The organism is Lentzea sp. NPDC006480 (assembly GCF_040611995.1).
GTDB lineage: Bacteria > Actinomycetota > Actinomycetes > Mycobacteriales > Pseudonocardiaceae > Lentzea.
In genome coordinates this window covers 1-54,652 of record NZ_JBEXPJ010000040.1, presented here as the reverse complement: position 1 = coordinate 54,652, position 54,652 = coordinate 1, and the positions used below count along the sequence as shown (strand labels likewise).

General features: G+C 69.6%; 59 protein-coding genes and 2 pseudogenes (1 of these 61 cut by a window edge). 36 read left to right on the top strand and 25 right to left on the bottom strand.

The features are described from left to right. A protein-coding gene (locus ABZX92_RS18390; RefSeq protein WP_355560348.1) for a hypothetical protein crosses the window boundary here: on the bottom strand, window positions 1-379 show its 5' portion. It extends 29 nt beyond the left edge of the window; the window shows 379 of its 408 coding nt (coding positions 1-379); the start codon lies at window positions 377-379; the stop codon falls past the left edge of the window. Next, entirely contained in the window at window positions 376-930 is a 555-nt protein-coding gene (locus tag ABZX92_RS18385) for a sigma-70 family RNA polymerase sigma factor (protein ID WP_355560345.1), read from the bottom strand. Before ABZX92_RS18385 ends, ABZX92_RS18390 begins: the two co-directional genes overlap by 4 nt. A 155-nt stretch (window positions 931-1,085) precedes the next feature. Here ABZX92_RS18385 and ABZX92_RS18380 point away from each other — a divergent pair, with 155 nt between their 5' ends. Continuing rightward, the gene (locus ABZX92_RS18380; protein WP_355560342.1) at window positions 1,086-1,262 is read left to right on the top strand and encodes a hypothetical protein; all 177 of its coding nucleotides are present in this window, start codon (window positions 1,086-1,088) and stop codon (window positions 1,260-1,262) included. Window positions 1,263-1,274: 12 nt separating this feature from the next. On the opposite strand, the gene ABZX92_RS18375 is transcribed toward ABZX92_RS18380, so the two are convergent. Beyond that, window positions 1,275-1,766 carry an FBP domain-containing protein gene (locus ABZX92_RS18375; RefSeq protein ID WP_355560340.1) on the bottom strand — a complete coding sequence of 164 codons (492 nt, stop codon included), beginning with the start codon at window positions 1,764-1,766 and terminating at the stop codon, window positions 1,275-1,277. A gap of 67 nt (window positions 1,767-1,833) precedes the next feature. On the opposite strand from ABZX92_RS18375, the gene ABZX92_RS18370 reads away from it, so the two are divergent. Both ABZX92_RS18370 and ABZX92_RS18365 read left to right on the top strand, forming a co-directional pair. Continuing rightward, the gene (locus ABZX92_RS18370; RefSeq protein ID WP_355560337.1) at window positions 1,834-2,403 is read left to right on the top strand and encodes a WHG domain-containing protein; all 570 of its coding nucleotides are present in this window, start codon (window positions 1,834-1,836) and stop codon (window positions 2,401-2,403) included. 59 nt (window positions 2,404-2,462) lie between these two features. Beyond that, the gene (locus ABZX92_RS18365; protein WP_355560334.1) at window positions 2,463-3,215 is read left to right on the top strand and encodes a M15 family metallopeptidase; all 753 of its coding nucleotides are present in this window, start codon (window positions 2,463-2,465) and stop codon (window positions 3,213-3,215) included. On the opposite strand, the gene ABZX92_RS18360 is transcribed toward ABZX92_RS18365, so the two are convergent. Then, window positions 3,216-3,653 carry an Lrp/AsnC family transcriptional regulator gene (locus ABZX92_RS18360; protein WP_355560331.1) on the bottom strand — a complete coding sequence of 146 codons (438 nt, stop codon included), beginning with the start codon at window positions 3,651-3,653 and terminating at the stop codon, window positions 3,216-3,218. It lies immediately after the preceding gene. A gap of 105 nt (window positions 3,654-3,758) precedes the next feature. Here ABZX92_RS18360 and ABZX92_RS18355 point away from each other — a divergent pair, with 105 nt between their 5' ends. The 6 genes from ABZX92_RS18355 to ABZX92_RS18330 all read left to right on the top strand — a co-directional run bounded on the left by ABZX92_RS18355 (window position 3,759) and on the right by ABZX92_RS18330 (window position 9,261). Then, window positions 3,759-5,009 carry an ArgE/DapE family deacylase gene (locus tag ABZX92_RS18355; RefSeq protein WP_355560328.1) on the top strand — a complete coding sequence of 417 codons (1,251 nt, stop codon included), beginning with the start codon at window positions 3,759-3,761 and terminating at the stop codon, window positions 5,007-5,009. 122 nt (window positions 5,010-5,131) lie between these two features. Next, complete coding sequence (locus ABZX92_RS18350; RefSeq protein ID WP_355560325.1) at window positions 5,132-6,271, top strand: hypothetical protein; 1,140 nt, start codon at window positions 5,132-5,134, stop codon at window positions 6,269-6,271. 10 nt (window positions 6,272-6,281) lie between these two features. After that, window positions 6,282-7,070, top strand: coding sequence for a pentapeptide repeat-containing protein (locus ABZX92_RS18345; RefSeq protein WP_355560322.1), 789 nt, complete (start codon window positions 6,282-6,284; stop codon window positions 7,068-7,070). A gap of 43 nt (window positions 7,071-7,113) precedes the next feature. Further along, a complete protein-coding gene (locus ABZX92_RS18340) occupies window positions 7,114-7,527 on the top strand; it encodes a hypothetical protein (RefSeq protein ID WP_355560319.1) in 414 nt (137 codons plus the stop codon). 118 nt (window positions 7,528-7,645) lie between these two features. Beyond that, complete coding sequence (locus ABZX92_RS18335) at window positions 7,646-8,701, top strand: agmatine deiminase family protein (protein WP_355560316.1); 1,056 nt, start codon at window positions 7,646-7,648, stop codon at window positions 8,699-8,701. A 5-nt stretch (window positions 8,702-8,706) separates the two neighbouring features. Then, window positions 8,707-9,261 (top strand): TetR family transcriptional regulator C-terminal domain-containing protein, encoded by a 555-nt coding sequence (locus ABZX92_RS18330; protein WP_355560313.1) that lies wholly within the window; start codon window positions 8,707-8,709, stop codon window positions 9,259-9,261. A gap of 133 nt (window positions 9,262-9,394) precedes the next feature. Here ABZX92_RS18330 and ABZX92_RS18325 read toward each other — a convergent pair whose 3' ends face one another. From ABZX92_RS18325 to ABZX92_RS18310, 4 genes are all read right to left on the bottom strand, one after another. Then, entirely contained in the window at window positions 9,395-10,159 is a 765-nt protein-coding gene (locus tag ABZX92_RS18325; protein ID WP_355560311.1) for an alpha/beta hydrolase, read from the bottom strand. A gap of 80 nt (window positions 10,160-10,239) precedes the next feature. Beyond that, window positions 10,240-10,716, bottom strand: coding sequence for a hypothetical protein (locus ABZX92_RS18320; RefSeq protein WP_355560308.1), 477 nt, complete (start codon window positions 10,714-10,716; stop codon window positions 10,240-10,242). Window positions 10,717-10,747: 31 nt separating this feature from the next. Then, on the bottom strand, window positions 10,748-11,062 hold the full coding sequence (locus ABZX92_RS18315; RefSeq protein WP_355560306.1) for a hypothetical protein: 315 nt from the start codon (window positions 11,060-11,062) through the stop codon (window positions 10,748-10,750). Window positions 11,063-11,200: 138 nt separating this feature from the next. After that, entirely contained in the window at window positions 11,201-11,749 is a 549-nt protein-coding gene (locus ABZX92_RS18310) for a helix-turn-helix domain-containing protein (protein ID WP_355560304.1), read from the bottom strand. 85 nt (window positions 11,750-11,834) lie between these two features. Between ABZX92_RS18310 and ABZX92_RS18305 the strand changes: the two genes are divergently transcribed. Continuing rightward, window positions 11,835-13,046, top strand: coding sequence for an FAD-dependent monooxygenase (locus ABZX92_RS18305; RefSeq protein WP_355560301.1), 1,212 nt, complete (start codon window positions 11,835-11,837; stop codon window positions 13,044-13,046). Window positions 13,047-13,072: 26 nt separating this feature from the next. Here ABZX92_RS18305 and ABZX92_RS18300 read toward each other — a convergent pair whose 3' ends face one another. After that, entirely contained in the window at window positions 13,073-14,731 is a 1,659-nt protein-coding gene (locus ABZX92_RS18300) for a M14 family metallopeptidase (protein WP_355560299.1), read from the bottom strand. 103 nt (window positions 14,732-14,834) lie between these two features. On the opposite strand from ABZX92_RS18300, the gene ABZX92_RS18295 reads away from it, so the two are divergent. The 3 genes from ABZX92_RS18295 to ABZX92_RS18285 are packed head-to-tail and all read left to right on the top strand — an operon-like array spanning window position 14,835 to window position 16,757. Further along, a complete protein-coding gene (locus tag ABZX92_RS18295) occupies window positions 14,835-15,557 on the top strand; it encodes a class I SAM-dependent methyltransferase (protein ID WP_355560296.1) in 723 nt (240 codons plus the stop codon). Window positions 15,558-15,570: 13 nt separating this feature from the next. Further along, entirely contained in the window at window positions 15,571-16,161 is a 591-nt protein-coding gene (locus ABZX92_RS18290; protein WP_355560293.1) for a DinB family protein, read from the top strand. Window positions 16,162-16,166: 5 nt separating this feature from the next. Then, entirely contained in the window at window positions 16,167-16,757 is a 591-nt protein-coding gene (locus ABZX92_RS18285; protein WP_355560290.1) for a DinB family protein, read from the top strand. A gap of 255 nt (window positions 16,758-17,012) precedes the next feature. On the opposite strand, the gene ABZX92_RS18280 is transcribed toward ABZX92_RS18285, so the two are convergent. After that, window positions 17,013-18,104 carry an epoxide hydrolase family protein gene (locus ABZX92_RS18280; RefSeq protein ID WP_355560287.1) on the bottom strand — a complete coding sequence of 364 codons (1,092 nt, stop codon included), beginning with the start codon at window positions 18,102-18,104 and terminating at the stop codon, window positions 17,013-17,015. 63 nt (window positions 18,105-18,167) lie between these two features. Here ABZX92_RS18280 and ABZX92_RS18275 point away from each other — a divergent pair, with 63 nt between their 5' ends. The 3 genes from ABZX92_RS18275 to ABZX92_RS18265 are packed head-to-tail and all read left to right on the top strand — an operon-like array spanning window position 18,168 to window position 20,219. Further along, complete coding sequence (locus ABZX92_RS18275) at window positions 18,168-19,094, top strand: YafY family protein (protein ID WP_355560285.1); 927 nt, start codon at window positions 18,168-18,170, stop codon at window positions 19,092-19,094. Further along, entirely contained in the window at window positions 19,087-19,662 is a 576-nt protein-coding gene (locus ABZX92_RS18270; RefSeq protein ID WP_355560282.1) for a pyridoxamine 5'-phosphate oxidase family protein, read from the top strand. Before ABZX92_RS18275 ends, ABZX92_RS18270 begins: the two co-directional genes overlap by 8 nt. Before the next feature lie 53 nt (window positions 19,663-19,715). Further along, window positions 19,716-20,219: a pyridoxamine 5'-phosphate oxidase family protein gene (locus ABZX92_RS18265; protein WP_355560279.1), complete on the top strand. Its 504-nt coding sequence runs from the start codon at window positions 19,716-19,718 to the stop codon at window positions 20,217-20,219. Here ABZX92_RS18265 and ABZX92_RS18260 read toward each other — a convergent pair. Then, window positions 20,196-21,482 (bottom strand): M20/M25/M40 family metallo-hydrolase, encoded by a 1,287-nt coding sequence (locus ABZX92_RS18260; protein ID WP_355560276.1) that lies wholly within the window; start codon window positions 21,480-21,482, stop codon window positions 20,196-20,198. The genes ABZX92_RS18265 and ABZX92_RS18260 overlap by 24 nt on opposite strands. Before the next feature lie 15 nt (window positions 21,483-21,497). After that, complete coding sequence (locus ABZX92_RS18255) at window positions 21,498-22,325, bottom strand: M55 family metallopeptidase (RefSeq protein WP_355560274.1); 828 nt, start codon at window positions 22,323-22,325, stop codon at window positions 21,498-21,500. A gap of 45 nt (window positions 22,326-22,370) precedes the next feature. On the opposite strand from ABZX92_RS18255, the gene ABZX92_RS18250 reads away from it, so the two are divergent. The 4 genes from ABZX92_RS18250 to ABZX92_RS18235 all read left to right on the top strand — a co-directional run bounded on the left by ABZX92_RS18250 (window position 22,371) and on the right by ABZX92_RS18235 (window position 27,660). Beyond that, the gene (locus tag ABZX92_RS18250) at window positions 22,371-24,128 is read left to right on the top strand and encodes an ABC transporter substrate-binding protein (RefSeq protein WP_355560271.1); all 1,758 of its coding nucleotides are present in this window, start codon (window positions 22,371-22,373) and stop codon (window positions 24,126-24,128) included. Then, window positions 24,129-25,079 (top strand): ABC transporter permease, encoded by a 951-nt coding sequence (locus ABZX92_RS18245; protein WP_355560268.1) that lies wholly within the window; start codon window positions 24,129-24,131, stop codon window positions 25,077-25,079. Between the two features lie 75 nt (window positions 25,080-25,154). Beyond that, a complete protein-coding gene (locus ABZX92_RS18240; protein WP_355560265.1) occupies window positions 25,155-26,078 on the top strand; it encodes an ABC transporter permease in 924 nt (307 codons plus the stop codon). 4 nt (window positions 26,079-26,082) lie between these two features. Continuing rightward, the gene (locus tag ABZX92_RS18235; RefSeq protein ID WP_355560263.1) at window positions 26,083-27,660 is read left to right on the top strand and encodes an ABC transporter ATP-binding protein; all 1,578 of its coding nucleotides are present in this window, start codon (window positions 26,083-26,085) and stop codon (window positions 27,658-27,660) included. Between the two features lie 685 nt (window positions 27,661-28,345). On the opposite strand, the gene ABZX92_RS18230 is transcribed toward ABZX92_RS18235, so the two are convergent. Then, window positions 28,346-31,030, bottom strand: coding sequence for a BTAD domain-containing putative transcriptional regulator (locus ABZX92_RS18230; RefSeq protein WP_355560380.1), 2,685 nt, complete (start codon window positions 31,028-31,030; stop codon window positions 28,346-28,348). A 162-nt stretch (window positions 31,031-31,192) separates the two neighbouring features. On the opposite strand from ABZX92_RS18230, the pseudogene ABZX92_RS18225 reads away from it, so the two are divergent. After that, a pseudogene (locus tag ABZX92_RS18225) lies at window positions 31,193-31,459 on the top strand (ROK family protein); the annotation flags it as partial. 97 nt (window positions 31,460-31,556) lie between these two features. Here the strand turns inward: ABZX92_RS18225 and ABZX92_RS18220 are convergent. Next, the gene (locus ABZX92_RS18220; RefSeq protein ID WP_355560260.1) at window positions 31,557-31,943 is read right to left on the bottom strand and encodes a cupin domain-containing protein; all 387 of its coding nucleotides are present in this window, start codon (window positions 31,941-31,943) and stop codon (window positions 31,557-31,559) included. Window positions 31,944-31,996: 53 nt separating this feature from the next. On the opposite strand from ABZX92_RS18220, the gene ABZX92_RS18215 reads away from it, so the two are divergent. Both ABZX92_RS18215 and ABZX92_RS18210 read left to right on the top strand, forming a co-directional pair. Next, complete coding sequence (locus ABZX92_RS18215) at window positions 31,997-32,977, top strand: helix-turn-helix domain-containing protein (protein WP_355560257.1); 981 nt, start codon at window positions 31,997-31,999, stop codon at window positions 32,975-32,977. Between the two features lie 21 nt (window positions 32,978-32,998). After that, complete coding sequence (locus ABZX92_RS18210) at window positions 32,999-33,682, top strand: hypothetical protein (RefSeq protein ID WP_355560254.1); 684 nt, start codon at window positions 32,999-33,001, stop codon at window positions 33,680-33,682. 14 nt (window positions 33,683-33,696) lie between these two features. On the opposite strand, the gene ABZX92_RS18205 is transcribed toward ABZX92_RS18210, so the two are convergent. The 5 genes from ABZX92_RS18205 to ABZX92_RS18185 all read right to left on the bottom strand — a co-directional run bounded on the left by ABZX92_RS18205 (window position 33,697) and on the right by ABZX92_RS18185 (window position 39,001). Then, window positions 33,697-34,731: a GrpB family protein gene (locus ABZX92_RS18205; protein ID WP_355560251.1), complete on the bottom strand. Its 1,035-nt coding sequence runs from the start codon at window positions 34,729-34,731 to the stop codon at window positions 33,697-33,699. A 33-nt stretch (window positions 34,732-34,764) separates the two neighbouring features. Beyond that, the gene (ligD, locus tag ABZX92_RS18200) at window positions 34,765-35,637 is read right to left on the bottom strand and encodes a non-homologous end-joining DNA ligase (RefSeq protein ID WP_355560248.1); all 873 of its coding nucleotides are present in this window, start codon (window positions 35,635-35,637) and stop codon (window positions 34,765-34,767) included. Next, entirely contained in the window at window positions 35,627-37,069 is a 1,443-nt protein-coding gene (ligD, locus tag ABZX92_RS18195) for a non-homologous end-joining DNA ligase (protein ID WP_355560245.1), read from the bottom strand. Before ligD (ABZX92_RS18195) ends, ligD (ABZX92_RS18200) begins: the two co-directional genes overlap by 11 nt. Beyond that, the gene (locus tag ABZX92_RS18190; protein ID WP_355560242.1) at window positions 37,070-37,894 is read right to left on the bottom strand and encodes a Ku protein; all 825 of its coding nucleotides are present in this window, start codon (window positions 37,892-37,894) and stop codon (window positions 37,070-37,072) included. It abuts the gene before it with no gap. Window positions 37,895-38,023: 129 nt separating this feature from the next. Continuing rightward, window positions 38,024-39,001, bottom strand: coding sequence for a tyrosine-type recombinase/integrase (locus ABZX92_RS18185; RefSeq protein WP_355560240.1), 978 nt, complete (start codon window positions 38,999-39,001; stop codon window positions 38,024-38,026). 376 nt (window positions 39,002-39,377) lie between these two features. On the opposite strand from ABZX92_RS18185, the gene ABZX92_RS18180 reads away from it, so the two are divergent. From ABZX92_RS18180 to ABZX92_RS18165, 4 genes are read left to right on the top strand one after another with little or no spacing between them, the layout of a single operon-like run. Beyond that, the gene (locus ABZX92_RS18180; RefSeq protein WP_355560237.1) at window positions 39,378-40,031 is read left to right on the top strand and encodes a hypothetical protein; all 654 of its coding nucleotides are present in this window, start codon (window positions 39,378-39,380) and stop codon (window positions 40,029-40,031) included. After that, complete coding sequence (locus ABZX92_RS18175) at window positions 40,028-40,522, top strand: DinB family protein (protein WP_355560235.1); 495 nt, start codon at window positions 40,028-40,030, stop codon at window positions 40,520-40,522. The genes ABZX92_RS18180 and ABZX92_RS18175 overlap by 4 nt, the downstream gene beginning before the upstream one ends. A 15-nt stretch (window positions 40,523-40,537) precedes the next feature. Next, window positions 40,538-41,338 (top strand): LLM class flavin-dependent oxidoreductase, encoded by an 801-nt coding sequence (locus tag ABZX92_RS18170; protein WP_355560232.1) that lies wholly within the window; start codon window positions 40,538-40,540, stop codon window positions 41,336-41,338. 36 nt (window positions 41,339-41,374) lie between these two features. Further along, window positions 41,375-42,166, top strand: a complete 792-nt coding sequence (locus tag ABZX92_RS18165) for an LLM class flavin-dependent oxidoreductase (protein WP_355560230.1) — start codon at window positions 41,375-41,377, stop codon at window positions 42,164-42,166. Here the strand turns inward: ABZX92_RS18165 and ABZX92_RS18160 are convergent. Both ABZX92_RS18160 and ABZX92_RS18155 read right to left on the bottom strand, forming a co-directional pair. Next, complete coding sequence (locus tag ABZX92_RS18160; RefSeq protein WP_355560227.1) at window positions 42,155-42,715, bottom strand: TetR/AcrR family transcriptional regulator; 561 nt, start codon at window positions 42,713-42,715, stop codon at window positions 42,155-42,157. The two genes, ABZX92_RS18165 and ABZX92_RS18160, sit on opposite strands and share 12 nt — an antisense overlap. 9 nt (window positions 42,716-42,724) lie before the next feature. Next, window positions 42,725-43,609: an SDR family NAD(P)-dependent oxidoreductase gene (locus ABZX92_RS18155; protein ID WP_355560224.1), complete on the bottom strand. Its 885-nt coding sequence runs from the start codon at window positions 43,607-43,609 to the stop codon at window positions 42,725-42,727. A gap of 96 nt (window positions 43,610-43,705) precedes the next feature. Between ABZX92_RS18155 and ABZX92_RS18150 the strand changes: the two genes are divergently transcribed. Next, window positions 43,706-44,257, top strand: coding sequence for a cadmium resistance transporter (locus tag ABZX92_RS18150; protein ID WP_355560222.1), 552 nt, complete (start codon window positions 43,706-43,708; stop codon window positions 44,255-44,257). 30 nt (window positions 44,258-44,287) lie between these two features. Beyond that, window positions 44,288-47,230: an ATP-binding protein gene (locus tag ABZX92_RS18145; protein WP_355560219.1), complete on the top strand. Its 2,943-nt coding sequence runs from the start codon at window positions 44,288-44,290 to the stop codon at window positions 47,228-47,230. Here the strand turns inward: ABZX92_RS18145 and ABZX92_RS18140 are convergent. Together ABZX92_RS18140 and ABZX92_RS18135 are read right to left on the bottom strand one after the other, a co-directional pair. Beyond that, window positions 47,142-47,408 (bottom strand): hypothetical protein, encoded by a 267-nt coding sequence (locus tag ABZX92_RS18140; protein ID WP_355560216.1) that lies wholly within the window; start codon window positions 47,406-47,408, stop codon window positions 47,142-47,144. The two genes, ABZX92_RS18145 and ABZX92_RS18140, sit on opposite strands and share 89 nt — an antisense overlap. Before the next feature lie 2 nt (window positions 47,409-47,410). Next, window positions 47,411-48,355 (bottom strand): YafY family protein, encoded by a 945-nt coding sequence (locus ABZX92_RS18135; protein WP_355560213.1) that lies wholly within the window; start codon window positions 48,353-48,355, stop codon window positions 47,411-47,413. A gap of 53 nt (window positions 48,356-48,408) precedes the next feature. On the opposite strand from ABZX92_RS18135, the gene ABZX92_RS18130 reads away from it, so the two are divergent. The 4 genes from ABZX92_RS18130 to ABZX92_RS18115 all read left to right on the top strand — a co-directional run bounded on the left by ABZX92_RS18130 (window position 48,409) and on the right by ABZX92_RS18115 (window position 51,632). After that, complete coding sequence (locus tag ABZX92_RS18130) at window positions 48,409-49,494, top strand: epoxide hydrolase family protein (protein WP_355560210.1); 1,086 nt, start codon at window positions 48,409-48,411, stop codon at window positions 49,492-49,494. A gap of 3 nt (window positions 49,495-49,497) precedes the next feature. Further along, a complete protein-coding gene (locus tag ABZX92_RS18125) occupies window positions 49,498-50,247 on the top strand; it encodes a ZIP family zinc transporter (RefSeq protein WP_355560208.1) in 750 nt (249 codons plus the stop codon). A 91-nt stretch (window positions 50,248-50,338) separates the two neighbouring features. Next, on the top strand, window positions 50,339-51,262 hold the full coding sequence (locus ABZX92_RS18120) for a 2-oxoglutarate and iron-dependent oxygenase domain-containing protein (protein ID WP_355560205.1): 924 nt from the start codon (window positions 50,339-50,341) through the stop codon (window positions 51,260-51,262). Window positions 51,263-51,272: 10 nt separating this feature from the next. Then, window positions 51,273-51,632 (top strand): VOC family protein, encoded by a 360-nt coding sequence (locus tag ABZX92_RS18115; RefSeq protein ID WP_355560202.1) that lies wholly within the window; start codon window positions 51,273-51,275, stop codon window positions 51,630-51,632. Between the two features lie 80 nt (window positions 51,633-51,712). Here the strand turns inward: ABZX92_RS18115 and ABZX92_RS18110 are convergent, their stop codons facing one another. Next, a complete protein-coding gene (locus ABZX92_RS18110; RefSeq protein ID WP_355560199.1) occupies window positions 51,713-52,342 on the bottom strand; it encodes a 50S ribosomal protein L11 methyltransferase in 630 nt (209 codons plus the stop codon). Window positions 52,343-52,426: 84 nt separating this feature from the next. After that, complete coding sequence (locus ABZX92_RS18105; protein ID WP_355560196.1) at window positions 52,427-53,125, bottom strand: SDR family oxidoreductase; 699 nt, start codon at window positions 53,123-53,125, stop codon at window positions 52,427-52,429. 49 nt (window positions 53,126-53,174) lie between these two features. Here ABZX92_RS18105 and ABZX92_RS18100 point away from each other — a divergent pair, with 49 nt between their 5' ends. The 3 genes and pseudogenes from ABZX92_RS18100 to ABZX92_RS18090 all read left to right on the top strand — a co-directional run. Beyond that, window positions 53,175-53,762 (top strand): PadR family transcriptional regulator, encoded by a 588-nt coding sequence (locus tag ABZX92_RS18100; protein WP_355560193.1) that lies wholly within the window; start codon window positions 53,175-53,177, stop codon window positions 53,760-53,762. Then, window positions 53,759-54,085: a hypothetical protein gene (locus ABZX92_RS18095; protein ID WP_355560190.1), complete on the top strand. Its 327-nt coding sequence runs from the start codon at window positions 53,759-53,761 to the stop codon at window positions 54,083-54,085. The genes ABZX92_RS18100 and ABZX92_RS18095 overlap by 4 nt, the downstream gene beginning before the upstream one ends. 84 nt (window positions 54,086-54,169) lie before the next feature. Next, window positions 54,170-54,652 (top strand): annotated as a pseudogene (locus ABZX92_RS18090) (hypothetical protein); the annotation flags it as partial.

The following is a 54,652-nucleotide window of genomic DNA, read 5'->3' as shown; positions in this document are numbered from 1 at the left end:
GGGTGCCGTCCGCCGCCGTGACCCGGATGCGCACCAAGCCGGGCGGCACCTCCGTCGCAGTGAACCAGCCGTCGTCGATGGGCACCGCACGGCGTGACCGCGGCGTCTCCACCACCGCCTCGCCCTCGGCACCGGAGACGAACCCGCGGACCGTGGAGCCGTTGATCTCCAGGCTGACCGTGACGCGCTCGGACTCGAAAGCGAGCGTGAGCGGACCGTCGCCGCGCACCAGAGCCTCCGACTCGACGAGCTCCGCGAGTTCGGCGTCGAGGGTCCGCAACGCGAGTGCGGCGCTCGCATCGCGCAGCACTCCCGCCGGGACCGGGTCGAACTCCTCGGCGGTGGCCCTGAGGACGTCGAGGAAGTCGTCGTCGTTCATGACCGGTCCTCCAGCAGTGAGTGGCCGCTGAACAGCACTTTCAGCCTGCCCAGGCAGCGTTGCCGGATCGGGCCGATGCTGCCGACCGGCATGTCCAGGGCGAGCGCGACGTCGGCGTACGCGGGCGGCGGCGAGGCCATCAGCACGCGCAGCAACCGTCGGCACCGGTCCGGCAGCTGCTCGAAGACCCGCCACAGCGCCGCGTTGCGTTCGCCCACGAGCAGCGCGTGGTCGACGGCCGGGGCGGGGTCGGGGGAGTCGTCGATCTCCTCCGCGGGTTCCGGCAGGCGGCCCGACCTGCGGATGAGCTGCAGGCACTCGTGCCGCGCGGTGGTGGAGAGCCAGCCGGCGAGGCGTTCCGGTTCGGTGATGCGGTCGAGGTGCTCGACGAGCTTGATCCAGGTGCACTGGACGGCGTCGGCCGCGTCGGCGTCGCTCAGGCGGTAGGCGCGGGCGATCGACCACAGCAGCCCGCTGAACTGTCTGACCAGGGCGTCCCACGCGCTCTGGTCACCACGCGCGGCCGCGGCCACCAGCGCCGGAATGTCCATGTGGACATGATGCCGCGCGCGCCTGTCCAGATCCGCATCTCCACCCACTTGTCTGAATTTGGACGGACACGGTCTTGTTTCGCGTAATGCGCGTCACAAACCGGCGTCTCGGGTGCATGCTGATGTCCAGCAGCTCAACCCGAGGACTGATGAAAATGACCAGTGCGACCGCGTCCTCCCACCACAACTGGGAGTCTGACCTGGAGCATTACCGCAGCCGCGCGGTGCACGTGCTCGACACGCACCTGCCCGCCGCGACCGGCTGCACCGAGTGCGGAGATCCCTGGCCCTGCGCTCGTGCCTGCACGGCCGAGCTCGTGCTGGAACTCTGACGACGCCGACCTCTACGAGTTCACCCGCTCGAGGAACGCGCTGACGCCGTTGACCAGCCGGTCGACCTGTTCGTCGAGCGTGATCGACTCCTTGAACCGCGATCCCGGGCCCGCGCTCTTCTTCCCGCGCAGGTACAGCGAGCACTCCAGGTCGGCGCAGACGTAGACGCCGACCGAGTTGCCCAGTTGCCCGGACTTCCCCGCCTTGCGCGCGGTCATCAACGACACCCCGTCACCGGAGTGCGTGGTCAGGCACCACGCGCACATGGTCTTGCGCGCCTGCCCGGACTGCGAGGCCCTGCGCAGCGCGACGCCGACGAGCCGTCCGTCCAGCTCGATCACCAGGTAGCCGCGGTCGGGGGCGGCCGGGTCGCGCCATCCCAGGAAGTCCAGGTCGTCCCACCGGCGTTCGGCCAGATCCCTGGGCACGTGCATGCGCTTCGCCTCGCCCTTGGTGGAATTGACGAAGGACGCGCGGATGTCGGGTTCGGTCAGCGGCTTCATGACCGGGGACGCTAGGCTTACCTAGAGGTCCTAGGCAAATTATTAAGGGCTCTAGGAAGGGTGACGGATGGCACGCGCGGGGCTCACCGCCGAACGCCTCACGCAGGCAGCCGCGGAGCTGGCGGACGAGGTCGGCTTCGAGAACGTGACGGTGTCCGCGCTCGCCCGGCACTTCGGCGTGAAGGACGCGTCGCTCTACTCGCACATCCGCAACGCCCACGACCTGCGCGTGCGGCTCGCGGTGCTCGCACTGGCCGAGATGGCGGACCGGGTGTCGGACGCACTGGCCGGCCGTTCGGGCAAGGACGCGCTGGTGGCGTTCGCGCAGGCCTACCGCTCGTACGCGCACGAGCACCCCGGCCGGTACGCGGCGGCGCAGATGGTGCTCGACCCGGACACGGCTGCGTTGAGCGCGGCGAGCAAGCATGCCGAGATGACGCGGGCGATCCTGCGCGGCTACGACCTGTGGGAGCCGGACCAGACTGACGCGGTTCGCCTGCTGCACAGCACGTTCCACGGCTACGTGTCGTTGGAGCGCGCGGGGGCGTTCCACAGTCATCCGCGCGGGGTCGAGGCGTCGTGGACCCGTGCCCTCGACGCGCTCGACTCCCTCCTGCGTGCCTGGCCGAACGCCTAGCCCAGGGCCGTTCCGATGACCGGTCCAAGCCCTTAGTCGCTGGCCCGCGAGCTGCTTGGATGAACGCCATGCGCGCCCTGCTGCTCTCCGTGCTGCTGACCGTGTCGTTCGCGATGCCCGCCCAGGCCACCACCGGGTTCGTGGTGCTGCGCGACGTCGACCCGACGATCCTGCACGACATCCGCTACTACACGGCCCACAACTTCGTGGGCACCCGCATCGACGGCTACCGCCAGCCGCTGTGCATCCTGACCAGGCCCGCCGCGCTGGCGTTGCGGTCGGTGCAGCGGGAGATGCTCGCGCAGGGCTACTCGCTCAAGGTCTACGACTGCTACCGGCCGCAGCGCGCGGTCGACCACTTCGTGCGGTGGGCGCGCGACCTGGCCGACCAGAAGATGAAGCCGGAGTTCTACCCGCAGGTCGACAAGACGCGGTTGTTCGAGGACGGCTACATCGCGGAGAAGTCCGGGCACAGCCGCGGGTCGACGCTCGACCTCACGATCGTGAAGCTGCCCGCGCGGTACCAACGGCCGTACGTGCCGGGGGAGAAGCTCGTGAACTGCTACGCGCCGAACCGCTTCCCGGACAACACGGTCGAGATGGGCACCGGGTACGACTGCTTCGACACGCTCTCGCACACCGACGACCCGCGGATCACCGGGAAGGCGCGGGAGAACCGGCAGCTGCTGAAGTCGGCGATGGTCGCGGCCGGGTTCCGGAACCTGCCCGAGGAGTGGTGGCACTTCACGCTGAACGGCGAGCCGTACCCGGACACCTACTTCAACTTCCCGGTGTCACGCCGGCTCGGCTGATCACAGGCGCGGCCGGCTCAGCAGCCTGGACAGCACGATCGCGCTCTCGGTCCGTTCGACGGGTTTCGTGGCACGCACTCGCTGGATGGCCAGCTCCAGGTGCGGGATGTCCTTGGCGAGCATGTAGATCATCGCGTCTGCGGCGCCGGAGACCGTGCAGGCGTCGATGACCTCGGGAATGTCGTCCAGGGCCTGGCGCAGGTCGGCCGGGGTGGGGTTGCCGGCGCAGTAGACCTCCACGAACGCCTCGGTGTGCCAGGCGAGGGCCTGCGGGTCGACGATCGCGGTGAAGCCGCGGATGGCACCGGTGGCGACCAGGCGGTCCAGGCGTCTCTTCGCGGCCGACGGGGACAGGCCCGCCGCCTTGCCGATCTCGGCGTACGTGGCGCGGGCGTTGCGCAGCACGCACTGGATGATCGCCTCGTCGATGGTGTCCATGCGCAAAAAACTGCCACTGTGATCGAAATTCTGCAAAAAAGCCCGGCCAGGTCGCCGGAAATGACAATTGTTTGCAGCGTTGGGCCGAACCTACGCTCACGGCTTGTGACGACGAGCGACGCGGCGCTGGCCGCGGTGGACGAGGCGGCGATCGGGCGGCTGTTGCTGGAGCTGCTCGAGGTGCCGAGCGTGACGGGCAGTGCGGCGGAGTCGGAGCTGCAGCACGTGCTGGCCCGGCACCTGCAGCGGCTGGATCTCGACGTCGACCTGTGGTCGATGAACCTGCCGGAACTGCGGCGGCACGAACGCTTTCCCGGTGGCGAGGCACCGCGCACCGAGGCGTGGGGCTTGGTGGGCACCACGAAGCCCGGCGACGGACCGACGCTGATCCTGCAGGGACACGTCGACGTGGTGCCGCCCGGCGACCTCGCGCAGTGGGAGGGCGACCCGTTCCGCCCGCGCGTGGCCGGCGACGTGGTGCACGGCCGGGGCGCCTGCGACATGAAGGCCGGCGTGGTGGCGATCCTGGCCGCGCTCACCGCGATCCGGGCCGCTCAGGTGCCGTTGCGTGGCCAGGTGTCGGCGCACTTCGTGGTCAGCGAGGAGGACGGCGGGCTCGGGGCGTTCGGCACGCTCGAACGCGGCCACACCGGCGACGCCTGCATCATCACCGAACCGACCAGCGGCGCGCTGATGGTCGCGAACGCCGGGGCGCTGACGTTCCGCATCGAGGTGCCCGGTCGTGCCACGCACGGAAGCACCCGATATGCCGGGGTGAGCGCGATCGACGCCTACCTGCCGATCCACCACGCGCTCGCCGATCTCGAAGCCGGTCGCAACGTGGGTGCCGATCCGCTCATGTCCGAGTACCCGATCCCGTACCCGCTGTCAGTCGGCACGGTCCGGGCCGGTGACTGGGCCAGCAGCGTGCCCGACCTGCTGGTGGCCGAGGGGCGGCTGGGCGTGCGGCTCGGCGAGGACCCGGCCGCTGCTCGCGCCGAGCTGGAGGAGCGCGTGGCGGAGGCTTGTGCGAAGGACCCGTGGCTGCGTGACCACCCCGCTGTCGTGACGTGGCCCGGTGGCCAGTTCGCGAGTGGTCGTCTGGCGGCAGGACATCCGCTCACCCAGCTCGTCGGCGATGCGCATGCCTGCGTCACGGGTGCCGCGCGTCCGGCCGAGCGCGGGGCGCCGTACGGCAGTGATCTGAGGCTGTACGCGGGGGCGGGTATTCCGACGCTGCAGTACGGGCCCGGCGATGTCCGCCTCGCCCACGGTCCCCGGGAGCAGGTTTCCGTCAGCGAGATCGTCACCGTCACCCGAGCCCTGGTGCTCGCCACCCTGCGCGCCGTCGCCTGATTCCGAGTCCGGGTCTGACCGCCGATAACGTTCACTTATCGGCGGTCAGACTTTGCGCACCTAATTGGGTAGCGTTGCGTTGGATAACGTAATTGCACACGTAATTCTGCTACGATATCCGCGTGGAGACGAGCTGCAACTTCCCCGGCTGTGAGCGCCCCGTTTTTCGAGGTGGCGGGCCCGGCAGGCCCTCGGAGTACTGCGACCTGCCCGAGCACACGCGCTGGCGGGCATGGAGGGAGCGGCAGCGGCTGGCGGAGACCCCCGATCAGAACTTGAAGGTCGTCACCGTGACGAATCTCCCCAGGGTCTCGGGTACCGCCAAGATCAGGGCCGAAGAGCTCCTCGACCGCTTCCGGGTGCTCTCGGAGCAGATGACGCAGACGCTGGGGCGGGCCGTCGGCGAGCTGAACGCGATGGCGGATCCGAGCGTCGCGGAAAGCCTGGTCCAGGCCGCTGAGGCGGAGGCCGCACGGCAGGTCGCGGAGGCTCAGGCGGCGGTCGCGTCCGCTGAGCGGCGGCGCCACGAGGCGGAGCAGGCTCGGAAGGCGGCTGAGGAGACGACCGAGCAGGCCGTGCGGGCGGCGGAGGAAGCCGACGACGCCGCGGACACGGCGCTGACCGCGCGGGACGAGGCTCGGGAGGCGGCGCGGGCTGCTGGTGAGCGGGCTGAGGCGGAGATCGCCGAGGTCCGGGTGCAGGCGGCGGCGGTGATCGAGGAGATCCGGGCCGAGGCGGACGCCAAGGTGCGGGCTGCCCTGGAGGCGGCGGAGCAGGCTCGGACGGATGCGGTGAAGCACGCCGAGCAGGCGCGTCGGCAGGCGGCGAAGGAGATCGAGCAGGCCAACGCCGCTGCCGCTGCCCAGATCGAGCACGCCCGTGTGGACGCGCAGGCCCAGGTCGAGCGTGCGAAGAAGGAGGCCGAGACCGCTTTGCGGGCCGCTGAGCAGGTACGTTCCGACGCGGCGGACACCGTGAGCCGGGCGGCGAAGGCTCGGGACGTGGCCGTGGTGCGGGCGGAACGGGCTGAGCAGACCGCCACGGACGCCCGCGCGGAGCTGGAGCGGACCCGTGCGGAGTTCGAAGCGCGGCTGGCCCAGGTCAGGCAGGAAGGCGTTGACCAGATCGCCGCGGTGAGGCAGACGATGAGCGCCGTGGAGGACGCGCGGGCGCAGACGTTGACCAGGGCCGAGCGGGCGGAGCGGCAGCTGGACGAGGTGACGGCGGAGCTGCGTGCGTTGCGGGCGGGGGCGGCGAAGTAGGCTGATCGCGATGGACGAGCTGAAAGGCGACTGCGCCAACTGTTTCGGGTTGTGCTGCGTCGCGCTGCCGTTCGCCAAGTCGGCGGACTTCGCGGCCACCAAGGACGCCGGGACGCCGTGCCGCAACCTGCTGGCCGACCACCGGTGCGGGATCCACGACTCGTTGCGGCAGAAGGGTTATCCCGGCTGCACGGTCTACGACTGCTTCGGTGCGGGGCAGCGGGTGTCGCAGACGGTGTTCCGCGGCAACGACTGGCGCGCCGGCGGGCGGCAGCAGATGTTCGCGGTGTTCCCGGTGGTGCGGCAGCTGCACGAGCTGCTCTGGTACCTCGCCGAGGCTCGCCGCCTCGACCCGCACGAGGACCTCGACGACGCCTACGCCGAGGTCGAACGGCACACGGTCGCCGAGCCGGACGAGATCCTGCAGTTCGACGTGGCGGAGATCCGGGCGAAGGTCAACGTCCTGCTGCTGCGGACCAGTGAGCGGCTGCGGTCGAGCGCGAAGTCCTACCGGGGCGCGGACCTGATCGGCGCGCGGCTGCGGAACAAGAACCTGACCAGCGCGGACTTCCGCGGCGCGTACCTCATCGGTGCGGATCTGACGAACGCGGACCTCTCGCGCGCGGACATGATCGGTGCCGACCTGCGCGGCGCGGACCTGTCGGGTGCGGAGCTGAGCACGTGCCTGTTCCTGACGCAGCCGCAGGTCAACGCCGCGCGCGGGAACGCACGGACGAAGCTGCCCTCGACGTTGACGCGGCCGTCGCACTGGGACGTGAGCTCCGCCAAGCGCCGCTGATGGTGTCAGGGCGGTGTCAGCGGCACTTGCCAGAGTGCCGATCATGAAGAAGGCACTACTGATCATCGCGGCCACCGTGGCCGGCTTGCTCGCGCCCGGTGTCGCGCACGCCGAGACCCCGCCCGGCTGCGCGTCGGCCCAGCAGATCGGCGCCACCGCGTATGTGAAGTTCGCGGACGACACGACGGCGGCGTCGGTGAAGCAGTTCGCGGGCTGCGGCAAGAACTGGAGCTACGTGTTCGTGTGGGCGGACTTCGCCGCGAAGCACGACCTCTTCCACGTCACGACGTACGTGAAGACCGACGACAACCTCAGCCACGGCAAGGTGATCGGCCGTGTCGACCAGCGCGAGGTGTGGTCGAAGGGCGTCCCCACGGTCAACGAGTGCACGCGCGCGGTCGGCGTCGTGTCACTGGGCGAGGACGGCTGGAGCGCCACCACGAGCCGCCGCTGCTGATCGCGCCGTTTGGCGGGGCCGCGACCAGTGGCACGGCACTCGCATCCGCATACCCACCCGGCGGGCTGACCAGCCGGAACGGTTTGACTGAATTTTCAGTCAGGGATACCGTGGCCTCATGAAGAGGCGCACGTTCGTGCAGTCGGCGGCGGCCGCGGCCGGTGGTCTGCTCGCCGGCTGCACCGACGACAACAGGTCCTGGGTCATGCCAGAGGAAGGTCGCCCGCACCAGCGGACGTGGATGGCGTTCGCGGTGTCCGAGCGGATCTGGGGGCGGGAGCTGGTCCCCCAGGTGCAGCGCGACCTGGCGCGGATCGCGACCACGATCGCCCGGTTCGAGCCGGTGTCGATGCTCGTACGGGCTCAAGACCTGCCCCTCGCTCGTGAGCTGACCAGCGGCAACGTCGATCTGGTCACCGCTGAGCCGGACGACCTGTGGTTGCGGGACACCGGTCCGATCTTCGTGAACGGCGCCGCCGTGGACTTCAACTTCAACGGCTGGGGCGGCAAGCAGGGGCACGGCCGGGACGCGAAGGTCGCGCGGTTCGTTGCCGAGCGGGCCGGGGTCGAGGTCGTGAAGACCGATCTGGTGCTCGAAGGTGGCGCGCTGGAGGTCGACGGCGAGGGCACGGCGATCATCACCGAGAGCTGTGTGCTCAACTCCAACCGCAACCCGGGCTGGACGAAGCGCGACGTCGAGGAGGAGCTGGCGCGGTTGCTGGGCATCCGGAAGGTGATCTGGCTGCCGGGTATCGCCGGGCGGGACATCACCGACGGGCACACCGACTTCTACGCGCGGTTCGCCGGGCCTGGCGTGGTGGTGGCCGGGCTGGACAACGACCCCGAGTCGTTCGACCACGACGTCACGCGCCGCCACCTGGAGATCCTGCGCGACGCGACGGACGTGCAGGGGCGAAAGCTGCAGGTCGAGGTGCTGGCAGGGCCTGCTCACCCGAGGGTGGGGGACGACGACTTCGCGGCCGGGTACGTGAACTTCTACGTGTGCGACGGTGCCGTGGTCGGGCCGGAGTTCGGTGATCCGGAAGCCGACGGGAAGGCCCTGGCGCTGCTCACGCGGTTGTTCCCCGGACGTGCGGTGGTGCAGATCAACATCGACGGCATCGCGTCAGGCGGCGGAGGCATCCACTGCGCGACGCAGCAGGAACCGAGGTAGCTCCCGTGTCAGAGCGCAGGACGCAGATGCTCGAGGCGGCCGTTCGCGTGATCGCGCAGGACGGGGTGCGCGGGTTGCGCGTTGAGAAGCTCGCGGCCGAGGCCGGGGTGTCGACGGCGTTGATCTACTACCACTTCAAGGACCGGGCGGGGATTCTGCGGGCGGCGTTGGAGCACGTCAACCACCGTGCGCGCCTCTACACCGAACCGACGGCCGGTGATCCGCGCGCGCGGCTGGAGCAGATGCTGCTGGGTGAGCTGCAGGACTTGCCTCAGGTGCGGGAAACGAGCGTGGCGTGGGGTGAGCTGCGGGCCAGCGCGGCGTTCCACGAGGAGCTGCGCTCGCCGTTGCGCGAGGCCACCGAGGCGTGGAACTCCGACGTCGCCGCTCTGGTGCGCGAGGTGGATCCCGCGCTCGACGCCGACGCGGTGGCCGAGCGGCTCACCGCGCTGGTCGAGGGGTTGAGCGAGCGCTGGCACAGCGGGTCGGTGTCCCTGGAACGGGCCCGCGAGCTGCTGGCCGGCGCCGTGCGGCACCTCTCCTGCCACGGCTCTGCATGACGCAAGCCGGGCTTGCCACGCGGCGTCGGCGACTACCGGTTCCAGGCTGGCTGGGTGTGGTCAGCGGCGATGTGATCAAGAGTTGGTGGTGCTTGCAGACGCCGGCAGAGCCAACGCCGTGGAATCAACCCGTCTAGACCGACAGGCGCTGCTGGGCGACCGCGCGGGCGAAGCCCTCGACGTTGTCGATCATGATGTTGTGGCCGGCGTGGGGCACCGGGATGACCTGGACACCGGCGGCGGTGAGCTCGCGGGCGCCGGAGGGCGGGGCGTCCTCGGGGTGCAGGAAGACGCGCGGGATCTCCAGTTCCAGCAACAGCTTCCGCATCGTCGGGTGCGTACCGCGGACGAGGTCGACGGCGCTGCGGTAGAGGGCTTCGCGGCCGGCCATGCGCATGGTGGCGGCCCAGTGCGGTCCGACGTCGCGCAGCACGCGGTCGAAGCCGTGTGCGAGGAAGTCGGCCTCACCGTAGGCGGCGATGCCCCGGCTGCCGGGTGCGCCGAGGGCGGGCGTGGCGGGGTCGACGTGCGGGTCGACGAGGACGAGCGAGCGCACCATCTCGGGGTGCCGCGCGGCGAGCACGATGGCGACGGCGCCACCCATGCTGTGGCCGATGATCTCACTGCGCCGCAGCCCGATCTTGGCCAGCGCGACCGCGAGCGCGTCGGCGTGGCCTTCGAGCGAGTAGGCGAACCCGGTGGGGCGGTCGCTGATGCCGAAGCCGAGCATGTCCATCATCAGGCTGCGGCGGCCGGCGAGCAGCGGGTGCGCGACGGCTTCGGCGTAGTAGGGCGCCGATGACGCGCCGAGGCCGTGCAGGTACACGCGGGCGGGCGTGGCACCCGGCACTTCGACCCAGCGGATCCGGACCCCAGGTCTGATCTCGACGGCGCGCATTTCTCTCCCCGCGTGATTGGTTTCCGGACCCTACCTCGCGTCCACTGCGTGTGAGACCGCTTTTGAGAGCCGGTTCTCGGTCAGTCGACGACGCGTGCCGAGAGCACTGCGAGCAGCAGCGTCACGGCGGTGAACACGAAGGTGTAGCTGAATCCTATGGCGGCGTGCAGAGGGCGTGATCGCGCTCCCTCGCACAACTGCAACTGCCAGTGGGCCGCGCCCATTCCGAAGATCAGCCACGGGATGACGATCAGTGCTTGTGTGGTTCCGCCGAGCATGCCGCTGACCGCGAAAGGTGTTGCCGCGGTGAGGATTCCGGTGATGATCGCGAACGTGCGCGGCCTCGCGACGGGCTCGCCGGTGAGGCGCCCGGCCGCGGTGGCCACTGCGGCCGCGAGCAGCGCGGCGGTGATCAGGAGGCCGAGCAACCACGGACGTTCGTCGGTGTCGGTGCCGGTGAACGGGATGAGGGCGACCGCGATCAGCAGCACGGCGGCTGTGGGTGTGAGTGGCAGCACCCAGGCGTGGCGGAGGGGCACCGCGTGATGCTCGCTCATGTGCGCGTTGATCGGGAGAGGCCGAACGGTGTCACTCCGGTGAATCGACGGTGAAGTCCGTCAGTTGCGGTTCGAGCACACCGGTGAGTTCGGCGACGAGGAGCTCGGTCAGCGTGCTGTCGAAGGTGTGCTGGTCGAACTCGGCGTCCCAGACGATCATCCAGCGGTCGGGGTCCGGGTGGGACGCGTCGCACCCACACGGCCTCGCGCACAACCGCGGGCTGCCCGGCGCGGCGGTGGATCGGCTGCGGGCCCGAGCCGGCGAATCGGCCACGTTCGCCGTGGCGTGGCAGCGGGCGACAAGACAGGGACGAGCCGACCGGCACCACGTGACCGAGAAAGGCACGGCACGGCTCATCGCCGGTCAGACCGCTGCGGCCGCCAGCCCGGAGCCTCTCCGGTGGAAGGCGGGGCGGGCGGCGCCTACGGGCTGATGGTCACGCACCACACACACGACTCCCGCCGGGTTCCCCCAATTTCAATTCTAGGTGCGGGGTCCGACGCTCAGGCCCAGCGCGGCGCAGGCGGCCGTGACGGTGGCGGTGCGAAGCTCGTCGACCGGGGCGTCGGGGAACTGCATGGTGCAGTCCTGCATGCCGCCGAACGCCAGCACCGCGCGTGCTTGTTGCTCCAGCGTCGGTTCCGAGCCGAACACGAGCCGGGTCAGGCGGGCGCGCCAGGTCAGCACGACGTCGATCAGGCCCAGCTCGGCGAGGGTGGTCAGCTCGGTGAGCAGCATGAGCATGTCGGTGCGGTGGCGGTGGTGGAAGTCGAAGAAGCCCTCGATGAGTTCGAGGGGCGGCACGTCTGCGCGGGCTTCCATGCGGGCGATGAACTGTTCGCCGTCGTCGAGCAGCGGGGTCACGATGCTGCGGATCAGGTCCTCGCGTGAGGAGAAGTGGTAGTAGAGCGCGGGTTTGGTGATGCCGAGGCGGTCGGCGATCTCCTGCAGGCTCGTCTGCTGCACGCCTTTGGTGGCGAACAGCTCGCGGGCGGTCCGCAGGATGCGCTGTTTGGTGTCGGACTTGGCCACGCACCGAATCTTACTTAACAGTCGGTAAAAACGGGTGTAGGCTCGCCGGCAGCGGACTTACCGACCGTTAAGTAAGGGGGTTGACGTGCGAGTTCTTGTTTCAGGGGCGAGCATCGCGGGTCCGGTGCTGGCGTACTGGCTGACCCGCTACGGCCACGAGGTGACGGTGGTGGAGCGGTCGCCGGTGCTGCGCAAGACCGGTGGGCACGCGGTCGACCTGTTCAGGCCGGCGATGGACATCTCCGACCGGATGGGCGTGGTCGACCGCATCGAGGCGCTGGCGACCGGGACCGAGCGGATCACGTTCCTGCGGGAGGGGACGCGCAAGCCGATCACCGCGGACGTCACGAAGCTCTACGTGGCGGCGTCGGACCGGCACGTCGAGGTGATGCGCGACGATCTGAGCGAGATCTACTACGAGGCGACGCTGCCCGACGTCGAGTACGTGTTCGGCGACTCCATCACCTCGATCGACGACGGCGCGGTGACGTTCGAGAAGGCCGAGCCGCGCCGGTTCGACCTGGTGATCGGCGCGGACGGGCTGCATTCGAACGTGCGCGGGCTGGTGTTCGGCGAGGTCGCGAAGTCGTTCACCGGCGCGTACCTCGCGGTGTTGTCGGTGCCCCGGGAGCTGGGTGTGCCGGGGGCGATGACCGGGCACATCGGGCCGGGGCGCAGCGCGGCGGTGTACGGGGCCCGGCACGTGGACGACGCGCGGGCGGTGTTCCTGTTCCGCAGCGCCGAGGAGCTGGACTACCACCACCGCGATGTCGCCCGGCAGAAGGAACTGCTGCGCGAGGCGTTCCGCGATCTCCACCCCGAGGTCGACGAGTGGCTGGGGTTCCTGGACAGCGATCGGACGTTCTACTTCGACTCGATCACGCAGCTGCGGGAGGACACGTGGTCGCGCGGGCGGGTGGCGCTGGTCGGGGACGCGGCCTACTGCCCCGGCCCGGCGATCGGTGGCAGCACGAGCCTCGCGGTGGTCGGCGCGTACGTGCTGGCGGGCGAGTTGGCCGCGGGTCAGGACTACGAGGCGGCGTTCGCGCGCTACGAGAACGAGATGCGGCCGATCGTGCACGCGAGCCGGAAGTTCGCGCTCGGGGTGGCCAAGACGCTGATCCCGTCGACGCGGACGGGTGTGTGGGCGTTGACGCGGGGCGCGCAGCTGGTGACGTCGCTGCCGTCGTGGCTGGTGCGGCCGCTCGCGAAGCTGAACTCGAAGGGCGTGCGGCTGCACGACTCGATGGTGGTGCGCGACTACGAGCGTCAGGGCGCCGGAGTCCCGGCGCCCTGACGACTCACTCATCACTACTGGTCAGATCAGAACTGCAGGCTCCACTTGTCGAGGAAACCGGTGTCCTGGTTGGCGTTGTCGTTGACCCGCAGCTGCCAGTTGCCGTTGGCGACTTCGCTGGAGGCGTTGACGGTGTAGGTGGTGTTGATGTTGTCCGTGCCGCCGCCGGTGTGGTTGTGCAGGACGTACACGGTGCCGTCCGGGGCGATCAGGTCGACCTTGAGGTCGCCCTGGTAGGTGTGCTTGATGTCGACCGCGACCTTGAGGGTCGCCGGCGCGTTGCCGGTCACCCCGGACACCGTGATCGGCGAGTTGATGGTGCTGTTGTCGGCGATCTGGAAGTCCGTGGTGTTCTCGAAGTACTTGCCGGGCGGCGTGGTCACACCGCAGTACTGCTGCTCCTTGCCGATGGCCTCGTACGGGCAGTCGGCGCGCTCCAGCAGCTGCAGAACCGCCTCCTTGTTGCGGGAGGTCTGCGCGGGGATCACCTCGTCGGGCGGGTAGAAGCCGCCGCCGGAGCCGGAGCTGCCGGGGTACATCTCGAAGGTGTAGGCGAAGATGCCCTGCGTGCCCCACAACCAGTCGGGGATGGACCCGTCGGTGATGTAGAGGTCGCTGGACTGCTCGGGCGTGTAGCCGTTGCTCTGCGCCATGGACTGGCCGATGGTGGCGAACGTGTCGCGCTGGTCCTGGGTCAGGCCGGGCGCGACGTCGTCGTAGGTCCAGCCCCACGGCCACAGGATGAGCTGGCTGTAGGTGTGGAAGTCGATGGACGCGGTGATCTGCTGCTTGCCGCCGACGTTGCGGCCGCGCACGAAGTCGGACACGACCTTGACCTCGGGTGCGGACGCCGCGCTGGGGCCGCGGTAGGTCTCACTGCCGGTGCTGCCCGACGAGCCGCCGCAGCAGCCCCACTTGTAGTCCCAGTTCCGGTTGAGGTCGGTGCCGACGTTGCTGGAGCCGGCGTTGGGCTGCCGGTTCTTGCGCCACGACCGGTAGCTGCCGGTCGCGATGTCGTACTCGCCGCCGTCCGGGTTGACGTCCGGGATGATCCAGATCTCGCGGGTGTCGACGAGGTCCTTGACCCGCGGTTCGGTGGCGTACTTCGAGGTCAGCTCGTTGATCGTGTACAGCGCCATCTCGACCGTGAGGTGCTCACGGGCGTGCTGGTGGTGCGTGAACAGCACCTCCGGCTCGTTCTCGTCGACGCCGACGTTGTCGCTGATCTTGAGCGCGATGATGTCGCGGTTCTCGTAGGACTTGCCGATGACCTGCTTGGAGATCAGGTTCGGGTACGCCGCGACCACGTTGTTGATCTCGGCGGTCATCTCGGCGTAGTTGTGGTAGTTCGAGTCGGCCGCGGGGAAGTCGAACGGCCCGATCTCGGAGTTCGCCTCCATCCGCTTGGGCAGCTCGCTGACCTCGAACCCTTGCGCTCGCAGGCTCTTGACCTCGCGCTCGGTGGCGGTGATCACGACGATGCCGTGCTCCTCGACCGAGTCGATCGCGGCGCCGGAGCGGGCGACCTTGGTGCGCTGTTCGGCGGTGCGCACGTTGTTGACCTGGTAGTTCGTCGACGTCTCCTGGGCACCGGGAGCGGCGCCGGTGGGCACGCCTCCCATGGCGAACACGACGCTCGCGGCGACGGTGACCCCGATCAGGGGTCTGAGATGGCTCTTTCGCATGCAGGGCAACCCTTTCGAACCACGCAGGGACATGGCTTCCGTCTGTTTAGTCCGTGTTAAGGCCCACTGTCATCCCGCCATCCGTATGGGGTTACCTGGTGGGATGACGCGCTACGACGCTGTGGAGGCCGCCTCGTACCGGGTGGCCCGCGAGATTTCGCTCGACGGTCTGTCGTCGTGGCGAGAGGTGCTCTTGCCGTATTTCGTGCCGGGACGGTCCGTGCTGGACCTGGGGGCCGGGACGGGGTTGTTCGTGCGGGCGTTCGCCGAGTGGTTCCCGGCGGTGTCCGTGGTGGCGGTGGAGCCTTCGGCGGACATGCGGGCGGCGTCAGGGCTGCCGATGCTGGCCGGGGACGCCTGCTCGGTGCCCTTGCCGGACGCGTCGGTGGACGTGGTGTGGATGTCCACCGTCGTGCACCACGTGTCCGATCTCGGTGCTGCCGGGGTGGAGTTGCGGCGGGTGCTGCGGCCGGGCGGGGTGGTGGTGCTGCGGTCGTTGTTCCGGGAGCGGCCTGACGGGATCGGGCTGTTCCGGTTCTTCCCCGAGGCGGTGCGGGCGCTGGCGTCGTTTCCTTCGGTGGACGAGGTGGCGTCCGGGCTCGGGTTCGAGGTGGAGCGACTGGAGGCGGTGCCTCAGGTGACGGCGTTGTCGTTGGCGGAGAAGGCTTCCAGCGTGCGGTGGGAGGCGGACACGTTGTTGCGTTCGCTGTCTTCGGAGGAGTTCTCGGCGGGTCTGGCGCGGTTGCGTGAGGCTGCCGCGGTGGAGTCCGGGCCGGTGGTCGACCACCTGGATCTGCTGGTGCTCAGAACTGTCGGGGGTGTCTGAGACGCTGCTACTTGTGGATGAGAAGGAGTTGTTGCGGCGGTATCTGGACGCGGCGCGGTCGGCGTTGTTGTGGAAGCTCGACGGGGTGTCGGAGTACGACGCGCGGCGGCCGTTGACCCCGACGGGCACGAACCTGCTGGGGCTGGTGAAGCACGCGGCCGGGGTCGAGCTCAACTACTTCGGCCGCGTGTTCGGGCGGCCGTTCCCGAATCCGCCGGTGTGGTCGACCGCGGCCGCGGCACCGGCGGCGGACATGTACGCGGCGCTGGACGAGTCGAGCGTGTCGGTGCGGGAGTTCTACGGCGAGGTGCGGGCGTTCGCCGACGCGACGATCTCCGCGCTGCCGCTGGACGCGCCGGGCGTGGTGACGTGGTGGTCGGCCGAGAAGCGGGACGTGACGTTGCGGCAGGTCCTGGTGCAGGTGTCGATCGAGCTGCACCGTCATGCCGGGCACGCGGACGTGGTGCGGGAGCTGATCGACGGCGCGGTCGGCATGCAGGACGGCAACACGAACATGCCGGCGGTGTCGGCCGGGTGGTGGGCCGAGCACCACACCCGGCTGGAGGAAATCGCGGCCGCGTCGTCCTCGGCTCTGCAAGGCTGAACGGCATGGCCTCAGATCCGAAAGCCGACCTGCACCGCTATCTGCGCACGGCCCGCGAGGTCCTGCTGTGGAAGCTCGACGGCCTGTCCGAGTACGACGCGCGGCGCCCGCTCACGCCGACGGGCACGAACCTGCTGGGCCTGGTCAAGCACGTGGCCACCACCGAGCAGGAGTACTTCGGCGCGTGCCTGGGCCGCAAGTTCCCCGAGACGCTGCCGTGGATGGACGCGATCGAGAGCGGGAGCGACCCGAACGCGGACATGTTCGCGACGGCGGACGAGTCCCGCGAGGACATCCTGGCGCTGTACGCCCGCGTCGCGGAGTTCGCCGACGGTGTGATCTCGGAGCTGCCGCTCGACGCGCCCGGAGTGGTGCCGTGGTGGCCCGAAGAGCGCCGGTACGTGACGCTGCACCTGCTGCTGGTGCACATGATCGCGGAGACGAACCGGCACGCCGGCCACGCGGACATCCTGCGCGAGGGGCTGGACGGGCTCGCGGGGCTGCGCGACGGGCTGTCGAACATGCCGGAGCAGGACTGGGCGGCGTATCGGGAGCGGCTGGAACAGGTGGCGAAGAACGCTGCCGAGCGAGCCTGACCTGGAGGTTTCCGTCGCGTGCGGGCGGTGGCCGGGCAGCTGCGGGTCAGGTGCGAGTAGCCGGGCTCGTCGTGCGGGTTGGTGGCGCCGGGCCTGGCTGAGCGGTCAGGGCGGGCCGCGGGTTCGGTGGTCCATGAAAGAGCCGTTCATGGTGTGGACCGGGATGCCGAAGCGCGAAGCCGGGTGGGATGTAGCTGGTGCAGCGTCGCGTCGGCGGCACGGACCGGGTGCCCGCGCCGCCACCGGGGGCCGGGGCTACGGAGTGGAGTTGCGGCCGGAGAAGAACTTGAGGACGTCGGACACGTAGAGGTCGGGCACCTCGATGGCCGGGAAGTGGCCGCCGCGGTCGTACTCGGTCCAGTGCTCGGCCTCGCCGGCCGGATCCAGCAGCGAGCGGATGCCGGTGTCGGCGGCGAAGGTGGCGAAGCCGGTGGGCGCGGCGGCGGCTCCCCAGGTGCCGGGGGCGTTCATGGACTCGTAGATGAACTCGGCCGAGGTGGCGCCGGTGCCGGTGAACCAGTAGATCGACACGGCGGTGAGCAGGGCGTCGCGGTCGACGACGGAGCACCAGGCGTGGAACTTCTCGTAGATCCAGGCGAGCAGGCCGATCGGCGAGTCGGTCAGTGAGGCGCCGATGGTCCACGGCTTGGTGGACATCAGCTGGAGGTAGCCGAGGCCGGTGGCGACCAGGTCGTTGAACCGCTCGGCGCGGGCCAGCTCCACGCCGGACAGGTTGTCCAGCGGGAGCGGGCCGCCGAACGGGTGGGCGCTCGGGCCGTTGATGTGCAGCGCGGTGACGGCCGGGGTCAGGCGGCTCATGGCGCCGGCGATGCCCGCGCCGACGTCGCCCGCCTGGATGCCGTAGCGGGGGTGGCCGAGCGAGTCCATGAGGGTCGTGAAGGCGGCGGCGGTGCGGGAGACCTCCCAGGCGCCGGTCACCGGCACGGAGAAGCCGAAGCCCGGGATGGACGGCACCACCACGTGGTGATCGCGCGCGAGGTCGGCGAGCACGGCGGTGTACTCGGCGAACGTCGAGGGCCAGCCGTGGATCAGCAGCAGCGGCAGGGCGTCGGCGCGCGGGCTGCGGACGTGGATGAAGTGGATTCGCTGGCCGTCGATCTCCGTGACGAACTGCGGGAAGGCGTTGAGGCGGGCCTCGGCGGCGCGCCAGTCGAAGCCGTCGGCCCAGTACTCGGCCAGCGCGCGCAGCTCGGCCACCGGGACGCCGCGGCGCCAGCTGCTCCCGTCGGCCCCGGCACCGGACTGGGCGGGCCACCGGGCGCTCTGCAGGCGTTGACGCAGGTCGGAGAGGTCGGTCTGGCGAATCTCGACGCGGAATGTGTCCATGGCTGAAACACTAGGAACCATTGCGGAAAGGTTCGTTCCTCATTCGCGGGGAGGGTGGAAGACATGTTGGAGACGTCGGCGCGGTTGCTGAAGTTGCTGTCGTTGCTGCAGTCCCCGCGCGACTGGAGCGGGCCTGAGCTGGCCGAGCGGCTCGGGGTGACGACCAGGACCGTGCGCAACGACGTCGACCGGCTGCGCAACCTCGGCTACCCCGTGCACGCGACGCCCGGACAGGCGGGCGGGTACAAGCTCGGCGCCGGGGCCAGCCTGCCGCCGCTGCTGCTGGACGACGAGGAGGCGGTGGCGATCGCGCTGAGTCTGAGCACGCAGGACTCCGACACCGCGGTGCAGGCGCTCAAGAAGATCGAGCAGGTGTTGCCGAGCAGGCTCAAGCACCGCCTCAGCACGTTGCAGGAGTACACGGTCGGCACGACGAAGGAGCTTGATCCGCACATCGCGACGACCATCGCGAACGCCTGCCGCGCGCGGGAAAGGCTGCGGTTCGACTACGTGAAGTTCGACGGCGCGCAGGACCGCCGTGAGGTCGAGCCCTACCGTCTCGTCCACACGAGGGGCAGCTGGTACCTGATCGCGTGGGACATCGGCAGGAACGACTGGCGCACGTTCCGCGCCGACCGCGTCCAGCCGCGCGTCCCGAACGGCCCGCGCTTCATCCCGCGCGAGCTCCCCGACCTGGAGGCCTACGTCAAGCAGGGCCTGGCGACGGCGGCGTGGCGGTTCCGGGCGACGGTCACGGTGCACGCGCCGGCGCACGAGGTCGCTGCGAAGGTCCCCGCGGCGCTCGTCGAAGCCGTGGACGAGACCACCAGCAGGATGACGGCCGGGTCGGACACCCCCGAGATGCTCGCGGTGTACCTGGGGATGCTGGGCTGCGACTTCGAGGTCGACGGGCCGCCGGAGCTCGTTCACCACCTGGGAAAGGTGGCTGACAGGTTCCGCAAAGCGATCGATACTGCTGAGCATGGGTAAGGAATACGAGCGCATCGAGCCGCGGCTGTGGGAGTTCATCGAGAACCAGAAGGTGTTCTTCGTGGCCAGTGCGCCGTTGTCCGGTGACGGGCACATCAACCTCTCGCCCAAGGGCCGTCAGGGCACGCTGCGCATCCTCGACGACCGCACGGTGGCGTACCTGGATTTCGGTGGCAGCCACGCGGAGACGATCGCGCATCTGCGGGAGAACGGCCGGATCACGTTGATGTGGTGCGCGTTCGAGGGGCCGCCGAACATCGTGCGCATCCACGGCCGCGGTGAGGCCGTGTACCGCGACGACCCGCGCTTCGCAGATCTCGCACAGGGCTTCGGTGAGGCCGACGGGCCTGCGCTTCGGGCCATCATCATCGTCACGGCCGAGCTGATCTCCGACACGTGCGGGTTCGCGGTGCCGTTCATGGACTACCGCTCCGAACGCGACCTGCACGCGGACTACTTCGGCCGCAAGACCGACGAGGAGTTCCGCGCCTACACCGACAAGAAGCCCTACAACATCGCGAGCATCGACGGTCTGCCCGCGATGCCGCTGCCCTTGCCGCCTCGCTGAAAGATTCCTGGGACCCGATGTAGAGAACGCGGCGGCGGCTCCGTCCCCTGGGCATGACGAAGAACGAGATCACCGAGGTCCTCGACCGCCCGCTGAGCCAGGAGCTGCTGGCCCGCGACCTGACCAGGCTGGCCTACGTGGCCAAGGACGGCACGCCGCGCTCGATCCCGATCGCGTTCGCCTGGAACGGCGAGCAGATCGTGTTGTGCACCTCGAAGAACGCGCCGAAGCTGCACTCGCTGCGCGCGAACCCGGCGGTGGCGCTGACCATCGACACCGAGGTGCACCCGCCGAAGATCCTGCTGATCCGCGGCACGGTCGAGCTGGACCCGGTGGACGGCATCCCGGACGAGTTCCTGCAGATGAACGGCAGCTACGCGATGAGCGCGGAGCAGCGGGTGGAGTGGGAGCGCGAGGTGCGCTCACTCTACGACGACGGCATGGTCCGGATCGTCATCACGCCGACGTGGGCGAAGCTGATCGACTTCGAGACCACGCTGCCGACGCCCGTGCAGGAGCTGGCGCAGCGGCGGTCAGCTCGACAGGAAGCGGTCTAGCACCCGCACACCGAACTCCAGGCCCTCGACGGGGACGCGCTCGTCGACGCCGTGCGCCATCGACCGGTAGTCGAAGTCCGCGGGCAGCGACAGCGGCGAGAAGCCGTAGCAGTGGATTCCCAGCTGGCTGAACGCCTTCGCGTCGGTGCCGCCGCCCAGGCAGTGCGGCACGACCACGGCGGCGGGGTCCTCGTCGCGCAACGCCTCGGCCATCGCGGCGAACCACGAGGTGTCGATCGGCGCTTCCACCGCGGGCTGGTGTTCCAGGAACTCCCGCGTCACGCCCTCGGCCAGCAACGAGTCGATGGTCGCTTCGAGCTCGTCGAGCGTACCGGGCAACGTGCGCACGTCGAGCTGCGCGGTGGCGGTGCCGGGGATGACGTTGACCTTGTAGCCGGCCTGCAGCATCGTCGGCGTGGTCGAGCAGCGCACGGTGTTCTCGACGAGCTTCGCGGCCGGTCCGAGGCGGGCGATCGTGCCGTCGACGTCGTCCAGGTCGACCTCGACGCCCAGCGCCTTGCCCGCGCCGACCAGAAACGCCTCGACCGTGGGCGTCAACCGCACCGGGTGCTCGTACGCGGCGATGCGCGCCAACGACGTGACGAGTGCTGTGACGGCGTTCTGGGCGTTCTTGCGCGATCCGTGGCCCGCGCGGCCCACGGCGGTGAGCTTCATGTGCGACGTGCCGCGCTCAGCCGTGCCGATCGGGTACAGCCGGACGCCGTCCACGTCGAAGGAGAACCCGCCGGACTCGCTGATCGCCGCCTCGACCCCGGCGAAGTGGGCGGCGTGGTGCTCGACGAGCCAGTGCGCGCCGTACACGCCCTGGTCCTCCTCGTCCGCGACGAACGCCAGCACCACGTCCCGCCGCGGCCGGCGACCCTCGACGTGCCACCGGTTGACCACGGCCAGGGTCATCGCGGCCATGTCCTTCATGTCCACGGCGCCGCGTCCCAGCACGTACCCGTCGCGGATCTCGCCGGCGAACGGGTCGAAGCTCCACTCGGCCGGGTCGGCGGGCACGACGTCCAGATGCGACTGGACCAGCACGGCGGGCAGCGACGGGTCGGTGCCCGGGATGCGCGCGAGGACGTTGGTGCGGCGCGGCGCGGGTTCGAGCAGGGTGGGCGGCACGCCGTTGTCCTGCAGGATCGTGGCGACGTGCTCGGCCGCCTCACGTTCGCCCGCACTGGAGCCGCCACCGCGGTTCGTCGTGTCGAAGCGGATGAGCTGCGCGCACAGCTGCGCCACGTCCAGCGTCATGCCGCCACCCTACGGTCAGCCGTAGATGCCCTCGATCGCACCTGCCGCGACGTGCGTGACGACCTTGAACGCCTTCATCGCCTCGGTCATCGAGACGGCGTCGAACCCGACCCGGCGCGGCCCGGCGAGTTCGACGGTGGGCACGACCGCGGCGGCGTCGGCGAGGTGGGTGGCGTCGAACTCGACCTCGATCCGATGCGCCGACACGACACCCTCCCGTCTCCCTGCCCGGGACATCGCATTGGCGGACGCTTCTGTGATCTGTGAAAAAGCCACCGCCGGCGGGAGACAGATGGCGGCGTAGCGCGATACGCACTCCTTCACCGCGACGCCGGTGGCCTCCGGTGCGTAGCTGCGGGCGTCTTCGCAGGTCAGGTCGTCGCCGGTGACGAGCAGGACGGGCACTCCGTACTCGGCGGCGAGCGCGGCGTTCAACCTGCCTTCGGAGGCGTGGACGCCGTCGAGCCACACGCCGGTGATCGAGTTCTCCAGGTAGGTGTGCGCGAGCACGCCCGACGAGCCCGCCGCCGTGTGATAGCCGAGGAAGACGACACCGTCCACACCGGAGTCGACGCCCTGCATCATCGACAGCGGTTTGTGGCGGCCGGTGAGCAGCCGCGCGGCGGGGTGGAGGTCTTCGAGCAGCAGGTTTCGCTGCGACGAGTGGGCTTCGTTGACGAGCACCGCCTTCGCGCCGCCCGCGACCAGGCCCTCCACGCACGCGTTGACGTCTCCGGTGAAGAGCCGCCGCATCCGTTGCCACTGCTCGGTGCCGGGCACGACGTCCCCGGTCCAGGTGACTCCGGTGGCGCCTTCCATGTCCGCCGAGATCATGATCCGCACATCTGAGTAACGTAGCGGTGGGCTGCTGGGGAAGAGGGGTATTTCGTGCGTGTGAAAGCGTGCGCGTTGCTTGCAATAGCAACGACATTGGTGTTGGCGGCGCCGCCTGCCACTGCTCAGGGGCCGGTGATCCTGAAGGTCGCGATCGTCCAGCAGATCGACTCGATGAACCCGTTCCTCGCGGTGTTCCAGTCGAGCACCGAGATCGGCCGGTTGATGTACGACTACCTGACCGCGTACGCGGCGGACGACCAGCGGGTCACCGAGGGCATCGCGAACAGATGGGAACCGTCGGCGGACAAGCTCACGTGGACGTTCACCGTCCCGCCGGGCAAGAAGTGGTCGGACGGGCAGGCGATCACGGCGCAGGACGTCGCGTTCACCTACAACCTGATGCTGACGAACGAGGTCGCGCGGACCGCGAACGGCAGCTTCGTGAGCAACTTCGAGTCGGTCACGGCGACCGACGACAGGACCGTGGTGATCAAGACCAAGGCGCCGCAGGTGACGATGCTGGCGCTGGACATCCCGATCGTGCCGAAGCACGTGTGGGAGAAGGTCTCGAACATCAAGGACTACGCCAACGACCAGATGCCGGTCGTCGGCTCCGGCCCGTTCGTGCTGACCGAGCACGTCGCGGGCCAGTTCATCAAGCTCAAGGCCAACAAGGACTACTGGCGGGGCGCGCCGAAGTACGACGAGCTGCACTTCGTGTACTTCCAGAACTCCGACGCCGCGGTGCAGGCGCTCGCGAAGGGCGAGGTCGACCTGGTCAACCGGATGGCACCGGCCCAGTTCGACTCGCTCGACAAGAAGGACGGCGTCACGCGCAACAAGGCGCAGGGCCGCCGCTTCACCGAGCTGCTGATCAACCCCGGCGCGCAGACGAAGACCGGTGAGCCGATCGGCAACGGCAACCCCGCGCTGAAGGACGTGCGGGTGCGGCGCGCGATCGCGCAGGCCGTCGACCTGGACGCGCTGGTGCAGCGGGTCAGCCTCGGCTACGCGGAGAAGGGCTCCGGGCTGGTGCCGCCGGTGTTCGCCAAGTGGCACTGGGAACCGGATGCGGCACAGCTGCGCAAGTTCGACCCGGCGGCCGCGAACGCCGCTCTCGACGCGGCGGGCTTCCCGCGCGGGGCGGACGGCACGAGGTTCTCGCTGCGGCTGGTCGGGCGGGCCGGCCGGGCGTACGACGAGCAGGCGTCGGAGTACTTGAAGCGGTCGATGAGCGACATCGGCATCCCGCTGGACGTGCAGCTGGTGTCGGACAACCAGCTCAACGAGGTCACCACGGCGGCGACCTACGACCTGGCGTTCTCCGGCTGGGCGACGAACGTGGACCCGGACTTCATCCTGGGCCTGCACACGTGCGCGCAACGGCCGGGCGCGGACGGCAAGGGCGGCACCACCGACGCCTACTTCTGCGACCAGGCCTACGACGAGCTCTACGCGAAGCAGCTCTCGGAGTTCGACGAGGGCAAGCGGGTGGAGCTCGTCAAGCAGATGCAGGCCCGGTTCTACGACCAGGTGCCCGCCGTGGTGCTCGCGTACGAGAACGCGCTGGAGGGCTACCGCTCCGACCACTTCGCGAAGTTCACGACACAGCCCGCGCAGGGTGGCGTGATCATGGCGCAGAACGGCATGTGGGGTTACTACGGCGCCGAACCCGCGTCGCGGACCGCGGGGACGTCGGGCAGTTCGTGGGGCGGGCTCGCGGCCTTCGGTGCGGCGATCGCGGCCATGGTGCTGGCGATCGTGGTGTACGTGAAGCGGCGCAAGGCCACGGCGGGGGAGCGCGAGTAGGTGCGACTCGCTGGTCGGCTCGGTGGCGCCGCGCTCAGCCTGGTGATGGTGGCGGTGCTGGGCTTCTTCCTGTTCCGGGTGGTGCCCGGCGATCCCGTCGTGTCGATGACGCGCGGGCGGCCGACGACAGCGGCGATGCAGGCCGAACTGCGCTCGCAGTTCGGCCTGGACCGTCCGCTGTACGAGCAGTTCTGGAGCTACCTCACCTCGTTGCTGCGCGGTGACCTCGGCACGTCGTTCACGTTCCGCCGCCCGGTCGCCGACGTGATCGGAGAACGCCTCGGCCCGACGTTGCTGCTGGTCGGCACGTCGACGCTGATCGCGGTGGGGCTCGGGCTGTGGCTCGGGGTGCGGGCGGCGTGGCGTCGTGACTCGGCGTTCGACCGCGCCACGACGGGGGTGTCGCTGACGTTGTGGGCGGTGCCGACGTTCTGGCTCGGCATGCTGCTGATGATGGTGACGGGAGATCTTTTCCCGTCGCGGGGCATGCGGGACACCGACACCGCGCCGGACTTCGTCTCGCAGGCCCTGGACATCGGGCATCACCTGGTGCTGCCGTCGGTGACGCTGGTCGCGGTCGTGTGCGCGGAGTACATGCTGGTGATGCGGTCGTCGTTGCTGGAGGAGATGCACGCGCCGTACCTCGTCACCGCCCGCGCGAAGGGGCTGCGCGACGACCTGGTGCGCCGCCGCCACGCGGTGCCGAACGCGGTGTTGCCGGCGATCACGCTGGTGTTCCTGCGGTTCGGGCTGGTGGTGGCCGGGGCGATCACCACGGAGACGGTGTTCTCGTGGCCAGGGCTGGGGTTGTTGTTCTACGACGCGCTGACCGGGCCGGACTACTTCCTGCTGCAGGGGCTGCTGGTGTTCACGGCGGGCGCGGTCGTGGTGATGAACCTGCTGGCCGAGCTGCTGTACGGGGTGCTGGATCCGCGGGTGAAGGTCGTATGAGCGGGCGTGGCACTGGCCGCTCACCGCGAGGCAGGGCGCGGCGGCTCCGGGTCGGGACGAGGCGGTGACAGGCGGATGAGCGGGTTCGGCACACCTCGGTCCGGCCGAGGCGATCGTGGCGCGGGCGGGTTTCTCTCCCGTGGGTTCGGTGCGCGCTGGTCCGGCCGCGGCGAGGGTCGTGGGTTCGGCGAGCACCGCGCGGGTGTGGTCGGCGCGGCGATCCTCGGGGCCGCGGCGCTGGTAGCGGTGATCGCGCCGCTGCTGATCTCCGCGGACGCCCTGGACGTCACGCGGGTGACGGCCGCGCCGTGGCAGTCGCCGAGTGGTGAGTTCTGGCTGGGGACGGACCACACCGGGCGGTCGGTGGCGTTGCTGATGGCGCAGGGTGCGGGGACGTCGTTGTTCGTCGGGCTGACGGCGGCGGTGCTCGCGGTGAGCATCGGCACGCTCGTCGGGATCCTCAGCGGTCACTTCGGCGGCCTCACCGCGGGGGCGCTGTTGCGGGTCACGGACTTCTTCCTGGTGTTGCCGGCGCTGGTGCTGGCGATCGCGCTCTCGACGGTGCTGCCGCGCGGGCTGGGCACGATCGTGCTGGCGATCGGGCTGACCAGCTGGCCGTCGACGGCGCGGATGGTGCGGGCGCAGACGCTGACGATCGAGGCGCGGCCGTTCGTGGAGCGGGCGCGGGCGCTCGGGGGTGGGCACGGGCATGTGATCGGGCGGCACGTGTTGCCGTCGGTGGTGCCGTTGGTGCTGGTCAACGCGACGCTGGCGGTGGCGTCGGCGATCGTGGCCGAGTCGACGCTGGCGTTTCTCGGGCTGGGTGATCCGACGCGGATCTCGTGGGGCGCGATGCTGCACCAGGCGCAGCTGCACGGGGCGGTGCCGCAGCGGGCGTGGTGGTTCCTGTTGCCGCCCGGTGTCGCGATCGTGGTGGTGGTGCTGGCGTTCACGCTCGTCGGGCGCGCCCTCGAAGCCGTTGTGACGCCGAAGAGGTAGCCGGATGCTGGAACTGAAGAACCTGAGCGTCCACTATGGACACAAGCGCGTCGTCAACGACGTCAGCCTGAAGCTCGCCAACGGCCAGACGCTGGGGCTCGCGGGTGAGTCGGGGTCGGGCAAGTCGACGGTGGCGATGTCGGTGTTGCGGCTGCTGCCCAGGACCGCGAGCGTCGACGGTGAGATCCTGCTCGACGGCGACGACGTGCGGACGATGGCGTGGGGGAAGCTGCGGGCGGTGCGGTGGGCGTCGGCGTCGATCGTGTTCCAGGGCGCGATGCACTCGCTCAACCCGGTGCAGCGCGTCGGTGACCAGATCGCCGAGCCGATGCGTCTGCACGGCACCAGCGGCAGCGTCGCGGAACTCCTCGACCACGTCGAACTGCCACACGACAAGGCTCGTGCGTATCCGCACGAGCTGTCGGGCGGCCAGAAGCAGCGGGTCATGATCGCGATGGCGCTGGCGTGCGGACCGAAACTCGTCATCGCCGACGAACCGACGACGGCGCTGGACGTGGTGGTGCAGGCGCAGGTGCTCAAGGTGATGAAGAGACTGGTCGCCGAGCAGGACCTGGGGCTGCTGATGATCAGCCACGACCTGTCGGTGCTCGCCGAGACGTGCGACGACCTGGCCGTGATGCACCGCGGCGAGCTGGTCGAACGCGGCCGTACGCGCGCAGTCATCGCCAACCCGCAGCACCCCCACACGGCGGCGCTCACGGCGGCGTTCCCCACGATCGGCAACCCCGACGACCGCCTCGCCGACCCGCTGGACAGTACGCGGGGAGCTTTCGTACTGCATGACAGGACGCAGGCGCCCCGCGTACCGGAAGCGGAGGCGCTGCTTGAGGTGCGGGACCTGGTGGTCGACTACGGCCGGACGCGCGCGGTCGACGGGGTGGACCTGACGATCGGCCGGGGCGAGATCGTGGCGCTGGTCGGGCAGTCCGGATCCGGCAAAACGACACTGGCCCGTACCATAATGGGGCTGCGGGCACCGTCCTCCGGTCGGGTGATCTTCGACGGCGTCGAGGTGGCCAGGAAAGGCGAGGCGCTCAAGGCGTTCCGGCGGCAGGTGCAGCTGGTTCTGCAGGACCCGGCGAGCGCCCTGAACCCGCGGCACAAGGTGCTCGACGCGGTGGCGGAGGGACTGCGGGTGCACGGCATTCCCGGCGACGAGGAATCGCTGGTCACGGCCGCTGTCGAGCGTGCGGAACTGAGGCCCGCGAACCTCTACTTGGACGCCCTTCCGCACGAGCTGTCCGGGGGTCAGCAGCAGCGGGTGGTGATCGCCGGAGCGCTGGTGCTGGAGCCCCGTCTGCTGGTCGCCGACGAGCCGGTCGCGTCGCTCGACGCCTCGGTGCGCGGGGAGATCGTGGCGTTGCTGCTCCGGTTGCGGCGTGAGCTGGGCCTTGCTTCATTGATCATCACGCACGACCTCGGGCTGGCCTGGCAGATCGCCGACCGGGTCGCGGTCATGCATCAGGGGAAGATCGTGGAACAAGGCTCGGTGGAACAAGTGCTGCTCAACCCGTCTCATGACTACACGCGTGCGTTGCTGCGCGCGGTACCTCAGGTCTGACAAGTGATCCCGATCGAACATGCCCGTTATCGGGCCGCGCTGACGCCTGCCGAGATCGGCCGGGGCGGGGCGGACGGCTGGGTGTCCGCCGATGAGGTGCCGACGCTGGCGTGGCTGGCGTGGAACGACCTGGGCCGCCCGCCGGGAGTGCTGGGCGAGCTCGCGGAGGCGAGCGAACCGGAGCACGTGCTGGAGCTGTGCCGGATTCTGGCCTCGACCTCACGCGCGGACACCGCGGCGGTGTGGCGCTACTTAGCGGCGGACTGGGAACGCACCGGTGAGCGTTCCGACGGCAGGCAGCGGTTCCTGCTGGACCGTGCGACGCGTGGTGAGGGCATGAACTGGCGCGACTTCTCGGCCCTGATGGGCACTGACCGGCCTGAGGAGGTCGACGCGGCGTTCGACCGCGGCGAGGACATGGTCGGCATCTCGGTGATCGGCCTGTCGCTGTCCTATCCGGACCCGTGGGTGACGCTGGCACGGGTCGCGCGCGCGTTGGACCACAATCGCATCGAGGTGCGTCACCAGGGCGCGACGGCGCTGGCGCACGTGGCGCGGCTGCACGGGGTGGTGTCGCGGGAGTGCCTGGAGGTGCTGCGGCGGCATCCGAACGAGGTGGCCGAGGACGACCTGTGGACGTTCGTCGCCCACCACAAGCTGCCGGCGTGGTTGTGGTGGCGGCGGATCAAGGCGCGGCTAGGGCGTCGAGTTCCGCGCGCACGGCGGTCTCGGTTACCAGGTTGCGCTGCTGCTCGGCCCGCCGCAGGGCTTCCTCGAAGTGCGCGCGGGCCTGGTCGGCCGAGCCCGCGCTCTTCGCGATCCGGCCGCGTTCCAGCGCGATGTGGCAGCGCATCTCGTCCGGGCCGTACCAGCCGCCGGGTGTGAGCGCCCACGCCTGGTCGCACTCGGTCTCGGCCATGACGTGGTCACCGGCGAGCCTCGCCAGTTCTGCGAGCCCCAGGTGCGCCCCCGCCTGAACGACCTGCGCCCCGGCTCGGCGGGCCAGGGTAAGAGCGAGGTCGAAGTCGGCGCGAGCACCCGCCAGGTCGCCTCCGGCGAGCTTCGCGTTGCCTCGTCCGACCACGGCTTCCGCGGTGTCCTCGGTGGCGCCGAGCTCGTCGAGCAGCTGCCGCGCGCGGTCGATGTGCGCCAGGGCTCCGGTGTTGTCGCCGTCCGCGAGCGCGATGTCGCCGAGCTGGTTGAACGCCAGCGCCGCACCCCACCGGTCACCGGCCTGCTGGAACGCCGCCGCACCCTGCCGCAGCAGGTCCGCGCCCGCTACCGGGTCGCCTTCCATCCGTTTGACCAGGCCGTCACCGACCAGCGCGAGCGCGATGCTCCACGGGTCGTCGCCGAGCAGCCGGTTGCGGCGGTGCCAGATCTCCGACTCGTCCTCCGGCGCGCCCAGCGCCATGCCCCACATCATCGTCATGATCGGATAGCGCGGCGGCGCGTCGAACGTGGCCAGCAACGCGTCGGCCTGCCGGATTCGCGCGGTCTGGTCCCCGGTCGCGACCGGCCAGGCGATCAGCAGGCACAGCGTGTACTCCTGCTCCCGCCCCTGCGGCACGGTCTCGCCACACGCGTGCAGCACGGCGTCGGCTTGCTGGGCGGCCTCGGTGCGCAGGCCGCGGCACCAGTAGTAGGTGGCGAGCGCCGCGACCAGCTCCAGCGCGAGATCGACGTCGTGGGCGGTGGCCCACCCGACGGCGGCGACGAGGTTGTCGTGGTCCTGCGCGAGACTGCGCAGCCAGTCGACCTGGTCATGCGCGCGCAGGTGCGGTTCCGCCCGCTGGGCCAGGTCGAGGAACCAGCGGGCGTGCCGTTGCGCGAGGTCGGGTGCGTGGGTGGAGCAGAACGCCCGGATGGTGTCGAGCATCCGGTAGCGGTCGCCGGTGACCTCGATGAGCGACTTGTCGACCAACGATGTCAGCGTGTCGACATCGGAGGTCGTGACCTCCACGGCCGCCTGGAGATCAGCGCTGCCGTGGAACACCGTGAAGCGGGCCGCGAGATCGCGTTCGGCCGCGGAGAGCAGGTCCCAGCTCCACTCCACGACGGCGTGCAGCGTGCGGTGCCGGGGCGCGGCGGTCCGGCTTCCCTTGGACAGCAACCGGAACCGGTCGTCCAAGCGCGCGGTGATCTCGGCGAGAGGGAGTGATCGGACGCGTGCGGCGGCGAGCTCGATGGCGAGCGCGATCCCGTCCAGCCTGCGGCACACGTCCGCGATGACGTCGTAGTCCGCGGTGAAGCCGGGTTTGACGGCCTGGGCGCGGTCGAGGAACAGCCTCACCGCGGCGTCGTCGTCGAGCGCGGTGACCGGGTTGAGCGTCTCGCCGGTGATGCCGAGCGGTTCGCGGCTGGTGGCGAGCACCCGCACGTCCGGGCAGGCGGCCAGCACGGCACCGAGCACCCGTGCGGCCTCGTCGACGACGTGCTCGCAGTTGTCGACGATCAGCAGCGCGTTGCGGTTGACCAGCGCCGCGATCAGCCGCTCCTCGACGCTCACGGCCCCCGCGGACAGCAACCCGGCTTCGCGCACGCCGACACCGTCGAGCAACGCCCGGGCCACCTCGGTCGTGGCGCTGAGATCGACGAACGCGACCTCACCCGGCTCGCGGTGCCCGACCTCGACGGCGAGCCGGGTCTTGCCGGTGCCGCCGGGTCCGATGAGCGTGACCAGGCGGTTCTCCTGCAGCCACTTCACGACGCGGCGCAGGTCCTCGTCGCGGCCGACGAAGCTGGTGAGCTGCGCGGGAACGCCCCGGTGCGGCGCCTCGGCCTTGAGCACCTCCAGGTGCGCGGCCGCGAGGACGGGGGAGGGATCGACGCCGAGCTCGTCCGCGAGCAGCTCCCGGCCCTGGGCGAACACCTCCAGGGCGTCGGTCTGGCGGCCGTCGCGGTGCAGCGTGCGCATCAACGCGGCCCGCACGTCCTCCCGCAACGGGTGCTCCGCCAGCACCTCCCTGAGGTCGTTCGTGGTCCCGCCGGAAAGTACGCAGCTGATGAGCACTTCGGTCAGGCGGCGGCGCGCGTCGGCCACGAACGGGGCGTCGACGTCGGCCAGGGCGGGGCCGCGCCACAGCGCCAGGGCCTGCGGTGCGCGCCCGGCGTCCAGCAGCTCGGCGCAGCGCAGGTGATCCACGTCGGACGGTTCGGCGACCAGCCGGTAGCCGGCCGGGTGGTGCTCGATCACCAGGCCGGGCACGGTGCGGCGCAGCCTCGACACCTGCGACTGCAGCGCGTTGGCCGCTCCCGCGGGCGGCTCGGGGTACAGGCCGCCGATCAGGTGGTCGTGCCCCACGATCCGGCCGGCGTCCAGCACGAGCATGGCCAGCAACGCGCGTTGCCGCGGCGCCGCGATCTCCACGCCGTCGACCAGCACCGGGCCGAGCACTGCGAACCTCACGGGGTGTGATTGTTCCGCAGTCCCCGGCCCGGTGAGGCCGAAACACCGTGATGGGCGCTCAGCCGAGGACGGCGTCCCAGGTGGCGCGCACCTGCGCCGGGCGCACGGCAGCTGACCGGCGTCGTGCGGGAACTGCTCGACCGCGCCGCCGTCGCCCGCGACAAGCTCCAGGGCCTGGTCATCGGCGTGCCAGGCCTGGTCCAGCACGGCGCCGGCCCCGTCGTGCGCCAGGGCACCACCCTCGACGCCGAGGACGTCGGCACCTTCGCCGCCACGGTCGGCCGCGCCCTGACATGCCTGGTCCGGCTGGAGAACGACGTCAACCTCGCCGTGTGCGGCGAAGCGTGGAAAGGCGTCGCCCAGGGCATCTCGACCGCGGCCTACGTGCACTGGGGCTCACGCATCGGCGCCGGGTTGCTGATCGGCGGCCGCGATCGGGGGAGTCCGGGCGCCGCTCGACGAGTTGGAGCGGACGCCGGTCTGACCGTCAGAGCTCGTGCCCGGTCGTGGCGTCCACGTGGTCCGGCACCTCGTCGTGCCGGTCACCGACCGTCGACGTCCCGGTCGGCTCGAACAGCAGGACACGCGCACCCGACGGCGCGGAAGGCCGGTGGAACGTCCCGCGGGGCACGGTGAACACCGCGCCCCGCTCCAGCACCACCGTGCGTTCCCCGGCGGGCTCGCGCAGCCCGATGCGCAGCTGACCGTCGAGCACCAGGAAGAACTCGTCGGTGTCGTCGTGGACGTGCCAGACGTGCTCGCCCTCGGCCTTCGCCACCCGCACGTCGTAGTCGTTCACCCGCGCCACGATGCGAGGGCTCCACAGCGCGTCGAACGAGGCCAGGGCATGGTCGAGAGAGATCGGTTCGTTCATGCCACCAAGCCTCACCGCTGGTGTCCGCATGCGGTGAGTGCTAGGAATCGCACATGTCGCAAGAATCCTCGCATCGGGTCGTCGTGATCGTCGACGAGAACTCCAACCCGTTCGAGCTCGGCTGCGCCACCGAGATCTTCGGCCTGCGCCGCCCGGAGATCGGCCCCAGATTCAACCCGGCCCTCTACGACTTCCGGCTCTGCTCACCCGAACCGGACACCCTCATGCGCGACGGCTTCTTCACCCTCACCGGCGTCGCGGGACTGGACGCCACCGAGCACGCCGACACCCTCATCGTCCCGAACCGGCCCGACGTCGACGCACCCCGCCGCCCGGCCGTCCTCGACGCAATCCGCGCAGCACACTCCCGCGGCACCCGGCTCGTCGGCTTCTGCAGCGGCGCCTTCACCCTCGCCGAGGCAGGCGTGCTCGACGGGCGCCGCGCCACCGCGCACTGGCAGTGGGCCGACGACTTCCGCGCCCGGTTCCCGCAGGTGCAGCTCGAACCGGACGTGCTCTTCGTCGACGACGGCGACATCCTCACCGCCGCGGGCAGTGCCGCCGCGCTCGACCTCGGCCTGCACATCGTCCGCCGCGACCACGGCGCCGAGATCGCCAACGCCGTGAGCCGCAGACTGGTTTTCGCCGCCCACCGCGACGGCGGCCAGCGCCAGTTCGTCGAACGGCCGGTACCGGACCTGCCGGACGAGTCTCTGGCTCCGGTGATGGCCTGGGCGCAGGAACACCTCGACACCGCCCTCTCCGTCACCGACCTCGCCGCACGAGCCGCGATCAGCCCCGCGACCCTGCACCGCCGCTTCCAGGCCCAGCTCGGCACCACCCCGCTCGCCTGGCTCACCGGCGAACGCATCACCCTGGCCCGCAGGCTGATCGAGCTCGGCGAACAGCGCTTCGACGTCGTCGCCCGCCGCACCGGACTCGGCACCGCCACCAACCTCCGCACGTTGATGCGCCGCGAAACCGGCCTGACCCCGTCGGCCTATCGACGCCGGTTCGGGACCAGTCCCAGCTGACCGCCCCTACGGTCCCGTCCCGTGTGGCGCAACCTGCTGGCTCTGGCCGTCGTCGCCGCGGGAGCGACCTGGTACCTCACCCAGGACACGGTCCGCGACGTCGACCTCCGCCACGCCGCCCGCTTCCAGACCATGCGGGAGGCCCTGCACGACATCGCTCAAGCGCTGCCGCAGGAAGGGCAGGTCCGCGACACCGGCTGCCCAGGTGTGCCCGAGGGCGAACAGCTCTTCGACCACCCGGACGTGCACGCGCAGCAGTACCCCAGATCCGTCGGCAACACCGTCGTGCTCACACCACAGCAGCTGACCGACCCCACGTCCTTGCTGAGACAGAACTTCCACGACTACCTGCCCGCCGACGAGGACTACGAGCCGTACGTCGAGGCGGTCTCACGCATCCGCTACGTCGTCGTGCCCCGCACGTTCAACGTCGACATCGGCCCTGTCGACGCCCTGACGTTCACGGGTGCCACCGCGAGCGCCGAAGCCGTCATCGCCGACCTCACCACCCGCACCATCCTGTGCAGCGTCACCACGACCGCCACCCTCGCCGCCAACGAGATCAGCTACACCTACCGCGACCCCGAGCACCGCGACGAGAACGCCAAAGCCGCCATCGCCAGCGCCGTGACGAACTCGGCGATGACGGCCCTGCAGTTCAAGCTCGACGTCCTGCGCCACGGCAAGATCGACCTGCGTCACTGAGTCCGGGCCGGTGATCAGGCCAGCGCCCGCAGAATGATCCGCTCGACCACCCGCGTCTTCGCGTCCGCGTAGTCCTGCACCCGGTCCCACGTCCGCGCCGCCAACGCGCGCTTCGCCCGCTCGTACTCCTCACGGTCCCGCGGATGCGAGCGCAGCCGGTCGCGGAACACCAGCATCCGATCGACCTCCTCGCTCGCGGGGGAGAAGACGTGCAGGTTCACGTCCGGCACCGTGCTCTTCAGCAGCCGGTGCCCGTGCCACGAACGCTCCCGCAACCGCAGGTAGTAACCCGCCTCCACCAACGCCGGCACGTAGGCGTCCTCGTCGTCCGAATCCGGCACCACCAGCAGGATGTCGATCACCGGCTTCGCGACCAGCCCCGGCACCGACGTCGACCCCACGTGCTCCAGCCGCACCGCCGCGTCACCCAGCGCCGCCCGGATCCTCGCCTCCTCGGCCCCGAACCACCGCGACCACACCGGGTCGTACTCCCGCAACACGATCGGCCCGTCGTGCGGCGGATCCTGCGTCACGAACTCCACGTCCCCCGGCTCCGCCCGCCACGTCAGGTAGGCGCGCTCGAGGATCTCCAGCACCACCTCGCTCTTCGCCGCCGCGTAGTCCTGCACCCGCTCCCACTCCCGCGCCGACAGCTCCCGCTTCACCCGCGCGTACAGCTCGCGGTCGGAGTCGTTGTCGCGCAACCAGTCCCGGAAGATCAGATGCCGCCGCACCTGCGCACACCCGCGCGGAAAGACGTGCAGGTTGATGTTCGTGTCCGGGCCCTTGAGGATCCGGTGGTGATGCCAGTCGTCCTCTTGCACGCTCATCCGATACCCAGCGGCCTCCAACGCGGGCACATACGACTCGCCCGCGGCATCATCCACCACCAGCAACAGGTCGATCACCGGCTTCGCACACAGGCCCGGCACCGACGTCGACCCCACGTGCTCCAGCCAGGCACCCGGCAGCGCGGCCAGAATCCGCTCGCGTTCCCGCTCATAAAGGCCCGGCCAGGCAGAGTCGTAGTCGGCAAGTTCGATGTTCATGACGTCCCCAGAACTAGGCAGTCGGCCAGAATATCAACTACCGAACAGGTCACCCGCCGAATCGACGCGCTCCAGCACCTCGTCCGCCGTGAACACCAGCTCCTCGGCGGCCTCGCAGTCCTCGACCTCGTCCCACGTCAACGGCGCCGACACCGTCGGCTTCTCCCGAGCCCGCAACGAGTACGGCGCCACCGTCGTCTTCGCCGGGTTGTTCTGCGACCAGTCGATGAACACCTTCCCGGTCCGCGCCGCCTTCGCCATCGTCGCCACGATCAGCTTCGGGTGCTCGCGGGCCAGCCGTTGCGCGATCTCCTTGGCGTACTCCGAGGTGTCCTTCGCCGGGGCGTACGCGTACACCTGCATCCCCTTGTTGCCCGACGTCTTCGCCCACGAGTCCACACCGTCGTCGTCCAGCACCATCCGCACCTGCTCCGCCACCCGGCAGCACTCCACCACCGACGCCGGCGCCCCCGGATCCAGGTCGAACACCAGCAGATCAGGATCCCGCTTGCCCCCGCGCGGCCCCACCGTCCACTGCGGCACGTGCAACTCCAGCGCCGCCAGGTTCGCGAGCCACACCAACGTCGCCAACTCGTCCACCATCACGTAGTTGACGGTCTCGTTGCCCTTCGAACTGCCCGGCGACTCCAGCCGCATCGTCCGCACCCAGTCCGGCCGGTGCTCCGGCGCGTTCTTCTCGAAGAACCACTTCCCGTCCACCCCGTTCGGGTAGCGCTTGAGCGTCACCGGCCGGTCCTTCAGATGGGGGAGCAGCACCGGGGCGATCCGCGTGTAGTAGTCGATGATCTCGCTCTTGGTGAACCCGAACTCCGGATACAACACCTTGTCCAGGTTCGTCAGCTTCAGAATCCGGCCTTCGACCTTCACCGTGGCATCACTGCTCAACGCGACGCACCTCCTCCGGCGACTTGTCCGGCCGCAGCCCCCGCCACGCCGGAAACCGCATCCGCCCGTCCGGCGTCCACTGCCGGAACACCACCTCCGCCACCAGCTCCGGCTCCACCCACAACGCACCCTTCGACCGTTCCCGCGGCATCTCCGTCACGAACGGGGACTTCTTGCGCGCCAACGCCTTCAGCCGCGGCGTCAGCACCGCCAGCTCCGCGTCGTTGAACCCCGTCCCCACCGATCCGGCGAACGCCAGCCCACCGTCCTGGGGGATACCCAGCAGCAACGCCCCCACCACCCCGGCACGCTTGCCTTCACCCGGTCGCCAGCCACCGATCACCACCTCCTGCGCCATCAGGTCGGTGATCTTGCGCCACACGGGCGACCGCAGCCCCGGCTGATAGGTGGCGTCCAGCCGCTTCGCCACCACCCCCTCCAAGCCCTGCTCCCGGCTCGCGGCCAGCACCGCCGCGCCATCGGAGTCGTAGGACGGGGGAGTGAGCCAGTTCGGGCCCTTCAGCTCCAGCTCTCTGAGGAGCTCACGGCGTTGACGAAAGGGCAGTTGCAAGGTCGAACGGCCGTCCAGGTGCAGCAGATCGAACAACAACAGCGTGATCGGGTACTGACGAGCCGCCCGGCGCGCGGCCTCGGACTTGCTCACGTGCATCCGGTTCTGCAACGCGCTGAAACTCGGCCGGCCGTTCTGCAACGCGACGATCTCACCGTCGAGCAGCGCCTCGGTCGACCCGAGCTGCTCACCAACACCCTGCAGCTCGGGGTAGGCGACGGTGATGTCGTTGCCGAGACGCGACCAGGCTTGGACGCGGCCACCTTCCACCCGCAGGATCGCCCGGACACCGTCCCACTTGAACTCATAAGCCCAAAGATCATCATCGTCCTGGGGGAGGGGACCGGGCGTCGCCAGCATCGGCTTGAGCTGCTCCGGCAGCGTCACCCAGTCCGGCCGCACCGGAGCATGCCGGCGCTTCATCATCCAGTTCTTGCCGTCCGTGCCCGACCGGAAGAACACGAACTGCCCCTCGGTGCGATGACCGTGCAAGATCACATCGACCTCGCGGTCCGACCACTTCACCGTCTCGTACCGGCCGCGATCCCAGATGAACATCTCGCCGCCGCCGTACTCACCCTTCGGGATCTCCCCGGAGAACTCGGCATATTCGAGCGGGTGATCCTCGGTGTGCACCGCCAGCCGGATCACGTCCGTCGTCGGCGGCAAACCCTTCGGCACCGCCCACGAGACCAGCACACCATCGCGCTCCAGCCGCACATCCCAATGCAGGCTGCTCGCGTGATGCTCCTGAATCACGAACGTGTCGTTGTCACCATGCGGAAGTTCGTCAGCACTCGGCACGGGCTCCGGCGTCCTGGCCGGATCCCGCTTGCGCCGGTACTCGTCGAGCCCGGCCATCTACGCAGACGTTGCCTTCTTCTTCGGAGGAGCCTTCTTCGCCGCACCCTTGCGCCCGGCTTTCGCCTTCTCCACACTGCGCTCCAGAGCCGTCATCAGATCGATGACATCGCCCTTCTCCTCGGCCTCGGGCTGCTCCGGCAACTCCGCGCCCTCCGCCTTCGCCGCGATGACCTTCTCCAGCGCGTCCCGGTAGTCGTCCGTGAACGTGTCCGGATCGAAGTCCCCGGCCATCGACTCCACCAGCGACGTCGCCATCTTCAGCTCCTGCGGCCGCACCTCCACGTCCTGGTCCAGGAAGTCGAACTCCGCCTTGCGGATCTCGTCCGGCCACAACATCGTGTGCATCACCAGCACGTCATCACGCGCCCGGATCGTCGCCAGCGTCTCCTTCTGCCGGATCGTGATCTTCACGACCGCCAGCTGACCCGTCTTGACCAGCGCGTCCCTCAGCAACACGTACGGCCGAGCCGCAGCCTTGTCCGGCTCCAGGTAGTACGTCTTCTGGAAGTAGATCGGATCGATCTCCTCCGCCGGCACGAACTCCAGGACGTCGATCGACTTGTCCGTCTTCACCGGCAACTTGTCGAAGTCCTCGTTCTCCATGATCACCATGCGGCCGTCATCAAGCTCATAGCCCTTGGTGATGTCCCCGTACTCCACCTCGTTGCCGCACACCGAGCAGACGCGCTTGTACTTGATGCGCCCGCCGTCCTCCCGGTGCACCTGGTTGAAACGGAAGTCGTGCTCCTCGACAGCCGAGTAAAGGCGCACGGCGATCGTCACCAACCCGAAGGAGATGGCCCCACGCCACACGGATCTCATCTTCATTGGGTACCCCTGAAATGCGGTTTTCGCACTATCAGGTCACCCATTCAGCCTAACGATCCGGCAACTGAGCGACCCCCGGCTCAAGCGTCATAGCCGAGAGTGCCGCATCGGAGTGGAGCACCGCTAGATGTCCTTGAGCGCCCGGTACGTCCTGTTGCTCGCCACGGCCGCCCGCCGCTCCCGCGCGGTCGCCTCGATGTAGTTCTGACTCGTCGCCAGACTCGCGTGCCCCAGCAACGCCATGATCTCGCTCGCCGACGCGCCGTCCTCGGCCAGACGGGTTGCGAAGGTGTGCCTCAACGCGTGCAGGTTCGCGCCCGTGGGCACCCGGTCGTTCAGCCCAGCCCACCGGAAACACGACTTGACCAGGTACTCCAGGCCACCCCTGCCGATCGGCTCGCCGTGACGGTCCCTCAAGAGCGCTGAATCGCGGTCGAAACGGCCCTGCGGGAAACGTTGCTTGCAGCTCTTGAGGTAGGCGTCGACGATGCGCTCCATCGGCGGCTCGATGGGGACACTCCGATCGCGGTTGCCCTTGCCCTTCACGTGCAGCCGCTTGTCACCCTCCCGCCCGACGATGCTGGCGAGCGTCAGCGTCCGCATCTCGGCACTTCTCAAGCCTGCGACCAGGCCCAGCGCGATGACAAGCACGTCCCGCTCCGGCCACGGGTCGCGCCCTTGCCGTGCCCCTTCGGCGGCGGCGGTGAGCAGTTGCTCGGGAGTGTCCTCGCCTCGCAGCGGCTTGGGCACGAGCGGCGGGGTCTTGGGGCGGGCGATGGCGCCCATCGGGTTGCCGGCGATCAGGTCCTCGGCCACGCAGAACTTCAGGAACTGGTTCCAGGTCGACCAGGCCCGCAGCACCGAGCTCTTGGCGTGCGTGTCCGCGAACAGCCCGAAGGCCCGCCGCAGGTTGGCCCCGGTGAGGTGGTGGGTCGTGAGGTCCTCGACGGGGGAGAGGAGTGTCTCGGCCAGGAGTGTGTTCACGCCGGAGAGGTCGCGCTGGTAGGCCGCCGTGGTGTGCGGCGAGTCCTTGCGAGTCCGGCGGGCGAGGAAGAAGGCGTCCTGGGCGGCGAGCACGTGCATATGGATCTTGTACCGCACGGCACCGACAATTCCGTGTTCCGTGCTGGATAATGGCGATTATGCATGAAATGTCCGTTTCGCCCGAGTTCGCCGGGCGCTGGACCAGGTGGCGTCACTTGTCGGGGATCGTGAGCGTAATGAGCCGCCGCTGCGTACGTCTCACTGACGAGTCGTCGGTGTCGACCGCGCTCCGACATCGCCGGTGTTGAGATGTTGTGGCGTCTGCAAGAGCGACCGGCCTGCCCGCCGGATGAGCTTGCAGACGCGCCAACACCGGCGTTTCAGCCCCTTCTGAGACGATCTTCGCAGGTCGCCGTTTCGCCGATAATCTACATTATGTCAAGTAACGCGGATCTGGCCTCGGCGAGAGGTCTCTCCTGCCAAGCTTGCGGCCATGTCTGACTGGGGTCGGTTCGTGGAGTGCGTGCCGTGGTTCGTGTCGCCGGGTTCTGAGGTCGTCGTCGGGTCTACGTCCGTTTGGACGCGTGGTGCGTTGCCGGGCCTGCCGCGGCTGTCCGCTCTGTTGGCGTCTGCTCGCGTGACACCGGTGTCCGTCGCGGGTCGTCCTTATGAGTTGTTGTCCTGGGGTTCGTCCGGATGGCTCTGTGAGCCGCCTTCTGAGGGCGACTCCTCACACCCCGATTCGCTGCGCGCGTTCTGGCGCGTGTTCGGCGGGACCGTGGAGCAGTTCCACGGGCCGTCGACGTTGTGGCTGAACCAGAACCAGGTGCTGACGGTCGACGCGGCGTCGCTGTCGTTGTCTTCGGTCATCTCTGAGTACGGCTGGTTGTGGACGGATGCCGGGTTGGAGGTTCCGGTCGAGGAGATGCGGGATTACGTCACCGTGGCGATAGAGGCCAACGGGAACCTGACGGCCGCGCACCGCGAGACGGGGCGTCTCGTGCTGTTCGCGCCTGACCACTCGTTCTCGGACGTCACGCCGTTGGCCGGGTGTCCGCCGCGTTCCTTGTACTCGTTCGACGAGCTGCCGGACCTCGCTTCGTGGATCGAGTCGTGTGCGGGCGCGTGGCAAGGCGCACTCTCGTGATCGATGAGTTCGCCAAGGAGTACCTGCACAGCGATCTGCGTGAGACGCGTGAGGTGTTGTTGTGGAAGCTGGATGGTCTCAGCGATGCGGAGATCCGTCGTCCGCTCGTCGCGAGCGGGACGAACCTGCTGGGGTTGGTGAAGCATCTGACGTTGACGGAGTCGCGGTACTTCGGCGAGGTGTTCGGGCGGCCGTTTCCGGAGCCGTTGCCGCGCTGGGACGACCTGGCGGCGCGTGGCTCGGACATGCGTGCCGCTCCTGGTGAGTCCCGTGTGGACATTGTGGAGCGTTATCGGCGCGTGTGGGTGCACTCGGACGCGACGATCAGTGCACTGAAGGTGGACTCCCCCGGGTTTGTGCCGTGGTGGCCGCGTCCTGACGTGATGTTGTTCAACGTGTTGGTGCACGTGCTGACGGAGACGGCGCGGCACGCGGGGCATGCGGACATCTTGCGGGAGCAGTTGGACGGTGCGACGGGTGTGGGGCCGTGAGGCAGACTCCCCCGCATGCGTTTTGCGATTTACGTGCCTTGTTACGGCGACACTTACGGTGATCCCGCGGTGTTGAGCTCTCTGGCTGTTGAGGCGGAGGCGGCCGGGTGGGACGGCTTTTTCATGTGGGATCACGTGGTGGCGCAGCCTTTGGTGGCTGATCCGTGGGTGACGTTGGGTGCGGTGGCGGCGCGGACGTCCCGGATCACTCTCGGGCCGATGATCACGCCTGTCCCCCGGCGTCGTCCGTGGAAGCTGGCGCTGGAGGCGTCGACGTTGCAGCGGTTGTCGGGTGGTCGGCTGGTGCTCGGGGTCGGGATGGGGGTGCCGCGGGATTTCACCTCTTTCGGTGAAGCCGCGGATGCTCGGTCGCGGGCGGCGCGGATGACCGAGGGTGTCGAGGTCGTGCGGAAGTTGTTGTCGGGCAAGCCTGTTGAGCATCACGGCGATGTGTACGAGGTGTCGGGGGTGCGGTTCGCGCCGGTGGAGGTGCCGGTGTGGACGTCGGGGATCTGGCCGCGGAAGGTGCCGTTCCTGGCGGCGGCGCACGCGTCGGGGTTGTTCCCGATCATTCAGGACGGGTCTGGTGGGTTCGCGGTGGCGTCGCCGGAGCAGGCAGCGCGGATGAAGGCTGATTTCATCGCCGCCGGCGGGCCTGCGGATGGGGATTTGGCGATCTGGGGTGGTGGGGCGCGGCCGTCGGCGGCGCAGGTGTCGGAGTACGCGGACGCTGGGGCGACGTGGCTGTTGCTGGACGGGTGGAAGGCGTCGCTGGAGGAGCTGCGGTCGTACGTTTCCGCTGGTCCGCCGCGTTAGAACGATCTTGTCGGGGGTGCTTGGCACACTCGGGGCATGAGGTGCGCGATCTATGTTCCGAACTTCGGTGCGTCGCTCGGTGATCCTTCGGTGCTGGTGTCGCTGGCGGTCGAGGCGGAGTCGGCGGGGTGGGACGGTTTCTTCCTGTGGGATCACGTGGTGCGGCCGGATGAGACCGTTCTGGCCGATCCGTGGGTGACGCTGGGGGCCGTGGCGGCGCGTACGTCGTCGATCCGGCTGGGGCCGATGGTGACGTCGCTGGGGCGTCGGCGGCCGTGGAAGGTGGCTCACGAGGCGTCGACGTTGCAGCGGTTGTCGGGTGGCCGGTTGGTGGTGGGCATTGGTGCTGGGGTGCCGGACGACTACGTGCCGTTCGGCGAGCGGGTCTCGCGTGCGGAGGCGTTTTCCGAGGGCGTCGAGTTGTTACGTGCCTTGTTGTCCGGCGAGGTCGTCCACCATCGGGGTGAGCTGTTCCGGGCTGAGGGTGTGCGGTTCGCGCCGGTGGAGGTGCCGTTGTGGATCGGCGGGAACTGGCCGCGCTCGATTCCGTTCCGGGCGGCGGAGCACGGTGCGGGTGTGGTGCCGGCGACGTTCGTGGACGGTGAGCTGGTGGTGCTCTCCCCCGGTGATGCCGCGCGGATGAAGGCGGATTTCGTGGCGTCGGGTGGGCCGGCTGACTGCGATGTGGCGATCTGGGGTGGTTCGTTGCCGGAGGAGGTGAAGGAGTACGAGGCCGCAGGGGTGACGTGGATGTTCACCGATGGTGGCGCGCGGGATCTGGAGGGGCTGCGGGCGTTCGTGGCGGCTGGTCCCCCGTCAGGCGCTTAGGCCTCGGAGCAGGGTGTCGAGGTAGCGGCGTGCGGTGGGGAGCCGGTCTGCGGGCCCGTCGCTGTGGACGTAGGTGGCGTAGGCGACGCCGCACATGAGTGGGACGAGGTCGCCGTCGGCGAGGTCTTCTCGTACCGCTCCGGCAGCGCGGGCGCGGGTGAGCAGTTCGGTGCCGATGGCGATGATCTGCTGCTTGAGCTCGGTGGTGCGCGGCAGGGTGTCCGCGGCGGTGGCGGCGACTTTGGCGAGGGCGGGGTCGCTGACCTGGGCTTCGACGAGCCGTTTGAGGTAGTCGGAGAAGGCGTGCCAGGGGTCGTCGTCTTCGAGTGCTTTGCGGCCGTGGTCGGCGATGGCTTCGAGGCAGGGCGTGGCGACGGTCTCGAGGAGCGCTTCGGTGGTCGGGAAGTGCCGGTAGACCGTGCCGACGCCCAGGCCTGCGCGGCGGGCGACGTCGTTGAGCTGCAGCGGGGTGCCTTCGTCCACGAGTTCGCGGGCGACGGTGAGGATGCGGTCCCAGTTGCGGGCGGCGTCCTTTCGCTGCGGCGTCATGTCACCAGTTTAATTGGATACGCCATCCGGAACGCGGATCTGCGGCAGGTGCTGTTTCGTGAGCCTGCGCACCGCGGCCACCACTCGCGGGTCGGTGGCGGCCTTGATGGGTGTCACGGGTGTCCCCTGTACGCCGATCAGCTGTCCGGTGGCCAGGGTGTCGTCGGTGGCGGCCACGATCGACGAGCGGGCGGCGGCCGAGGCCGGGCCGGACGTGGATCGTTCGAACCTGCGTCGTACGAGGGGCCAGAGGAGCCGGAGTCCTGGCGAGACGATCTTGGGCTTGCGCATCGTGCCGTCGGTCATGTCGGTGGCGGCGCCTCCTGGATCGGCGGCGAGCACGTCGACTCCGCTCCCCTGCAGTCGTTGGGCGAGGTCGAGGGTGTGGGCGAGGTTCGCGAGCTTGGCCCGTCCGTACCAGTGGAAGCCGTAGTAGCCGCCGGGTGGTTCGGCGTGGTCGAACACCTTCTTGGCCAGTGCGACCGCTCCGGTGGTCACGTTGACGACGCGGCTGGGTGCTCCGGCCCTCAGGGCTGGGAGCAGCAGTTCGGTCAGGAGTGCGGGTGAGAGGTGGTTGACCACGAAGGTCGCCTCCACCCCGTCGAGGTCGGTGCGGTCCGCGAACATCGCGCCGACGTTGTTGACCAGCACGGTCAGGTCGCCCTCGTGCGCGATCCGTTCGCCGAGCGCCTGCACCTGGTCGAGTGAGGACAGGTCGGCCTGCAGGAACCGGGCGGGCTCCCCTTCCTCGGCGTTGATCCTTTCGACGGCTCGCGCGCCCCGTTCCGTGTTGCGTCCGACGACCGTGACCGCATACCCGGCCTTCGCGAGCCCGAGTGCTGTCTCCAGCCCGATGCCGCCGGTCCCCGCGGTGACCACTGCCTTGCGCGCCATGACGACCCCAATCCGGATAGCGAATCCACTTACTGCCGCCGACGCTAGCACACATGCGGATGAGCTATCCGTTTCATCGTCGTGGAGAATGCGGCCGTGGATCTTGGGGTGATCGGTCAGGCGGCCGGCATGTTCGCGGTGACGAACGTCGACGACCTGGTGATCCTGGCGCTGTTCTTCGCCCGCGCCCGCTCCGTCTGGCAGGTCGTCGCGGGCCAGTACCTGGGTTTCGCGGGCATCCTGGCCGTCGCGGTACTCGGTGCGCTCGGCGCCTCGCTCCTCCCCGAGCAGTTCCGCCCGTGGCTGGGCCTGATCCCCCTGGCTCTTGGCCTCAAAGCGGCGTGGTCGCTGTGGCGCGGCAACGGCGACGATGCCGAGCCGGACGCCGCCCCAGGCCTTATCGCCGTGGCGGGCGTGACGCTCGCGAACGGCGGCGACAACATCGGCGTCTACGTCCCGGTGTTCACCGTCGCCGACTCGCTGTGGATCTACGTGGCGGTGTTCCTGGTCCTGGTGGGCGTGTGGTGCCTGGCGGGCTGGTTCCTCGCCTCACGCCAGGTGGTAGCCCGCGCACTGGCCAAGTGGGGCCACATCGTGTTGCCGGTCGTGCTGATCGGCATTGGGCTGTTGGTGTTGTTCTCGGGCTGAGCGCCCGCGTGGTCGTGTAAGAAGCTTCGGGTGCGAAGGACCTACACCTACACCGAGGCCGTGAAGATCCTCGGCGGCAAGGACCACCCGGTCGTCGCCGCCATGGACAAGCTGCTGGGCGGCGCGCTGCTCGCGGGTTCGCTGGGGTTGTGGCAGGTCCTGGACCTCTTCGACGCCAAGCCGGACTTCACCCGCCTGTTCTCCGACCTGGCCAACAAGGTGTCCGAGAAGCGCCGCAAGCTCAGCCGCTACGACCGCACCCAGCGGCTGCAGGCGGCACACGCGGTCGTCGTCGTGACGGCGTTCTTCGAGACGTTGCGATCGCTGGACCTTCCGCTCTCCTTGTCTGCACAGGACGACGAGCACGTCGCGACGTTCGCTCCGTTCGATCTCCACGTGCCGCTGCCGTCCGCTGCTCGCCCGTACGAGGAGAACCTGGGCGCGATCCTGGACTTCTACCAGGGCCTGACGAACGACCTCGTCGCCGTGATGAGCTCGCTGGCGGCGTGGGACGACCTCAACGACACCCAGCAGGACCAGACGGCCGAGGCGATCGAACCGCTGGCGGCGATGGCCGTCGGACGGTACGAGGAGTTGTTCCGGCAGCTCGCGGTGGACTTCCCCGAGGTGGCGTTCTGGTGCTCGGTCGAGGACCACCGGGCGACGCGGGTGGCGTTGGCGCGTCTTGAGGACGTGCTGCGAGAGACCACGGCGGACCACACCGCCGACGAGCGGCTCGCGGAGCTGGCCGGTGTGTACGGGGCCGCGCTGCAACGTCCGCTGGTCAGGTCGGCCGAGGTGCCGGCGGGGCTGTGGATCCCGGCATTGGGCGAGGCCTACGTGGACCCGCGCTTTCAGGTGCTGGCGTCGTCGGTGCGCTCGACGGTGCCGTCGATGGCCGAGGTGTGGCAGCGGCTGCCGGAGCGGTCGGACCTCTACGCCTACCTCGTGGGGCACCTGACGTCACCCGCGGCGTTGGTCGCTCCGCTGCTGGTGCTGGGTGATCCGGGGTCGGGCAAGTCGGTGCTGACGGAGATGCTCGCAGCGCGGTTGCCGGCGGCGGACTTCACCGTCGTGCGGGTCGAGCTGCGCAGCACGCCGGTCGACGCCGATCTGGTGCGGCAGATCGAGCACGGCCTGCACCGGCTGCTGGACGAACCGGTCAGCTGGGCCGGGTTCGCGCGGCAGACCGGCGGTGCGCTGCCGGTGGTGATCCTGGACGGACTGGACGAGCTGATGCAGGCCACCGGGGTGAGCCAGACCCGGTACCTGAGCGTGATCGCGGAGTTCCAGGACAAGCTGCTCGCGAAGGGCCGGCCCGCGGTGTTCGTGGTGACGAGCCGGTTGAGCGTGTGTGCCGGGCTTGAGCTGCCCGAGCAGTCGCACGTGGTGCGGTTGCTGCCGTTCTCCGACGACCAGGTGCGGCAGTGGCTGGACGTGTGGAACGCGCGCAACCAGCCGCTGCCCGCCGAGGTGGCGCTGTCCTATCCGGCCCTGGCCGAGCAGCCGTTGTTGTTGCTGTTGCTGGCTTTGTACGACGCCGTGGACTCCTCCCTGCAACGTGATCACGCGTCGCTGAGCCAGGGACAGCTGTACGAGCGGCTCTTGCGGGAGTTCGGCCGGCGTGAGGTCACCAAGTCCGCGCACGACCGGGCGGACGCCGATCTCCGCGACGACGTCGAGACCGAGCTGGAACGGCTGTCGGTGGTCGGGCTCGCGATGTTCAACCGTGGCGCGCAGTGGGTGGCCGAGCACGAGGTGACCGCCGACCTGGCGAGCCTGCTGGGCGTCGAGTCGCCGGACCGGTTGACGGGGACGCGCACTCCCCTGTCCGCCGGCGAGTCCGTGCTCGGGCGGTTCTTCTTCGTGCAGACGTCCGAGGCGGTACGGGAGGACCACACGACCCTGCGGACCTACGAGTTCCTGCACGCGACGTTCGGCGAGTACCTGGTGGCCCGCTACATCTGGCGGACACTGCTCGACCTGAGCCGGGCCGATGGGGTCCGATCTCGCCGCAAGTCCACAGTGGACGACTCGGAGCTGTACTCCGTGCTGTCGTTCACGGCGCTCCCGACGAGCAAGCCGGTGCTGGACTTCCTGCGCGAGTTCGCGGACGACGCGGACAGGGACGCGCTGTTCGACTTCGTGGTGCGGTTGTTCGCGGCGCGGAACGAACGGCGACTGTCCCGCGGCGCCTATGAGCCCAACCAGATGACCGACTCCGCCCGGGACGCGACCTACTCGCTGAACCTGATCTCGCTGGCCCTGGTTCTGCGCGAGAAGATCTACGCGCCCGACCTGAAGATCGAGGTCGAGGACTGGCAGCGGGAGGCGTTGTTCTGGAAGTCCCGGCTGGCGTCGGCCGAGTGGGCGAGCGTGGTGCGCGGGTTCTGGGTCGAACGGGACCGCGACCGCCACTTCGCCGTGAGCCTGAGAGTCGGCACCGGGGACTCGGATCCGGGATGGGCGCTGATGGCCGAGCCATACGTGACGCTGGACGATGTGGCTGTGACGCTACGTGACACAGTGACGCCACTTGCGGCGATGCATGGCATCGGCACCACGGCCGCGCTGATCGAGTTGATGGCGACGCCGGTGGAGAAATGCGTGCCTCTGCTGCGGCGACTTGCCATACGTGTTCTGTCCCCGACCTTGGTGATGGAGGACGAGATCTGCACGCGACTCGGGCGAGGTGGCGACGACCTGGCAATTCTGAGGGAGTTCGGGAGTGTCGTGGCGGAGGCCCGGGTGGAGGCCCTGGACGCGTGGCTGCGACTGCACGAGCGGGGGTTTCGATTCCCCTCCATCCGCGACTACCCAGATGTGCCGGAGTACCTGAGCACGCATGACCTTCGCAGGCTGACCGTGAGCAGGCCCGACCTGCTCAAGCGGGCCAGAGCGGCTGCTGCTGATCTGGGTCTTGAATGGCCGCAGTCAAGCTCGAAGCCATCGCGGCCAGGTCCCGTTCACTGAGGTCGCGCTCCCCCACCCGCCGCAGGATCTCCGAGCGGGAGCACACCACGACCGCGCCCAGGCGTGAGCCGAGCTCGGCGGCGGCGACTATCTCGGTCGTGCCGTTGTGCACCACCAGGATCGGGTCCGGGGTGTCGGTGTAGAGCAGGCGCTCGATGTCCCGTCCGGTGATGGCCATGGTCAGTCTTGTACGGCGCGGGTGTAGCGCGCCGCAAGAGAGCGAACGTGTTCGACCAGTTCCGGCGGCGAGGTGACCTCGAAGTCGTAGCCGAGCATGCCGAGCCACACCGACAGCGTCTCGACCGAGTCGGCGCCGGTGACGAGGACGCAGGACGTGTCGTCGACGGCTTCGACGGTGCCGACGGCGAGGGTGATGCGGTCGGCGACCACCTCGGCTGGGGCGTGGACGAGGACGCGGGCGTGGAAGCGCCAGGCGGCTTGGGTGACGCGCGAGGCGATGTAGGTGGTGGCGTCGAACTCGCGCGGGGGGAAGCGCGGGCCGTGCGGCGGCACGGGCGGGGAGATGCGGTCGACGCGGAAGCTGCGCCAGTCGGCCTTGTCGGCGTCCCAGGCGACGAGGTACCAGCGGCGGCCCCAGTTGACCAGGCGGTGCGGTTGCACACGGCGGCGTGAGGGCGTGCCATCGTGGGCGCTGTAGTCGAAGCGGATGGTCTCGCTGTCGCGGCAGGCGGCGGCGAGGGTGGAGAGCAGTTCGGGGTCGAGTGCGGGTGCTGGGGAGTCTCTGGGGACGGACTCGACGTGCTGCAGGGCTGAGACGCGGTGGCGCAGGCGGGACGGGAGCACCTGTTCGAGCTTCAGCAGTGCGCGCAGGGAGACCTCTTCCAGGCCGGTGACGGCGTTGGTGCGCAGGGCGGCGGCGACGGCGACCGCCTCGTTGTCGTCGAGCAGCAGCGGGGGCAGTTCGGCGCCGGCGCCGAGGCGGTAGCCGCCGAAGCTGCCGGTGGTGGCGTTCACCGGGTAGCCGAGCTCGCGCAGCCGGTCGACGTCGCGGCGGACCGTGCGCTGGCTGATCTGCAGTTCGTCGGCGAGTTCGGAGCCCTGCCAGTCGCGGCGGGACTGCAGCAGGGCGAGCAGGCGGAGCAGGCGCGCCGAGGTTTCCAACATGGACGCAGACTTTAGGACAGGAGCTGGCCACAATGGCGATTAGCGTCGGTGTCATGACGGAGATCAGGGAGTTCCACATCGCGGTCGACGAGGCGGACGTCGAGGAGCTGAAGTTCCGGCTGGCGCGGACGCGGTGGACGGACCAGGTGCCCGGCGCGGGCTCGGCCTACGGGGACGACGTCGAGTCGGTGCGGGAGATGGCCCGGTACTGGGCGGAGGAGTTCGACTGGCGGGCGGTGGAGCGCAGGCTCAACTCCTTCCCGCAGTTCATCACCGAGATCGACGGCGCGCACGTCCACTTCCTGCACGTGCGCAGCGAGAACCCGGACGCGTTGCCGTTGCTGCTGATCCACGGCTGGCCGGGGTCGATCATGGAGTTCGTGGACGTGATCGAGCACCTGCGCGACCGGTTCCACCTGGTGATCCCCTCGATCCCCGGCTTCGGGTTCTCCGGGCCGACCCTCGAGCGGGGCTGGCACTCCGGGCGCATCGGCAAGGCCTTCGCCGAGCTCATGGCCCGGCTGGGGTACGCCAAGTACGGGGTGCACGGCAACGACGCGGGCTCGCTCATCGCGCCGGAGATCGGCCGGGCGGATCCCGAGCACGCTGTCGGGATCCACGTGACGCAGATCTTCTCGTTCCCCTCGGGCGACCCGGCCGAGATGGAGGGGCTGACCGAGGACGACTACCGCAGGCTCGGTGTGCTGCAGAACTTCTACGAGAACCTGTCCGGGTTCCAGAAGCTGCAGCAGGCGCGGCCGCAGAACGTCGCGTTCGGGCTCGCGGACTCCCCCGTCGGCCAGCTCGCCTGGACCATGCAGCTGATGGGCGAACCGGCCGTGACCAAGGACTTCCTGCTCGCGAACGTGTCGATCTACTGGTTCACCCGCACCGCGGGCTCCTCGGCGCGGCTGTACTTCGAGGACGCGCACCGCGAGGACGTGCCCACCGAGCCGACGACCGTGCCGATCGGGGTGGCTGTCTTCGCCGACGACTTCCAGACCATCCGCCGCTTCGCCGAGCGCGACCACCGCAACCTGGTGCACTGGTCGGAGTTCGACACCGGCGGCCACTACTCCGGGCACGACGCGCCGGAGCTGCTGGCCGGTGATCTCAAGGTGTTCTTCGCGAAGATGTAGTGCATGGCGCAATGGGTTGAGGCAGGACTGTGGGGACTGGCAGGCGGCGGGGCTCTCGTGGTGGGCGCTCTCGTCGCCTGGTTCCTGCGCGTGCCCCGCGACGTCGTGGCCGTCGTGATGGCGTTCGGCGCCGGTGTGCTGACCGCGGCGGCGGCGTTCGAGCTGGTGGACGAGGCGGAGCGCAAGGGCGGCCTGCTCGCCACCGCTGCCGGGTTCGTCGGTGGCGCGGTGATCTACGTGCTCGCGAACGTCCTGCTGTCGCGGTACGGCGGGCGGCATCGCAAGCGCAGCAGCAACCAGCCGTCCGAAACCGACCAGGCCGGCAGTGGCACGGCGATCGCGGTCGGTGCGCTGCTCGACGGGGTGCCGGAGTCGGTCGTGCTCGGCGTCTCGCTGCTGGGAGGCGGCGGGATCGGGGTGACGATGCTCGCCGCGGTGTTCATCTCGAACGTCCCGGAAGGACTGTCCAGCGTCGCCGGCATGAAGCAGGCCGGTCGTGGGGCGAAGTACGTGTTCGGCGTGTGGGGTGCGATCGCGGTCGCGAGCGGGATCTCGGCGGCGCTGGGGAACCTGTTGCTCGACGGCGCGTCACCGCAGCTCATCGCCGTGATCACGGCCGTTGCCGCGGGGGCGATCCTGGCGATGATCGCGGACACGATGATCCCCGAGGCCTACGAACGCGCCCGCCTCTACACCGGCCTGTGCACCACGGCAGGGTTCCTGACGGCCTTCGTGGTGGAACGACTGGGGTAGTTCGGCCAGGGTGCGCGTGCGGCCGGGGGCGTGGTGGAACGGCTGGGCTCCTTCACTGGCGCGCTCTTCCCGGCGGCGGTAGACAGCGGCCATGGGTGTTCCGCTGGTGGACTTGTCCGGGTGGTTCGACGGCACCGGGCGTGCCGAGGTCGCGGCGCGCATCGACGCGGCGTTGCGGGAGTCCGGGTTCCTGCTGGTCACCGGACACGGCGTGCCCACCGAGCTCCGCGACCGCACCCGTGAGCTGACCCGCAGGTTCTTCGCACTGCCCACCGAGCAGAAGCAGCGCTACGCCGTGCGCACCGGCGGCCGCGGCTGGCTGCCACCCGACGTGCAGGCCACCGGCCGGTCCGGCGGCGCGATGGCTCCCCCGGACCTGAAGGAGACGCTGACGTTCGGCTCGGACTCCGGTGGAGACGACCCGTTCTTCTTCCGCCCCAACGTCTTCCCGAGTGAGGTGCCCGAGCTCGAACCGGTCGTCACGGACTACCTGCGCCGGATGCGCGCGCTGGCCGACGAGCTGCTGACGATCTTCGCGGTCGCGCTCGGCGAGCCCGAGGACATGTTCACCCGCCACACCCGCACGCCCTCGTACAACATGAACGTCAACCACTACCCCGCGCTGCGGCACGTCGGCACCGCCGGTCCCGGGCAGTTCCGCATCGGCGAGCACACCGACTTCGGCACCGTCACCATCCTCGACCGCCAGCACGGCGTCGGCGGGCTGCAGGTCCGCACCGCCGACGGGGTGTGGGAGGACGCGCCGTTCGACCCGGCCGCGTTCACCATCAACATCGGCGACCTGATGGCCCGCTGGGTGTCGGACCGGTGGCGCTCCACCCCGCACCGGGTCCTGCCACCGGACGCGTCGGCACCCGACGAGGACCTGGTGTCGCTGATCTTCTTCTACAACACCGACGCCGACGCCCGGATCGTCTCGCTCGACGGCCGCTACCCCGAAGTCGGCGGCGGGGACTACCTGAAAGCCAAGCTGGAGGCGATCTCCATCGGGTAGAACAGAGGCCATGGCGATCGGTGAGCTCTACGACGTGGTGATCGACTGCCCGGACACGGCCGCGCTGGCCGAGTTCTACCGGCAGCTCGTCGGCGGCGAGATCCTCGACTCCGACGGTCATTGGACGACCCTGGCGACGCCGCGCGGGCGGGTGTCGTTCCAGCGCGTCGACGACTACTCGCCGCCCCAGTGGCCTGGGCAGGCGCACCCGCAGCAGATCCACCTCGACGTCATGGTGACGAACCTCGACGAGTCCGAGCCGCTCGTGCTGGAGCTCGGGGCGACGCTGCTGCGGGGATCGTCGAAACCGGAAGGGTGCCGCGTCTACGCCGACCCCGCCGGACACCCGTTCTGCCTGGTCACGAACTAGATTGTGGTCGGCGGCGATGTGATCAGGAGTTGGTGGGTACTTGCCGACGCCGACAGAGCCAACGCCTGGGAAGCGACCGGCTAGGCCCGCCACACGGTCGCGCTGCGGGTCTCGGTGCTCTCCAGCGTGAGCGGCACCGGCACCTCGTACCGGGCCTGCGCGCGGAACCGGTCGCGCGGCAGGTGCGCGCGGTCCGGATCCCCCAGCAGCACCAACGCACCCCTCGCCGCGGCGCGCATCAGGAACGGCAGCACCAGCGCCGTGATGTCGGCGTCGTAGAAGACGTCCCCGGCGAGCACGACGTCGGCGCCGTGGGCGTCGCTGTCGAGCTGGTCACCGGGCAACGTCCGCACCGCGACACCGTTGATCGCCGCGTTGAGCTGCACCGCCGCGAGCGAGAGCGGGTCGATGTCGTTCGCGGTCACCGAGTCCGCGCCCGCCAGCGCCGCCGCGATCGCCACCAGCCCCGACCCCGACGCCAGGTCGAACACCTTCCGGTCGCGCACCAGCCCGGGGTTGTCGAGCAGATGCCGCGCGAGGGCCTGGCCTCCCGCCCACGGGAACGCCCAGAACGGCGGCTGGTCGTGGTCGGTCAGCTCCCACAGGTCCATCGCCTCGACCGCGCTGTGCAGCAGCACCTCGGGGACCAGCGGCACCGGCGTGAGGGTCGTGTTGGCGAGCACGAAGTCGGTGAGCGTGGGCGCGGACATGACGGACAAGCTTAGGGGCAGCGCCGTCACCGCCCGCAGAGGCGAAAGTCCGCACGTTCACGAGGGGAACCGCCGGGCGTGGGATCACGTGCCGCCCGTGACGCGCAGGATCGCGCCGGTCGCGTAGGACGACTCCTCCGACAGCAGCCACGCGATGGCGTTCGCGATCTCCTCGGCCTCACCGGGCCTGCCCATCGGCACCCGCCCGGCCACCTTGTCCGGGCGGTCGGGCTGGCCGGAGAGCTGGTGGATGTCGGTGCGGATGGTGCCCGGCTGCACGCAGTTCACCCGGATCCCGCGCGGCGCGAGCTCCTTGCCCAGGCCGATCGTCAACGCGTCCACCGCCGCCTTCGTCGCGGCGTAGTGCACGTACTCACCTGGACTGCCCAGCGTCGCCGCCCCCGACGACACGTTCACGATCGCGCCCCGAGTCATGCGGCGGGAGGCCTCACGGGCCACGAAGAACGCGCCCATCACGTTCACGTCGACCACGCGGCGCAGGTCCTCGGTCCGCAGCTCGGCGAGCGGGCCGGACGGGGAGGTGATGCCGGCGTTGTTCACCACGCCGGTGATGTCGTCACCCGCCTCGTCGAACAGCCGCGCGACGTCGTCCTCGTTGCTCGTGTCGGCCTGCACGGCCAGGACGCCGAGCTCCTTCTCCAGTGCGCGCGCCTCGTCGGCGGCCTGGCGGTAGCTGATCACGACCCGATGCCCGTCGCGCACGAGCCTGCGCGCGGTTGCGGCACCGATACCCCGGCTTCCCCCGGTGATCACCGTTGTCATGCCACTCACCCTAGTGCGTATACTCGGCGCCGAGTATTTGGGAGCGGATATGCTGTTCAAACGCACGAATCCCCTGGCCCTCGCAGTGCTGGCCCTGCTGGCCGAGCGGCCCATGCACCCCTACGAGATGGCGCAGACCATGCGCGAACGCCACCAGGAAGAGGTCATCAAGCTCAACTACGGCTCGCTCTACACCGTCGTCGAGCAGCTCGCCAAACACGAGCTGATCACCGCGAGCGCCACCCAGAAAGCCGGCAACCGCCCCGAACGCACCGTCTACGCGATCACCGACACCGGCACGTCCGAGTTGCACGACTGGCTGCGCGAGCTCATCGCCCTGCCCGCCAAGGAGTACCCGCGGTTCGAGGCCGGCATCTCGATGGTCGGCCTGCTGCCCCCCGACGACGCGCTGGCCGTCGTCGAGCAGCGGTGCGCGGCCGTGGACGAGCAGCTCACCGCGCTGGCCGTGCTGCTGGAGAGGCTCGCCGGCATGGGCCTGCCTCAGCTCGCCTGGATCGAGCTCGACTACCGGATGGCCATGGTGCGTGCCGAACGCGCCTGGCTCACCTGGTTCGCCACCGCCACCCGCGAAGGAACCGTCGGCGGGTACGACCACTGGGAGGAGAAACACCGATGAGACTGCTGTTCGAGGTGTCCGGCGTGGTGCGCGCGCCGCTGGAGGACGTGCGCGAGCGGATGTTCGCCGACGCCGGGGAGTCCGGGTCGCACCGGCTCGTCGACCGCTCAAAGGGCGTGATCGCCTACTGGGGCGACTGGTGGTACCGCGGCGAGGACACGCTGCACCCCCACCCCGAGGGCGCGCTGATCGTGCACCGCGTCTACAACATCGCCCAGCAGGGCAACTGGGCCCCGTACCTGGCCAACAAGCTGTTCATCGGCTACCGCGCCCGGCTGGAGACGGCGATGCGCGAACGCGTCAGGCAGCTCGAAGCGGGGTAGCCGTGCACCACTGATGTTCGAGCCGAGGAGGCTTAGGTAAGGGTGTCCTTATTCCTCACCCGAACGGCCGTATAGAGTGTGCAGATGAGGTGCTCGATACTCTCCGACTTCGCGGGCGAACCGCTGGCCGGCACGGCCGCGACCGCGACGGCCTGGCTGTGTCTGGAACAGCCGGGCCCGTGGGGCCGCGACGCGATCGTGGAGAGCCACCTCGACCCCGAGCTCGGCGCCGAGCTGCAGCGCCGCGCGGCCGGCACCGGAGTCCGCATCCTGCTCATCCGCCGCCCCGGCAGGCACGCCGACACCCACGTCGGTGGCAGCCGCCGCGTGTACCTGGCCTCGACGAAGCCCGGCGCCTCCTGGCTGGAACAGGCCGATCTGGACACGCCAGAGGAAGCCCTGGAACTCGACTTCGAGGCACTGGGCCAGGGCCGTTCGACCGCGTTCGGCACGCCCGTCGAAGATCCGCTGCTGCTCGTGTGCACCCGTGACATCCGAGTCGAGGAGGTGCCGGACGCGTCCATCAAGGACGCGACCGACGTCGTCGTCCGGGTCGAGCTGGCGTGC

Coding starts and splice junctions, on each gene's coding strand:
- ABZX92_RS18130 (WP_355560210.1), top strand. CDS start 48,409: ATGACGGAGATCAGGGAGTTCCACATCGCGGTCGACGAGGCGGACGTC.
- ABZX92_RS18360 (WP_355560331.1), bottom strand. CDS start 3,653: ATGGACACCATCGACGAGGCGATCATCCAGTGCGTGCTGCGCAACGCC.
- ABZX92_RS18095 (WP_355560190.1), top strand. CDS start 53,759: ATGAGACTGCTGTTCGAGGTGTCCGGCGTGGTGCGCGCGCCGCTGGAG.
- ABZX92_RS18275 (WP_355560285.1), top strand. CDS start 18,168: ATGTTGGAGACGTCGGCGCGGTTGCTGAAGTTGCTGTCGTTGCTGCAG.
- ABZX92_RS18110 (WP_355560199.1), bottom strand. CDS start 52,342: ATGTCCGCGCCCACGCTCACCGACTTCGTGCTCGCCAACACGACCCTC.
- ABZX92_RS18260 (WP_355560276.1), bottom strand. CDS start 21,482: ATGACGCTGGACGTGGCGCAGCTGTGCGCGCAGCTCATCCGCTTCGAC.
- ABZX92_RS18365 (WP_355560334.1), top strand. CDS start 2,463: ATGAACGCCATGCGCGCCCTGCTGCTCTCCGTGCTGCTGACCGTGTCG.
- ABZX92_RS18265 (WP_355560279.1), top strand. CDS start 19,716: ATGACGAAGAACGAGATCACCGAGGTCCTCGACCGCCCGCTGAGCCAG.
- ABZX92_RS18335 (WP_355560316.1), top strand. CDS start 7,646: ATGAAGAGGCGCACGTTCGTGCAGTCGGCGGCGGCCGCGGCCGGTGGT.
- ABZX92_RS18235 (WP_355560263.1), top strand. CDS start 26,083: ATGCTGGAACTGAAGAACCTGAGCGTCCACTATGGACACAAGCGCGTC.
- ABZX92_RS18120 (WP_355560205.1), top strand. CDS start 50,339: ATGGGTGTTCCGCTGGTGGACTTGTCCGGGTGGTTCGACGGCACCGGG.
- ABZX92_RS18125 (WP_355560208.1), top strand. CDS start 49,498: ATGGCGCAATGGGTTGAGGCAGGACTGTGGGGACTGGCAGGCGGCGGG.
- ABZX92_RS18340 (WP_355560319.1), top strand. CDS start 7,114: ATGAAGAAGGCACTACTGATCATCGCGGCCACCGTGGCCGGCTTGCTC.
- ligD (WP_355560245.1), bottom strand. CDS start 37,069: ATGGCCGGGCTCGACGAGTACCGGCGCAAGCGGGATCCGGCCAGGACG.
- ABZX92_RS18160 (WP_355560227.1), bottom strand. CDS start 42,715: ATGACGCCGCAGCGAAAGGACGCCGCCCGCAACTGGGACCGCATCCTC.
- ABZX92_RS18205 (WP_355560251.1), bottom strand. CDS start 34,731: ATGAACATCGAACTTGCCGACTACGACTCTGCCTGGCCGGGCCTTTAT.
- ABZX92_RS18240 (WP_355560265.1), top strand. CDS start 25,155: ATGAGCGGGTTCGGCACACCTCGGTCCGGCCGAGGCGATCGTGGCGCG.
- ABZX92_RS18165 (WP_355560230.1), top strand. CDS start 41,375: ATGAGGTGCGCGATCTATGTTCCGAACTTCGGTGCGTCGCTCGGTGAT.
- ABZX92_RS18370 (WP_355560337.1), top strand. CDS start 1,834: ATGGCACGCGCGGGGCTCACCGCCGAACGCCTCACGCAGGCAGCCGCG.
- ABZX92_RS18155 (WP_355560224.1), bottom strand. CDS start 43,609: ATGGCGCGCAAGGCAGTGGTCACCGCGGGGACCGGCGGCATCGGGCTG.
- ABZX92_RS18325 (WP_355560311.1), bottom strand. CDS start 10,159: ATGCGCGCCGTCGAGATCAGACCTGGGGTCCGGATCCGCTGGGTCGAA.
- ABZX92_RS18385 (WP_355560345.1), bottom strand. CDS start 930: ATGGACATTCCGGCGCTGGTGGCCGCGGCCGCGCGTGGTGACCAGAGC.
- ABZX92_RS18270 (WP_355560282.1), top strand. CDS start 19,087: ATGGGTAAGGAATACGAGCGCATCGAGCCGCGGCTGTGGGAGTTCATC.
- ABZX92_RS18220 (WP_355560260.1), bottom strand. CDS start 31,943: ATGAACGAACCGATCTCTCTCGACCATGCCCTGGCCTCGTTCGACGCG.
- ABZX92_RS18345 (WP_355560322.1), top strand. CDS start 6,282: ATGGACGAGCTGAAAGGCGACTGCGCCAACTGTTTCGGGTTGTGCTGC.
- ABZX92_RS18285 (WP_355560290.1), top strand. CDS start 16,167: ATGGCCTCAGATCCGAAAGCCGACCTGCACCGCTATCTGCGCACGGCC.
- ABZX92_RS18320 (WP_355560308.1), bottom strand. CDS start 10,716: ATGAGCGAGCATCACGCGGTGCCCCTCCGCCACGCCTGGGTGCTGCCA.
- ABZX92_RS18295 (WP_355560296.1), top strand. CDS start 14,835: ATGACGCGCTACGACGCTGTGGAGGCCGCCTCGTACCGGGTGGCCCGC.
- ABZX92_RS18190 (WP_355560242.1), bottom strand. CDS start 37,894: ATGAGATCCGTGTGGCGTGGGGCCATCTCCTTCGGGTTGGTGACGATC.
- ABZX92_RS18115 (WP_355560202.1), top strand. CDS start 51,273: ATGGCGATCGGTGAGCTCTACGACGTGGTGATCGACTGCCCGGACACG.
- ABZX92_RS18180 (WP_355560237.1), top strand. CDS start 39,378: ATGTCTGACTGGGGTCGGTTCGTGGAGTGCGTGCCGTGGTTCGTGTCG.
- ABZX92_RS18105 (WP_355560196.1), bottom strand. CDS start 53,125: ATGACAACGGTGATCACCGGGGGAAGCCGGGGTATCGGTGCCGCAACC.
- ABZX92_RS18280 (WP_355560287.1), bottom strand. CDS start 18,104: ATGGACACATTCCGCGTCGAGATTCGCCAGACCGACCTCTCCGACCTG.
- ABZX92_RS18170 (WP_355560232.1), top strand. CDS start 40,538: ATGCGTTTTGCGATTTACGTGCCTTGTTACGGCGACACTTACGGTGAT.
- ABZX92_RS18100 (WP_355560193.1), top strand. CDS start 53,175: ATGCTGTTCAAACGCACGAATCCCCTGGCCCTCGCAGTGCTGGCCCTG.
- ABZX92_RS18300 (WP_355560299.1), bottom strand. CDS start 14,731: ATGCGAAAGAGCCATCTCAGACCCCTGATCGGGGTCACCGTCGCCGCG.
- ABZX92_RS18380 (WP_355560342.1), top strand. CDS start 1,086: ATGACCAGTGCGACCGCGTCCTCCCACCACAACTGGGAGTCTGACCTG.
- ABZX92_RS18135 (WP_355560213.1), bottom strand. CDS start 48,355: ATGTTGGAAACCTCGGCGCGCCTGCTCCGCCTGCTCGCCCTGCTGCAG.
- ABZX92_RS18215 (WP_355560257.1), top strand. CDS start 31,997: ATGTCGCAAGAATCCTCGCATCGGGTCGTCGTGATCGTCGACGAGAAC.
- ABZX92_RS18140 (WP_355560216.1), bottom strand. CDS start 47,408: ATGGCCATCACCGGACGGGACATCGAGCGCCTGCTCTACACCGACACC.
- ABZX92_RS18375 (WP_355560340.1), bottom strand. CDS start 1,766: ATGAAGCCGCTGACCGAACCCGACATCCGCGCGTCCTTCGTCAATTCC.